Origin of the sequence: Escherichia sp. WS2035 (genome assembly GCF_046487065.1) — a bacterium.
Classification (GTDB): domain Bacteria; phylum Pseudomonadota; class Gammaproteobacteria; order Enterobacterales; family Enterobacteriaceae; genus Escherichia; species Escherichia coli.
The window spans coordinates 113747-170359 of record NZ_JBJQKD010000010.1 but is presented as its reverse complement, the minus strand read 5'-3'; the positions used below and the strand labels follow the sequence as shown (position 1 = coordinate 170359).

At 52.3% G+C, this 56613-nt stretch carries 57 protein-coding genes and 2 pseudogenes (2 of these 59 only partly in view); 28 read left to right on the top strand and 31 right to left on the bottom strand.

Translation table 11 applies throughout. From position 1 onward, the window contains the following. The 3 genes and pseudogenes from slp to arsC all read right to left on the bottom strand — a co-directional run. A protein-coding gene (gene slp, locus ACJHX4_RS17550) for an outer membrane lipoprotein Slp (RefSeq protein WP_001057453.1) crosses the window boundary here: on the bottom strand, window positions 1-505 show its 5' portion. Its footprint begins 62 nt before the window's first position; the window shows 505 of its 567 coding nt (coding positions 1-505); the start codon lies at window positions 503-505; its stop codon lies off the left edge, out of view. A gap of 189 nt (window positions 506-694) precedes the next feature. After that, window positions 695-1074, bottom strand: a pseudogene (locus ACJHX4_RS17545) (hypothetical protein); the annotation flags it as partial. Window positions 1075-1690: 616 nt separating this feature from the next. Then, window positions 1691-2116, bottom strand: a complete 426-nt coding sequence (gene arsC, locus ACJHX4_RS17540) for a glutaredoxin-dependent arsenate reductase (RefSeq protein WP_000065754.1) — start codon at window positions 2114-2116, stop codon at window positions 1691-1693. 334 nt (window positions 2117-2450) lie between these two features. On the opposite strand from arsC, the gene dinQ reads away from it, so the two are divergent. Continuing rightward, the gene (dinQ, locus tag ACJHX4_RS17535; RefSeq protein WP_023363328.1) at window positions 2451-2534 is read left to right on the top strand and encodes a damage-inducible type I toxin DinQ; all 84 of its coding nucleotides are present in this window, start codon (window positions 2451-2453) and stop codon (window positions 2532-2534) included. 53 nt (window positions 2535-2587) lie between these two features. Here dinQ and gorA read toward each other — a convergent pair whose 3' ends face one another. Beyond that, window positions 2588-3940 (bottom strand): glutathione-disulfide reductase, encoded by a 1353-nt coding sequence (gorA, locus tag ACJHX4_RS17530; protein WP_000160794.1) that lies wholly within the window; start codon window positions 3938-3940, stop codon window positions 2588-2590. Window positions 3941-4011: 71 nt separating this feature from the next. Further along, entirely contained in the window at window positions 4012-4854 is an 843-nt protein-coding gene (gene rlmJ, locus ACJHX4_RS17525) for a 23S rRNA (adenine(2030)-N(6))-methyltransferase (RefSeq protein WP_001296497.1), read from the bottom strand. A 202-nt stretch (window positions 4855-5056) separates the two neighbouring features. On the opposite strand from rlmJ, the gene prlC reads away from it, so the two are divergent. Further along, window positions 5057-7099 (top strand): oligopeptidase A, encoded by a 2043-nt coding sequence (prlC, locus tag ACJHX4_RS17520; protein WP_001296496.1) that lies wholly within the window; start codon window positions 5057-5059, stop codon window positions 7097-7099. Window positions 7100-7106: 7 nt separating this feature from the next. After that, window positions 7107-7859, top strand: coding sequence for a 16S rRNA (guanine(1516)-N(2))-methyltransferase RsmJ (gene rsmJ / locus ACJHX4_RS17515; protein WP_000686606.1), 753 nt, complete (start codon window positions 7107-7109; stop codon window positions 7857-7859). A gap of 48 nt (window positions 7860-7907) precedes the next feature. Here rsmJ and dtpB read toward each other — a convergent pair whose 3' ends face one another. Further along, a complete protein-coding gene (gene dtpB, locus ACJHX4_RS17510; protein WP_001098640.1) occupies window positions 7908-9377 on the bottom strand; it encodes a dipeptide/tripeptide permease DtpB in 1470 nt (489 codons plus the stop codon). A 175-nt stretch (window positions 9378-9552) separates the two neighbouring features. Here dtpB and ACJHX4_RS17505 point away from each other — a divergent pair. After that, a pseudogene (locus ACJHX4_RS17505) lies at window positions 9553-9617 on the top strand (hypothetical protein); the annotation flags it as partial. Between the two features lie 76 nt (window positions 9618-9693). Here the strand turns inward: ACJHX4_RS17505 and uspA are convergent. After that, the gene (uspA, locus tag ACJHX4_RS17500) at window positions 9694-10128 is read right to left on the bottom strand and encodes a universal stress protein UspA (RefSeq protein ID WP_000323571.1); all 435 of its coding nucleotides are present in this window, start codon (window positions 10126-10128) and stop codon (window positions 9694-9696) included. Window positions 10129-10518: 390 nt separating this feature from the next. Between uspA and uspB the strand changes: the two genes are divergently transcribed. Continuing rightward, window positions 10519-10854, top strand: a complete 336-nt coding sequence (gene uspB, locus ACJHX4_RS17495; protein WP_000626187.1) for a universal stress protein UspB — start codon at window positions 10519-10521, stop codon at window positions 10852-10854. 70 nt (window positions 10855-10924) lie between these two features. Here the strand turns inward: uspB and pitA are convergent, their stop codons facing one another. Then, a complete protein-coding gene (gene pitA, locus ACJHX4_RS17490) occupies window positions 10925-12424 on the bottom strand; it encodes an inorganic phosphate transporter PitA (protein ID WP_000902780.1) in 1500 nt (499 codons plus the stop codon). 231 nt (window positions 12425-12655) lie between these two features. Here pitA and ACJHX4_RS17485 point away from each other — a divergent pair, with 231 nt between their 5' ends. Beyond that, the gene (locus ACJHX4_RS17485) at window positions 12656-13849 is read left to right on the top strand and encodes an NAD(P)/FAD-dependent oxidoreductase (RefSeq protein WP_000439159.1); all 1194 of its coding nucleotides are present in this window, start codon (window positions 12656-12658) and stop codon (window positions 13847-13849) included. 86 nt (window positions 13850-13935) lie between these two features. Here ACJHX4_RS17485 and ACJHX4_RS17480 read toward each other — a convergent pair whose 3' ends face one another. Beyond that, entirely contained in the window at window positions 13936-14988 is a 1053-nt protein-coding gene (locus ACJHX4_RS17480; RefSeq protein WP_001318089.1) for a DUF2776 family protein, read from the bottom strand. A gap of 558 nt (window positions 14989-15546) precedes the next feature. On the opposite strand from ACJHX4_RS17480, the gene yhiY reads away from it, so the two are divergent. The 4 genes from yhiY (at window position 15547) to ACJHX4_RS17460 (ending at window position 20646) form a co-directional block, all read left to right on the top strand. Next, a complete protein-coding gene (gene yhiY / locus ACJHX4_RS17475) occupies window positions 15547-15660 on the top strand; it encodes a protein YhiY (protein ID WP_001304942.1) in 114 nt (37 codons plus the stop codon). A gap of 62 nt (window positions 15661-15722) precedes the next feature. Further along, on the top strand, window positions 15723-16790 hold the full coding sequence (locus tag ACJHX4_RS17470; protein WP_000361455.1) for an HlyD family secretion protein: 1068 nt from the start codon (window positions 15723-15725) through the stop codon (window positions 16788-16790). Then, entirely contained in the window at window positions 16787-19522 is a 2736-nt protein-coding gene (gene rbbA / locus ACJHX4_RS17465; protein WP_000972087.1) for a ribosome-associated ATPase/putative transporter RbbA, read from the top strand. The genes ACJHX4_RS17470 and rbbA overlap by 4 nt, the downstream gene beginning before the upstream one ends. After that, window positions 19522-20646, top strand: coding sequence for an ABC transporter permease (locus tag ACJHX4_RS17460; RefSeq protein WP_001296492.1), 1125 nt, complete (start codon window positions 19522-19524; stop codon window positions 20644-20646). Before rbbA ends, ACJHX4_RS17460 begins: the two co-directional genes overlap by 1 nt. A 108-nt stretch (window positions 20647-20754) precedes the next feature. Here ACJHX4_RS17460 and ACJHX4_RS17455 read toward each other — a convergent pair whose 3' ends face one another. The 15 genes from ACJHX4_RS17455 to ACJHX4_RS17385 form a co-directional block, all read right to left on the bottom strand. Then, complete coding sequence (locus tag ACJHX4_RS17455; protein ID WP_001131793.1) at window positions 20755-21606, bottom strand: class II aldolase; 852 nt, start codon at window positions 21604-21606, stop codon at window positions 20755-20757. Window positions 21607-21637: 31 nt separating this feature from the next. Then, entirely contained in the window at window positions 21638-21907 is a 270-nt protein-coding gene (locus ACJHX4_RS17450; protein ID WP_000956440.1) for an HPr family phosphocarrier protein, read from the bottom strand. Further along, the gene (locus tag ACJHX4_RS17445; protein WP_001312162.1) at window positions 21897-23405 is read right to left on the bottom strand and encodes an FGGY-family carbohydrate kinase; all 1509 of its coding nucleotides are present in this window, start codon (window positions 23403-23405) and stop codon (window positions 21897-21899) included. The genes ACJHX4_RS17450 and ACJHX4_RS17445 overlap by 11 nt, the downstream gene beginning before the upstream one ends. Next, window positions 23398-24756, bottom strand: a complete 1359-nt coding sequence (locus ACJHX4_RS17440) for a PTS galactitol transporter subunit IIC (protein WP_001525857.1) — start codon at window positions 24754-24756, stop codon at window positions 23398-23400. Before ACJHX4_RS17440 ends, ACJHX4_RS17445 begins: the two co-directional genes overlap by 8 nt. Window positions 24757-24832: 76 nt before the next feature. Further along, window positions 24833-25114: a PTS sugar transporter subunit IIB gene (locus ACJHX4_RS17435; RefSeq protein WP_000084021.1), complete on the bottom strand. Its 282-nt coding sequence runs from the start codon at window positions 25112-25114 to the stop codon at window positions 24833-24835. Then, a complete protein-coding gene (locus ACJHX4_RS17430) occupies window positions 25111-25584 on the bottom strand; it encodes a PTS sugar transporter subunit IIA (RefSeq protein WP_001161648.1) in 474 nt (157 codons plus the stop codon). Before ACJHX4_RS17430 ends, ACJHX4_RS17435 begins: the two co-directional genes overlap by 4 nt. Window positions 25585-25608: 24 nt before the next feature. Further along, window positions 25609-26355, bottom strand: a complete 747-nt coding sequence (locus ACJHX4_RS17425; RefSeq protein WP_001296489.1) for a GntR family transcriptional regulator — start codon at window positions 26353-26355, stop codon at window positions 25609-25611. A 198-nt stretch (window positions 26356-26553) separates the two neighbouring features. Next, on the bottom strand, window positions 26554-26955 hold the full coding sequence (gene nikR, locus ACJHX4_RS17420) for a nickel-responsive transcriptional regulator NikR (RefSeq protein ID WP_001190062.1): 402 nt from the start codon (window positions 26953-26955) through the stop codon (window positions 26554-26556). Between the two features lie 5 nt (window positions 26956-26960). Further along, window positions 26961-27767 (bottom strand): nickel import ATP-binding protein NikE, encoded by an 807-nt coding sequence (gene nikE / locus ACJHX4_RS17415; RefSeq protein WP_000173684.1) that lies wholly within the window; start codon window positions 27765-27767, stop codon window positions 26961-26963. Beyond that, the gene (nikD, locus tag ACJHX4_RS17410) at window positions 27764-28528 is read right to left on the bottom strand and encodes a nickel import ATP-binding protein NikD (RefSeq protein ID WP_001136232.1); all 765 of its coding nucleotides are present in this window, start codon (window positions 28526-28528) and stop codon (window positions 27764-27766) included. The genes nikE and nikD overlap by 4 nt, the downstream gene beginning before the upstream one ends. Next, window positions 28528-29361: a nickel ABC transporter permease subunit NikC gene (nikC, locus tag ACJHX4_RS17405; protein ID WP_001008954.1), complete on the bottom strand. Its 834-nt coding sequence runs from the start codon at window positions 29359-29361 to the stop codon at window positions 28528-28530. The genes nikD and nikC overlap by 1 nt, the downstream gene beginning before the upstream one ends. Continuing rightward, window positions 29358-30302 (bottom strand): nickel ABC transporter permease subunit NikB, encoded by a 945-nt coding sequence (nikB, locus tag ACJHX4_RS17400; protein ID WP_000947068.1) that lies wholly within the window; start codon window positions 30300-30302, stop codon window positions 29358-29360. Before nikB ends, nikC begins: the two co-directional genes overlap by 4 nt. Continuing rightward, window positions 30302-31876 carry a nickel ABC transporter substrate-binding protein gene (nikA, locus tag ACJHX4_RS17395; RefSeq protein WP_000493122.1) on the bottom strand — a complete coding sequence of 525 codons (1575 nt, stop codon included), beginning with the start codon at window positions 31874-31876 and terminating at the stop codon, window positions 30302-30304. Before nikA ends, nikB begins: the two co-directional genes overlap by 1 nt. Before the next feature lie 110 nt (window positions 31877-31986). Next, window positions 31987-32574: a 4'-phosphopantetheinyl transferase AcpT gene (gene acpT / locus ACJHX4_RS17390; protein ID WP_000285760.1), complete on the bottom strand. Its 588-nt coding sequence runs from the start codon at window positions 32572-32574 to the stop codon at window positions 31987-31989. Window positions 32575-32628: 54 nt separating this feature from the next. Further along, window positions 32629-33678 carry an AI-2E family transporter gene (locus ACJHX4_RS17385; RefSeq protein ID WP_001296488.1) on the bottom strand — a complete coding sequence of 350 codons (1050 nt, stop codon included), beginning with the start codon at window positions 33676-33678 and terminating at the stop codon, window positions 32629-32631. Window positions 33679-33776: 98 nt separating this feature from the next. Between ACJHX4_RS17385 and ACJHX4_RS17380 the strand changes: the two genes are divergently transcribed. Next, a complete protein-coding gene (locus ACJHX4_RS17380) occupies window positions 33777-35027 on the top strand; it encodes an MFS transporter (RefSeq protein WP_001314207.1) in 1251 nt (416 codons plus the stop codon). A gap of 3 nt (window positions 35028-35030) precedes the next feature. Here the strand turns inward: ACJHX4_RS17380 and dcrB are convergent, their stop codons facing one another. Together dcrB and ACJHX4_RS17370 are read right to left on the bottom strand one after the other, a co-directional pair. After that, window positions 35031-35588, bottom strand: a complete 558-nt coding sequence (dcrB, locus tag ACJHX4_RS17375; RefSeq protein ID WP_001245296.1) for a phage sensitivity protein DcrB — start codon at window positions 35586-35588, stop codon at window positions 35031-35033. 72 nt (window positions 35589-35660) lie between these two features. Beyond that, entirely contained in the window at window positions 35661-36326 is a 666-nt protein-coding gene (locus ACJHX4_RS17370; RefSeq protein WP_001100463.1) for a 7-cyano-7-deazaguanine/7-aminomethyl-7-deazaguanine transporter, read from the bottom strand. A gap of 209 nt (window positions 36327-36535) precedes the next feature. Between ACJHX4_RS17370 and tusA the strand changes: the two genes are divergently transcribed. Continuing rightward, complete coding sequence (gene tusA, locus ACJHX4_RS17365; RefSeq protein ID WP_000130621.1) at window positions 36536-36781, top strand: sulfurtransferase TusA; 246 nt, start codon at window positions 36536-36538, stop codon at window positions 36779-36781. A gap of 101 nt (window positions 36782-36882) precedes the next feature. On the opposite strand, the gene zntA is transcribed toward tusA, so the two are convergent. Beyond that, window positions 36883-39081, bottom strand: a complete 2199-nt coding sequence (gene zntA / locus ACJHX4_RS17360; RefSeq protein WP_000106599.1) for a Zn(II)/Cd(II)/Pb(II) translocating P-type ATPase ZntA — start codon at window positions 39079-39081, stop codon at window positions 36883-36885. A 73-nt stretch (window positions 39082-39154) separates the two neighbouring features. Next, window positions 39155-39781: a lysoplasmalogenase gene (locus ACJHX4_RS17355; RefSeq protein WP_000964718.1), complete on the bottom strand. Its 627-nt coding sequence runs from the start codon at window positions 39779-39781 to the stop codon at window positions 39155-39157. A 140-nt stretch (window positions 39782-39921) separates the two neighbouring features. Here ACJHX4_RS17355 and ACJHX4_RS17350 point away from each other — a divergent pair, with 140 nt between their 5' ends. Further along, the gene (locus ACJHX4_RS17350) at window positions 39922-40281 is read left to right on the top strand and encodes a DUF2500 domain-containing protein (protein ID WP_000042886.1); all 360 of its coding nucleotides are present in this window, start codon (window positions 39922-39924) and stop codon (window positions 40279-40281) included. A 2-nt stretch (window positions 40282-40283) separates the two neighbouring features. Here ACJHX4_RS17350 and ACJHX4_RS17345 read toward each other — a convergent pair whose 3' ends face one another. Further along, a complete protein-coding gene (locus ACJHX4_RS17345) occupies window positions 40284-40553 on the bottom strand; it encodes a DUF1145 family protein (RefSeq protein WP_001295207.1) in 270 nt (89 codons plus the stop codon). Continuing rightward, window positions 40543-41139: a 16S rRNA (guanine(966)-N(2))-methyltransferase gene (rsmD, locus tag ACJHX4_RS17340; protein WP_000743189.1), complete on the bottom strand. Its 597-nt coding sequence runs from the start codon at window positions 41137-41139 to the stop codon at window positions 40543-40545. The genes ACJHX4_RS17345 and rsmD overlap by 11 nt, the downstream gene beginning before the upstream one ends. 149 nt (window positions 41140-41288) lie before the next feature. Here rsmD and ftsY point away from each other — a divergent pair, with 149 nt between their 5' ends. The 7 genes from ftsY (at window position 41289) to ataT (ending at window position 47929) form a co-directional block, all read left to right on the top strand. Beyond that, the gene (gene ftsY / locus ACJHX4_RS17335) at window positions 41289-42785 is read left to right on the top strand and encodes a signal recognition particle-docking protein FtsY (protein ID WP_001040681.1); all 1497 of its coding nucleotides are present in this window, start codon (window positions 41289-41291) and stop codon (window positions 42783-42785) included. Between the two features lie 2 nt (window positions 42786-42787). After that, complete coding sequence (gene ftsE, locus ACJHX4_RS17330; protein WP_000617723.1) at window positions 42788-43456, top strand: cell division ATP-binding protein FtsE; 669 nt, start codon at window positions 42788-42790, stop codon at window positions 43454-43456. Further along, window positions 43449-44507 carry a permease-like cell division protein FtsX gene (gene ftsX, locus ACJHX4_RS17325; RefSeq protein WP_001042003.1) on the top strand — a complete coding sequence of 353 codons (1059 nt, stop codon included), beginning with the start codon at window positions 43449-43451 and terminating at the stop codon, window positions 44505-44507. Before ftsE ends, ftsX begins: the two co-directional genes overlap by 8 nt. A gap of 244 nt (window positions 44508-44751) precedes the next feature. After that, window positions 44752-45606 carry an RNA polymerase sigma factor RpoH gene (gene rpoH / locus ACJHX4_RS17320; protein WP_000130217.1) on the top strand — a complete coding sequence of 285 codons (855 nt, stop codon included), beginning with the start codon at window positions 44752-44754 and terminating at the stop codon, window positions 45604-45606. A 270-nt stretch (window positions 45607-45876) separates the two neighbouring features. Beyond that, the gene (gene livJ / locus ACJHX4_RS17315; protein WP_001021994.1) at window positions 45877-46980 is read left to right on the top strand and encodes a branched chain amino acid ABC transporter substrate-binding protein LivJ; all 1104 of its coding nucleotides are present in this window, start codon (window positions 45877-45879) and stop codon (window positions 46978-46980) included. A gap of 148 nt (window positions 46981-47128) precedes the next feature. Further along, window positions 47129-47395 carry a type II toxin-antitoxin system antitoxin AtaR gene (ataR, locus tag ACJHX4_RS17310; RefSeq protein ID WP_001277107.1) on the top strand — a complete coding sequence of 89 codons (267 nt, stop codon included), beginning with the start codon at window positions 47129-47131 and terminating at the stop codon, window positions 47393-47395. A 6-nt stretch (window positions 47396-47401) separates the two neighbouring features. Beyond that, on the top strand, window positions 47402-47929 hold the full coding sequence (gene ataT, locus ACJHX4_RS17305) for a type II toxin-antitoxin system toxin acetyltransferase AtaT (RefSeq protein WP_000342452.1): 528 nt from the start codon (window positions 47402-47404) through the stop codon (window positions 47927-47929). On the opposite strand, the gene panM is transcribed toward ataT, so the two are convergent. Continuing rightward, window positions 47926-48309, bottom strand: a complete 384-nt coding sequence (gene panM, locus ACJHX4_RS17300; RefSeq protein ID WP_000778796.1) for an aspartate 1-decarboxylase autocleavage activator PanM — start codon at window positions 48307-48309, stop codon at window positions 47926-47928. The genes ataT and panM overlap by 4 nt on opposite strands. A 422-nt stretch (window positions 48310-48731) precedes the next feature. Between panM and livK the strand changes: the two genes are divergently transcribed. From livK to ugpE, 8 genes are all read left to right on the top strand, one after another. Beyond that, on the top strand, window positions 48732-49841 hold the full coding sequence (gene livK / locus ACJHX4_RS17295; protein WP_001296485.1) for a high-affinity branched-chain amino acid ABC transporter substrate-binding protein LivK: 1110 nt from the start codon (window positions 48732-48734) through the stop codon (window positions 49839-49841). A 47-nt stretch (window positions 49842-49888) separates the two neighbouring features. Next, the gene (gene livH, locus ACJHX4_RS17290; RefSeq protein ID WP_001295097.1) at window positions 49889-50815 is read left to right on the top strand and encodes a high-affinity branched-chain amino acid ABC transporter permease LivH; all 927 of its coding nucleotides are present in this window, start codon (window positions 49889-49891) and stop codon (window positions 50813-50815) included. Next, window positions 50812-52089, top strand: coding sequence for a branched chain amino acid ABC transporter permease LivM (gene livM, locus ACJHX4_RS17285; protein ID WP_000803819.1), 1278 nt, complete (start codon window positions 50812-50814; stop codon window positions 52087-52089). The genes livH and livM overlap by 4 nt, the downstream gene beginning before the upstream one ends. Then, window positions 52086-52853 carry a high-affinity branched-chain amino acid ABC transporter ATP-binding protein LivG gene (livG, locus tag ACJHX4_RS17280; RefSeq protein ID WP_000082101.1) on the top strand — a complete coding sequence of 256 codons (768 nt, stop codon included), beginning with the start codon at window positions 52086-52088 and terminating at the stop codon, window positions 52851-52853. The genes livM and livG overlap by 4 nt, the downstream gene beginning before the upstream one ends. Before the next feature lies 1 nt (window position 52854). Then, complete coding sequence (gene livF, locus ACJHX4_RS17275) at window positions 52855-53568, top strand: high-affinity branched-chain amino acid ABC transporter ATP-binding protein LivF (protein ID WP_000416895.1); 714 nt, start codon at window positions 52855-52857, stop codon at window positions 53566-53568. 396 nt (window positions 53569-53964) lie between these two features. Next, on the top strand, window positions 53965-55281 hold the full coding sequence (gene ugpB, locus ACJHX4_RS17270; protein ID WP_000803587.1) for a sn-glycerol-3-phosphate ABC transporter substrate-binding protein UgpB: 1317 nt from the start codon (window positions 53965-53967) through the stop codon (window positions 55279-55281). A 97-nt stretch (window positions 55282-55378) separates the two neighbouring features. Further along, window positions 55379-56266, top strand: a complete 888-nt coding sequence (gene ugpA / locus ACJHX4_RS17265) for a sn-glycerol-3-phosphate ABC transporter permease UgpA (protein WP_001141184.1) — start codon at window positions 55379-55381, stop codon at window positions 56264-56266. Beyond that, window positions 56263-56613 carry the beginning of a sn-glycerol-3-phosphate ABC transporter permease UgpE gene (ugpE, locus tag ACJHX4_RS17260; protein WP_000572183.1) on the top strand. 495 nt of this gene lie beyond the right edge of the window, so 351 of the gene's 846 nt are visible here — the first part of the coding sequence; the start codon lies at window positions 56263-56265; the stop codon falls past the right edge of the window. The genes ugpA and ugpE overlap by 4 nt, the downstream gene beginning before the upstream one ends.

The window sequence follows — 56613 nt, the reverse complement described above, 5'->3', positions numbered from 1 at the left end:
CCGGTTCCGGCCAGAATGCACCATAGCCGTAATCCCACAGGTTATAGGTGGTATTAACCACTTCTCTCAAATGCCACACCTGGATGCCCTGCATATTCACTTCGAGGAAGTTATACGGGACTTTATTGATAAAGCCAGGTTGTTCACCCTGAATGGTACCGAGGATGGTAACAAAGTGATTACGATAGTTCACTGGATCAAGGAAGCCGCTTTGTCTGGCGAGCAGTCGGCCCTGATAGTTGGCTTCAATATCAGGCTTCGCATAGCTATCCAACGGTAATACAGCGATTTCTAACAACGTATCCGTTTTGCCATTGATAACGTTGATAACCTTCCCACCAAAGCGCGCTTGTTGACCAACATATAACCCCGGCTGGTTATGAACAGCAACAAAACTTTTTTGAATATCAGGTTGGTTATTGCCTTTGATATTTTGCGGAATTGAACTACATGCGGCAAGCAAAAATGAAAGGCTGAGGATGAGTGCACCTTTTGTCATGTTCATGTTACTATCCTTATCAACAAATATTAAAACCATAATAGATATTTCTTTATAGTTTTCATCTGATTCTGAGGCGATATGCCTGATAGTAACGTAAACCTGTCTGATGTTTATATCTCTTCTGTTTAGTTGAGCTCAGTTAATTTTTGGGCGTGGCATGAGTATCCATTGTTCCATAATTTATATTAGGAGGTTTTTAATCTTTTCGTGTCTAATGTTATTTATCTGATTAAGTATTGATTGTGTCTTTTGCGGAAGTGGTGTCGAGCTTATCGTTTCAATGTTATTAATAAGACTTACAAGTTGAGCCTCAACTTTGAGTAGTCTGCATTTGTATATGTGGTGTTCGTATGGCACGCATTAATTTGTTGGCGTTGTTGTTGCGCTAAATCAAATTGTTTAGAGGTGTATCCTTCTCCAGAGAATGGGGAATTAATGGGTTGTTGTTCTTCCCGGTTATCACAAGGCCACTTCGGTGTGTCTGGCGTTTTAACATTATCGGTATTTGTTGTGCAGTTATAAATATCACCGTTATATGTATTTATTACACCTGGGGTAAAGTCAATTGACATAACATTCCTTATTCATCATTTGTTTTATGCTAAGATTTTAAAATTGGATAATTAGAACAGGAATGGATTTTCTTCTACATACAGTAAATATAATGCGTCATATCTTCCTGATATAATTACCTTTGACTTCTCTTTTATTTCCATCTGGTAATATTTGAGTGCAAAAAAAGGCAATAATAATATCGCAAAAGAAAACGTTAACAACTATCGAAAATGCTCGTTTTAAAAAGGTATGATGTTCTCTGATAGTGTGTGAAGTGATATTTTTGTGATGTTTTAGATATGTAATAATAAAATGGGTTAACGTATGTTGAAATTATTTATTGTGCAAACCACTGATAGATCATAATCCAGTACATCTTTACAGTGCTGCACTGTATCGCTGATAACTAAGCAGCTCACTGATACACCATGCTGGACGCGATAATTGGAATCTCACGCAGGGAGTACTGTGTAAATAGCAAAATCGCCTGATGCGCTACGACTGTCAGGCCTACAAATAACATACAATTCATCGAATTATCATAACGTTGTAGGTCGGATAAGACGCGTCAGCGTCGCATCCGACATAAATAAAGCGCATTTTTCTAACAACCTGTGGGGGAATATAGCCGCTTTATTTCAGGCGATTACCCGCCTCATCAACCACTTTCTCGCCATCTTCCTTGGTGAACGCGCCTTTTTGCGCATCTGGCAGAATTTCCAGCACGACTTCTGAAGGGCGGCACAGGCGAGTTCCCTGTGGCGTCACCACAATCGGGCGATTAATCAGAATCGGGTGCTGAAGCATAAAGTCGATTAACTGATCGTGAGTAAATTTATCTTCTGCAAGGCCCAGTTCCTCATACGGCTCGACGTTTTTACGCAGCAACGCGCGTACGGTAATCCCCATATCGGCAATGAGTTTTACCAGCTCATCGCGCGTCGGTGGTGTTTCCAGATAATAGATAATGGTCGGTTCTGTACCGCTGTTGCGGATCATCTCCAGCGCATTACGCGACGTACCGCAGGCCGGGTTGTGATAAATGGTAATGTTGCTCATATCAGTATCTCATTACAATGTGAAAGAGAGGTGTAGCGCCAGCGCCACCAGCGTTACAAACCAAAGCGGACAAGTCAAAAACACATATGGTTTAACGAATATGTAAGTGTAGAGAAAGGTGTAGGTGTGAATTAAGCGTTGGGCATTCATTTGAAAGGAGGTCTGAATCAGGACGTAAAAAAACCGACTTCGCGTCGGTTTTTTTACTGTTCAGCCCTGAGTTGGTGGCTCTGGCTGGAGTGAGATAGCCCACATCTAACAATGAGACATGCTCCGTGACAGGCAATGGATGAGTAAGCGGATGCATTCTCACTCCATCGCATGGAGAAAACGGGTGATTGATAAAGCAATCATCGTTCTTGGGGCGTTAATTGCGCAGCTGGAACTGATCCGCTTTCTGCTTCAGCTTCTGAACTGATAGCGGAAACGTAGCTAAGGGCTAAGAGCACACTACTCTTAGCCCTTTAACATTTAACGCATTGTCACGAACTCTTCTGCTGCTGTCGGGTGAATGGCAACCGTGTTGTCGAAGTCTTTTTTGGTTGCACCCATCTTCAGCGCCACCGCGAAGCCCTGCAACATTTCGTCCATACCAAAACCAATGCCGTGAATACCGACAATCTTCTCTTCCGGTCCAATGCATACCAGTTTCATGCGACACGGCTGGCGGTGAGTGGTGACGGCGGTATACATCGCGGTGAAAGAGGATTTATACACTTTCACCTGATCGTCGCCGTACTGCTCGCGCGCCTGCGGCTCCGTTAAACCAACAGTACCAATCGGCGGATGGCTGAAGACCACGGTCGGAATGTTGCTGTAATCCAGATGCTCATCCGGCTTGTTATTAAACAGGCGTTCAGAGAGACGGCGACCTGCTGCAACTGCCACCGGAGTCAGTTCCACTGCACCCGTGTTATCGCCCACCGCGTAAATACCTTCAACGTTGGTGTTTTGATATTTATCGACGACGATATAGCCTTTTTCGTTGGTTTTAACGCCAGCGGCTTCCAGGTTGATGTTGTCATTGGCAGGCTCGCGACCAATCGCCCAAATCAGGCAATCCACCGTTTCACTGCGACCATCTTCCAGCTCCAGCGTCAGGCTGCCGTCGGCATTTTTCACCACCGCTTTCGGGATGGCGTTGGTATGCAACTGTGGGCCTTCGGCGTTCATCACTTCGACCAGCGTTTCAGAGATCATCGGGTCGAAGCTGCGCAGCGGCGCATGTTTACGCACAAACAGATGCGTCTTCGCACCGAGGCCGTTAATCACGCCCGCCAGTTCAACGGCGATGTAACCCGCGCCAACAACCGCTACGCGCTCTGGCAAAGCCGGAAGGGCGAAGAAGCCATCAGAATCAATACCGTATTCCACGCCCGGAATATCCGGGTGGCTCGGACGACCACCGGTGGCGATCAGAATATGATCGGCCGTGATGGTTTCGCCGTTGACTTCAATGGTTTTGGCATCAACGAAGCGGGCAAAGCCTTTGATTACATCAACGTTATTTTTACCGAGCACGTTCTCATAGGAAGTATGAATACGGTCGATATAGGCGGTACGGCTGGCGATCAATGTTTCCCAGTTGAATTTATTGATAGTGGTATCAAAGCCGTAATCCGGGCCGTACATATGGATCGCTTCACGGATTTGTGCCGCGTGCCACATCACTTTTTTCGGCACACAGCCAACATTTACGCAGGTGCCGCCCAGCTCTTTGGCTTCAATCAGTGCGCATTTCTGGCCGTACATAGCCGCGCGGTTGATGGAGGCGATACCGCCGCTGCCGCCGCCGATGGCGATGTAATCATAGTGTTTAGTCATGACATATTGTCCTTATCGTTGATTACCGCGATTGTAGCGCGAGACGTAATAGGTGCCAGCAATGGCTGCAATTACTCTGGCACGATCCAGCTTACGGTGGCGTGCCCGGTGCCTGCTGGAACCAGTTTGCTGTGCAGCCACGGCAGCACGTTATTCATCTGCTGTTCCAGCTTCCACGGCGGGTTAATCACAATCATGCCGGAAGCGGTCATGCCACGGCGATCGCTGTCTGGCAGCACCGCCAGTTCAATTTGCAGAATTTTGCGAATGCCGGTCGCTTCCAGGTCGTGGATCATGCGCTTAATCTGCTGGCGCAGCACCACTGGATACCACAATGCGTAAGTGCCAGTGGCGAAACGTTTGTAACCTTCTGCTATCCCGCTGACCACCGCCTGATAGTCGGTTTTCATTTCATACGGCGGATCGATAAGGATTAAACCACGGCGGGAAACCGGCGGTAGTTTGGCCTTAAGCTGCTGGAAACCGTCGGCTTTTTCAACGCGCGCACGATTGTCTTTCTGGAATTCCGAACGTAACAACGGATAATCGCTCGGGTGCAGTTCAGTCAGTTGCAGGCTGTCCTGTTCACGCAGTAGCTGGCGCGCAATCAACGGCGAACCGGGGTAATAACGCAACTGCCCGCTACGGTTGAAGTGTTTTACCACATTGATGTACGCCTCCAGCTCCGCAGGCAAATCGTCCTGCTGCCAGATACGGGCGATACCTTCGAGATATTCGCCGGTACGCTCGGCATGTTCGCTGCCTAACTGATAACGCCCGGCCCCTGCGTGGGTGTCGAGATAGAGAAACGGTTTATCTTTCTCTTTCAGCGACTCGATGATCAGGCTCTGAACGGTATGTTTAAGGACGTCGGCGTGGTTGCCAGCGTGAAAGCTGTGGCGATAACTGAGCATGGGTAAAGGTGTTCCGGTAAGTAAAAATCGGCCCGTATTCGGGGCGCACAAAAGTCTATCAGGACAGTATACCGAAAAGAGGCCGCCGCCGCGAAAGCGTAACGTTTCTCATTGAAATTCACTACACTTAACCCCATGCTACAAACATTATGTAAAGCGCCTGTTGAGCGCTTCCTTAACCTCTTTAACCAGGACTGCGCTAATGACGAATCCGTTACTGACTCCCTTTGAATTGCCTCCGTTTTCTAAAATTCTCCCGGAACATGTCGTTCCAGCCGTGACTAAGGCGCTGAACGACTGCCGCGAAAATGTGGAGCGCGTAGTAGCGCAAGGGGCACCGTACACCTGGGAAAATCTCTGCCAGCCGTTGGCGGAAGTGGACGATGTGCTGGGGCGTATCTTCTCCCCGGTCAGCCATCTGAACTCGGTGAAAAATAGCCCGGAACTGCGTGAAGCGTACGAACAAACCCTGCCGCTGCTGTCAGAATACAGCACCTGGGTAGGACAACATGAAGGGCTGTATAAAGCATATCGCGACCTGCGCGATGGCGATCATTACGCCACGCTGAACACGGCGCAGAAAAAAGCGGTTGATAACGCACTGCGCGACTTCGAACTCTCTGGCATCGGTCTGCCGAAAGAGAAACAGCAGCGTTACGGCGAAATTGCCACTCGTCTTTCTGAACTGGGCAATCAGTACAGCAACAACGTCCTCGATGCGACGATGGGCTGGACCAAACTCGTTACCGACGAAGCGGAGCTGGCGGGGATGCCAGAAAGCGCGCTGGCTGCGGCAAAAGCCCAGGCCGAAGCGAAAGAGCTGGAAGGTTATTTGCTGACGCTGGATATCCCAAGCTACCTGCCGGTAATGACCTACTGCGACAACCAGGCCCTGCGTGAAGAGATGTATCGTGCTTATAGCACTCGTGCTTCCGATCAAGGTCCGAACGCCGGTAAGTGGGATAACAGCAAGGTGATGGAAGAGATCCTCGCGCTGCGTCACGAACTGGCGCAACTGCTGGGCTTTGAAAACTACGCCTTCAAATCACTTGCCACTAAAATGGCAGAAAACCCGCAGCAGGTGCTGGATTTCTTAACCGATCTGGCAAAACGCGCGCGCCCGCAAGGCGAAAAAGAGCTGGCACAACTGCGCGCCTTCGCCAAAGCCGAATTTGGCGTCGATGAGTTGCAACCGTGGGATATCGCTTACTACAGCGAAAAACAGAAACAGCACCTCTACAGCATCAGCGATGAACAACTGCGTCCGTACTTCCCGGAAAACAAAGCGGTTAACGGCTTGTTTGAAGTGGTGAAACGTATTTACGGCATCACCGCTAAAGAGCGTAAAGATGTTGATGTCTGGCATCCGGATGTACGTTTCTTCGAACTATATGACGAGAACAACGAACTGCGCGGTAGCTTCTACCTCGACCTGTATGCCCGTGAAAACAAGCGCGGCGGGGCGTGGATGGATGACTGCGTAGGCCAGATGCGTAAAGCCGACGGTTCGCTGCAAAAACCGGTCGCGTATCTGACCTGCAACTTCAACCGCCCGGTAAATGGTAAACCGGCGCTGTTTACCCATGACGAAGTGATCACCCTGTTCCACGAGTTCGGTCACGGCCTGCACCATATGCTGACCCGCATTGAAACCGCTGGTGTTTCCGGGATCAGTGGGGTGCCGTGGGATGCGGTCGAACTGCCGAGCCAGTTTATGGAAAACTGGTGCTGGGAGCCGGAGGCGCTGGCGTTTATCTCCGGTCACTATGAAACCGGCGAGCCGCTGCCGAAAGAGTTGCTGGATAAAATGTTGGCAGCGAAAAATTACCAGGCGGCGCTGTTTATTCTGCGCCAGCTGGAGTTCGGCCTGTTCGATTTCCGCCTCCATGCCGAGTTCCGTCCGGATCAGGGGGCGAAAATCCTCGAAACTCTGGCAGAAATCAAGAAACTGGTTGCCGTGGTACCGTCTCCGTCATGGGGCCGTTTCCCGCATGCTTTCAGCCACATTTTTGCCGGTGGTTATGCGGCAGGTTACTACAGCTACCTGTGGGCCGATGTACTGGCGGCAGATGCCTTCTCGCGTTTTGAGGAAGAGGGCATTTTCAACCGTGAAACTGGGCAGTCGTTCCTCGACAACATTCTGAGCCGTGGCGGTTCAGAAGAGCCGATGGAGCTGTTCAAACGCTTCCGTGGTCGTGAACCACAGCTGGATGCGATGCTGGAGCATTACGGCATTAAGGGCTGATCATTCAGTGAAAATCTGCTTAATTGATGAAACAGGCGCCGGAGACGGCGCCTTATCTGTTCTGGCGGCCCGCTGGGGGCTGGAACACGATGAAGACAACCTGATGGCGCTGGTGTTAACGCCGGAGCATCTGGAACTGCGCAAGCGTGATGAGCCGAAACTTGGCGGCATCTTTGTTGATTTTGTTGGCGGAGCGATGGCGCACCGACGCAAATTCGGCGGTGGTCGCGGAGAGGCGGTGGCGAAAGCGGTGGGCATTAAAGGCGATTATTTGCCGGATGTGGTGGACGCCACCGCAGGGCTGGGGCGCGATGCCTTTGTGCTGGCTTCGGTCGGCTGCCGCGTGCGGATGCTGGAGCGTAATCCAGTGGTTGCCGCGTTGCTCGACGATGGTCTGGCGCGTGGTTATGCGGATGCGGAAATCGGCGGCTGGTTACAGGAACGTTTGCAGTTGATTCACGCCTCCAGTCTGACGGCGCTGAGCGATATCACCCCGCGTCCGCAGGTAGTTTATCTTGACCCAATGTTCCCGCATAAGCAGAAAAGCGCGCTGGTGAAAAAAGAGATGCGCGTGTTTCAGTCGCTGGTGGGGCCGGATCTTGATGCCGATGGATTGCTGGAGCCTGCGCAGTTGCTGGCAACCAAACGCGTGGTGGTAAAGCGTCCGGACTATGCGCCGCCGCTGGCGAATGTCGCCACGCCAAACGCGGTAGTCACTAAAGGGCATCGCTTTGATATTTATGCCGGAACGCCGGTGTAAAAGTAAAGCGGGGTAGCGATAACGCTACCCCGCTTTCTGCAAGAATAATTAATGGCTTTCCGGCGTCGCAATCATGCGTTTCAGCCACGGCACCATCAATAGCATCACTACTGCAACGCCCAGCGTAACCAGGCCAATCTTACCAAACACGTTGGTATAGACGGGCAACGTCTCAAGTGGATCGGTAATGTTGTCTGGTACTGCGGTAAATGTTGCCACATAGCCGCCCAGCAAGAACGCGGCAGCCTGCGTCAGGAACCACATCCCGAGAATAAAGCCCATCAAATGCTGCGGCACCAGGGCAGCAATCATCGCCAGGCCAAGGGCGCTAATAAACAGTTCACCTAAGCTCTGGAATAAGTACACCAGCACGATAAACCATGGCGATGTCAGCCCTTGGGCATCCGCAAACCACATTCCAGCCGCTGCAGCCGTCAAAAAGCCCAGTGAGCACATAAACATGCCGAGAGTAAACTTCATCGGCATCGAGAGATCTTTGCCTTTGTTACCCAGTTGCGTGTAAATGCCTGCCAGTATTGGGCTGGCGAGTACCACCCAGAACGGGTTAAGCGCCTGGAAGCTGACCGGGTTGATGGAAAAGCCGAGAATTTCATGATGCACGTTGTTGATGGCAAAGAAGTTCAGCGACGTTGGCATCTGGGCGTAGAGAATGTAAAACACCACCGCTTCGAGCATCAGGACAAAGGCGACAAACATTTTATTGCGCCCGGTTTTATCCAGCTTGAATGCCTGACGAAAGAAGATGATGGTGACGACGATGGAGAGAACAATCAGCACCAGATTGGCGACTTCTACGTTGTGCATCAGCCAGGCGCAGACGAAGATCATCACCACGCTGCCAAGTAATACGTACAACAGTTTACTGAAGCTCATCGGCCGGAAGTCGGGTTCAGAACCAATATCTTTCACCATTCCACGACAGGCGATGTAAACCAGTAATGCGATAATTAACCCTGCACCGCACAGGTTGTAGGTGACTGAATAGCCGAATTTATCAGCGATCACAGGGGCCAGCGATAACGCTATCAACGAGCCGATATTGATCGACATATAGAACAGGGTGAATGCGCCATCAAGCCGTGGATCTTTCGGCGGATAGCATTTCGAAAGCAAGCTGGCTGGGTTAGCTTTAAACAGGCCGTTACCGACAGCGATAGTCCCCAGGGCGATGAAAATCAGGTCAGGCTTAAGTAGCGACATGCCGGTCATGAAGTAGCCAATCGCCAGCACAAGTGCTCCGAGAACAATGGTGCGTTTGGTTCCCAGCAGGTGGTCGCCAACATAGCCACCAATGGAAATGAGGCCATAGACCAGCGCAGCAAAAGCACCAAAAGTGACAAAAGCCTGCTCTTGCGAGAACCCAAGCTGTTTAACGAAGAAAACCGCCAGTACGCCCTGCACGCCGTAGTAGCCGAATCGCTCCCATAACTCGACAAAAAAGATCATGAAAAATGGGCGAGGTTGCTGCAGCATCCCCATGGGTGTTGTTGTATTCATATTTATTAACCTTCCAATACCATCCTGAAAAGTATGAACGCGTAAGGGATAACGCGCGAAAAAGTTTACATCTGTCAGAGATTCTTAATATTGATGCGGCGAATAGATTAATACACTATTACAACAGAAAATAACCAGCTGATCACACTAATGATAGAAAATATGATGGTGTTAAATGTTGTATTGGCAGGGGTTTTAATTGCGTACGCAGACCGCAGGCCAGATAAGGCGTTTACGCTGCATCAGGTAACAAGGCGCGCCAAAAAGCAAAACGCCCGCATATGCGGGCGTTCAGGAACACGTCGTGGAGGGAAGATTATTCTTCTTCGTCGCGCAGCGGAACAATCAGCATATCAACGTGAACGGTGTTGATCAGCTGACGTGCGGAAGACATCAGTTTGCTCCAGAAGTCCTGGTGGTGACCACAAACCACCAGATCCATATCGTATTTCTTGATTGCATCGACCAGTACCTGGCCCAGATCGCCGCTGCCGCTCAGGGTTTCAGTGATTGGGTAGCCTGCATTGGTTGAAAGCTCGGTCAGCGCATGATGTGTCTCTTCAGAGATGCGTTTCTGCATATCACCCAGATTCACATCGATAAGCCCGGTGTATAGGTCAGAGTAGTTTACATCTACGTGGATCAGAGAAACTTTCGCATTGTAGGGGCGAGCCATAGAGACTGCTTTCTCTACCAGAACTTTGCTTTCCGGGGAGAGGTCGACCGCGATGAGAATGTGTTTATAAGCCATAGTGTTACTCCTTCCATAAAGTTGTCGATGACTGGCCAGCTAGCGTTTCTTGTGCCGTTACGTCACCCGCGTCCTGCGAACTACGTGCGCGGGGCTAACCCAGCCGTAAAGATTCAGTGTTAAGACCATCCTTACCTTATAGCGACCCGGATGATCCGTCAATCCGCCTTGCTTACTCGTTAGATAAACAAATTTTCGACATGAATATATTGATAGTGGTTAACCTTCTGGAAAAAAAACAACCTGATCTCCTACACTATCTATAGAGCCGCTCGGATGTTGGTCACCACAAAAGCGGTTTCTCCAGGACCTGGTGTTAACTGATTGGCAGCGTATCGGGAGCGGTAGCCCCGGGGTGGAACTCCGCGGGCAGGTCGCCGGGGAGGAGGTATGATAAGCACCGTCGCATTATTTTGGGCTTTATGTGTCGTTTGCATTGTTAACATGGCGCGCTATTTCTCATCACTACGCGCGTTGTTAGTGGTACTGCGTAACTGCGATCCATTGCTCTATCAATATGTTGATGGAGGGGGCTTTTTTACCTCACATGGCCAACCAAACAAACAGGTGCGTCTCGTTTGGTATATCTATGCCCAACGTTATCGCGATCATCACGATGATGAGTTTATTCGCCGCTGTGAGCGGGTGCGTCGGCAGTTTATTCTGACCAGCGCATTGTGTGGTCTGGTGGTGGTCAGCCTGATTGCATTGATGATTTGGCATTAAGCACTTCAGCAATAATGACGCATAAAAAAAGCGGGCCAGTAAACTGACCCGCTCGTTTTGGTGCGTACAATTACAGGAACTGCAAGGAGAGCCAGTACAGCCCGCCGGAAAGCAGTACCGCAGCCGGAAGGGTAAACACCCAGGCCATCAGAATACTGGTTACGGTTTTACGCTGTAAGCCGCCGCCATCTACCACCATCGTCCCCGCGACAGAAGAGGAGAGTACGTGAGTAGTGGAAACCGGCATCCCGGTATAACTTGCCAGGCCGATAGACACAGCCGCCGTCATCTGGGCAGACATCCCCTGAGCGTAGGTCATGCCTTTCTTACCGATTTTCTCACCGATAGTCGTTGCCACACGACGCCAGCCAATCATCGTACCGATACCTAACGCCAGCGCGACCGCCATGATGATCCACACCGGCGCATACTCGATGGTGCTAAGCATGTCGGACTTCAGTTTCTTCAACAGGCGCTGATCGTCAGCACTCACGCCAGGCATTTTCACCACTTTATCGATAGTGTCAGAAACGCACAGCATAATGCGGCGCATCTGGCTACGTTGATCAAGCGACAGCTTGTCGTAGCTTTCCACATCGGTAGTCAACATGCCTTTCAGGCGGTTGAGCGCGTTAATGGTATTCGACGGATGGCAATGGAACTCCGCGGGTTGCGTTGCGCCAGCTTCCGGAGCCGGTACTAACTGATCAGCACCGGTCGCTTGTTTCAGCAGTGCAGGATGCTGCTCAAAGTAAGCTTCGACGTTGTTGATGGCATCACGGGTACGGGTGATTTCGTAGCCAGTGGCATTCATGTTCACCACGAAGCCTGCTGGTGCGACGCCAATCAATACCAACATAACCAGACCAATGCCTTTCTGACCATCGTTCGCGCCGTGCGAAAACGCCACGCCGATAGCGGAAAGGATCAGCGCAATACGCGTCCAGAACGGCGGCTTTTTCTTGCCGTCTTTCTTTTCACGCTCCGCTGGGGTCAGGTGGATACGGGCGCGTTTCTTGGTGCCGCTCCAGTAGCGACGCAGCAAGAAAATCAGACCGCCAGCAAACACCAGGCCGACAATAGGGGAAACGATCAGAGAACCGAAAATACTTAATACTTTCGGGATATTGAGTGCATCCACCACTGACGTCCCGGTCATCAACGCATTGGTTAAACCAATCCCGATGATCGCGCCAATCAGCGTATGAGAGCTGGATGCAGGTAAACCAAAGTACCAGGTACCCAGGTTCCAGATAATCGCCGCCAGCAACATAGAGAACACCATGGCAAGGCCATGAGACGATCCCATATTAAGCAGCAGATCCGTCGGCAGCATATGCACAATGGCATAGGCAACACTCAGACCACCCAGCAAAACACCCAAAAAGTTGAATACCGCCGCCATAACCACGGCGAGCTGAGAACGCATCGCGCGGGTATAGATAACGGTTGCCACGGCGTTGGCTGTGTCATGGAAACCATTGATGGCTTCGTAGAACAGCACAAAAGCCAGTGCAAGCAATAATAACAGCCCGGTATGCAAATCCAGGCCAGCAAACAAATGTAGCATAGGACGTTACGCCATTTTGAGGACATGAACGCGGCGCATTATCAGTGACTTTCGCGGCGCGGGCAAAGTGAAATATAGACTTTTTTTGATTTGCCTCCTGTATGGATTCCACTCAAAAAATAATTATCTTATATAATTCAGGCAAATACTTCCTTTTAGTAATATTGATGCTGGTGCGACCACTGAGGAATCTTTACAATTCACGCCCGTTTTTTCTTAGAGGAGCGCAACGTGGAAAGGTTTGATGCCATTATTATAGGCGCTGGTGCGGCAGGTATGTTCTGTTCTGCGCTGGCAGGTCAGGCAGGACGCCGGGTTCTGCTGATCGATAATGGTAAAAAACCAGGGCGCAAAATCCTCATGTCTGGCGGTGGGCGCTGCAACTTTACCAACCTTTATGTCGAACCAGGCGCTTATCTGAGCCAGAATCCGCATTTTTGTAAGTCTGCACTCGCGCGTTTTACCCAGTGGGATTTCATTGATCTGGTCAATAAACACGGCATCGCCTGGCACGAGAAAACGTTAGGGCAGCTCTTCTGCGATGACTCCGCGCAGCAGATTGTCGACATGCTGGTGGATGAGTGCGAGAAGGGCAATGTGGCCTTCAGATTGCGTAGCGAAGTGCTGAGCGTGGCGAAGGATGATACAGGCTTCACGCTTGAACTGAACGGCATGACTGTCGGTTGCGAAAAGCTGGTCATTGCGACCGGTGGACTGTCAATGCCGGGGCTGGGCGCATCGCCGTTTGGTTATAAGATTGCCGAACAATTCGGCCTCAACGTGCTGCCGACCCGTGCGGGTCTGGTGCCATTCACTCTGCATAAACCGTTGCTTGAAGAGTTACAGGTGCTGGCGGGCGTGGCTGTGCCTTCCGTGATTACCGCTGAAAACGGTACCGTTTTCCGTGAGAACTTACTCTTCACCCACCGCGGCTTATCTGGACCGGCGGTGTTGCAGATTTCCAGCTACTGGCAACCGGGTGAATTTGTCAGCATCAATCTGCTACCGGATGTGGACCTCGAAACCTTCCTGAATGAGCAGCGTAATGCACATCCGAATCAAAGCCTGAAAAACACGCTGGCGGTTCATCTGCCGAAGCGGTTGGTTGAACGGTTACAACAACTCGGGCAAATCCCGGATGTCTCGCTAAAACAGCTCAACGTGCGTGACCAACAGACACTGATTAGCACATTGACTGACTGGCGCGTACAACCCAACGGCACTGAAGGCTATCGCACTGCCGAAGTGACGCTCGGCGGCGTGGACACCAACGAACTCTCTTCACGGACGATGGAAGCGCGCAAAGTGCCTGGGCTGTACTTCATCGGCGAAGTGATGGACGTCACCGGCTGGCTGGGGGGCTATAACTTCCAGTGGGCGTGGTCGAGTGCATGGGCTTGTGCGCAGGATTTGGTGGCAGAATAAGAAGCAAAATGCGCTCTCGATACCAGAGGGATTAACCTGAATAAAACCAGATAAGGCGCTCAACGCCTTATCTGAAGCCTTTTTTATTATTTTTTCGCTGAACCCGCTTCTAATATAGAAACGATGGAAAACAGTGTAAAACAAACTGCACCTAAGCCAACCAGAACTCGCGAAGGAATAAAGTAAGCCATATCGGTTTGCGCAATTTCAGCCAGGAACGCAGCAAGGAACAGACAAAACAGACAGGTAAATACCGGAATCATGGGTATTCTGTTGGCTAACGAACAGGTGCGTCGCCATACCAGCGCTAACAACCACACTTTGGAGAAAATACTGTAGCAGATCATCCCCAGGCAAATGAGAATAATGCCGGGGGCCAGGCGGGCGCTTGCATCTGAACTGATTAATACGTAGATACCAAAAATAATGGTAAGTGAGCCAAGCAAAATAACCCAATAGCACCACAGCCAATGTTCTTTCACTGAGAACGTATTCCGCGTTTGATGGACAATAGTGGCGACAAGGCCAATAAGACAAGCGCAAATTGCCGTTAACCCCATTAGTACGTGACCTGCAACATAATGTGGTGTGATATCTGCACTACGTAACAGTATGACTGACCAAATGAAACCAAAGAGAGTAAGCAGAACGGGAACGGCAATTAAACAATTACCGATTGTTGAAGAATAGGCCTGCAATGGCGTACCGTCACTCTTACTGCCCGAGGCGTTTTTGGGGATCAACAGAAAATGTCCGGAAGATGCCGCTACGGTTGATACACAAGCGGCAATCATGCCAACGCCGAAAATAACATGACCGGCGACAAATTCATCTGCCATCACATTATTGCTTGCCAACAGTGACCATCCCCAAATCATAGTTGTAGCAGAACCGGCATAACCAATAACAGGAAATAACCTGTTGTAGAATTTATTCATGCCGTGAGTTAACTGAGATATAATAATAAATGCGGTAGTGAACAATGCCAGACATATCGCAGAAAGAGAAATCAGAACATGCCCTGCAACGAAATATTCACTTTGCCCAGAACCGGTTAATACAAACTCACCTAATGCGATGCATATTATACCCATCAGTAAAGGAATTAATTTAAACAACCATCCGATATATATATTCATTTTAAACCCCATATATATTTTCTGCTACACTTCGAAAAACATATGATTCGTCTTTTCAGTTAGTTAAATATGTCTATAAGATGCCATCAATTAAAAAAAGTAACTTCACTATAATCGGATTTAGCGTTATGGGGATCAACTTTTAGCGGTGAGTTAATGCTATTAAATAAATATTTATCCTAAGATAAACTCTGAATTAATATCTTTATCTTATTTTGTTGTTTTAAATGAATCTTTTAGGGACTATTTTATTAAACCCACGAGCCTTTATCATCTATCATTCTTTTCAGAATAAATTATTTTATATTCGGTATTTATTCGCACATCAGACGATAATAACGCTATGTGATAGTCATCAGGTTTCCCTGTTACGGAAACCTGTGCAACAGAATCTGTGAACCTGTACAGAATATTTTTGGAAAAAACACCAGCGAACGGAAGAACATCGCGATGTATCACAAGTTGATGGCAATCAAATAGACAACATGAATATAACTGTTAGTATTTAATTGATTTCACTTATGAGTATGCGTGTTTCATTTACGGCCAGGAATGCTGATGATGACAACATTACTACCCGTTTTCACTAAGCCTTCCCCATTGGCGCTCAATGCTCTGTGCGCTGGTCGTATTTGCCATTTCCTTCTTATCCCGGATGGAAGAATCCGCTGAACGTCGTTCGGTGGCAGTTGTAACACGTGTCGATTGCTTACAGGGATTATGGCGGGTCGATTATGGATAAGAGTAAGCGCCATCTGGCGTGGTGGGGTGTCGGGGCACTGGCGGTGGCTGCCGTCGTGGCGTGGTGGCTGTTGCGCCCGGCGGGTGTGCCGGAAGGCTTTGCTGTCAGCAATGGGCGCATTGAAGCGACGGAAGTGGATATCGCCAGCAAAATTGCCGGGCGTATCGACACCATTCTGGTGAAAGAAGGCCAGTTTGTTCGAGAAGGTGAAGTGCTGGCGAAGATGGATACTCGCGTGTTGCAGGAACAGCGACTGGAAGCCATCGCGCAAATCAAAGAAGCACAAAGTGCCGTTGCCGCCGCGCAGGCTTTGCTGGAGCAACGCCAAAGCGAAACTCGTGCCGCACAGTCGCTGGTTAATCAACGCCAGGCAGAACTGGACTCCGTAGCAAAACGTCATACGCGTTCCCGCTCACTGGCACAACGGGGGGCAATTTCTGCGCAACAGTTGGATGACGACCGCGCCGCCGCTGAGAGCGCCCGAGCTGCGCTGGAATCGGCAAAAGCTCAGGTTTCTGCTTCTAAAGCCGCTATAGAGGCGGCGCGCACCAATATCATTCAGGCGCAAACTCGCGTCGAAGCGGCACAAGCCACTGAACGGCGCATTGCCGCAGATATCGATGACAGCGAACTGAAAGCCCCGCGTGACGGACGCGTGCAGTATCGGGTTGCCGAGCCAGGCGAAGTGCTGGCAGCAGGCGGTCGGGTGCTGAATATGGTCGATCTCAGCGACGTCTATATGACCTTCTTTCTGCCAACCGAACAGGCGGGCACGCTGAAACTGGGCGGTGAAGCACGTTTGATTCTTGATGCTGCACCAGATCTGCGTATTCCCGCGACCATCAGTTTTGTCGCCAGCGTCGCCCAGTTCACGCCAAAAACTGTCGAAACCAGCGATGAGCGGCTGAAATTGATGTTCCGTGTCAAAGCGCGTATCCCACCGGAATTACTCCAGCAGCATCTGGAATATGTCAAAACCGGATTGCCGGGCGTAGCGTGGGTGCGGGTGAATGAAGAACTTCCGTGGCCTGACGACCTGGTGGTGAGGTTGCCGCAATGATGCATCTGGAACTGGTTCCCGTCCCGCCTGTCGCGCAACTGGCGGGCGTGAGCCAGCATTATGGAAAAACCGTTGCGCTGAACAATATCACACTCGATATTCCGGCCCGTTGCATGGTCGGGCTGATTGGACCGGATGGTGTCGGTAAATCGAGCTTGTTGTCGTTGATTTCCGGTGCTCGCGTCATTGAGCAGGGCGGCGTGATGGTGCTGGGCGGCGATATGCGCGACCCGAAGCATCGCCGCGACGTCTGCCCGCGCATCGCCTGGATGCCGCAGGGGCTGGGCAAAAATCTCTACCACACCTTGTCGGTGTATGAAAACGTCGATTTTTTCGCCCGCCTGTTCGGTCACGACAAAGCGGAGCGGGAAGTGCGAATTAATGAGCTGCTGACCAGCACCGGATTAGCACCGTTTCGCGATCGTCCGGCAGGGAAACTCTCCGGCGGGATGAAGCAAAAACTTGGGCTGTGCTGTGCGTTAATCCACGACCCGGAATTGTTGATTCTTGATGAGCCAACAACGGGGGTTGACCCGCTCTCTCGCGCCCAGTTCTGGGATCTGATCGACAGTATTCGCCAGCGGCAGAGCAATATGAGCGTGCTGGTTGCCACCGCCTACATGGAAGAGGCCGAACGCTTCGACTGGCTGGTAGCGATGAATGCCGGAGAAGTGCTGGCAACCGGTAGCGCCGAAGAGTTGCGGCAGCAAACGCAAAGCGCCACGCTGGAAGAAGCATTTATAAATCTGTTACCGCAAGCACAACGCCAGGCGCATCAGGCGGTAGTGATCCCACCGTATCAACCTGAAAACGCAGAGATTGCCATCGAAGCGCGCGATCTGACCATGCGTTTTGGTTCCTTCGTTGCCGTTGATCACGTCAATTTCCGCATTCCACGCGGGGAGATTTTTGGTTTTCTTGGTTCGAATGGCTGCGGTAAATCCACCACCATGAAAATGCTTACCGGATTGCTGCCCGCCAGCGAAGGTGAGGCGTGGCTGTTCGGGCAGCCGGTTGATCCAAAAGATATCGATACCCGCCGTCGTGTGGGCTATATGTCGCAGGCGTTTTCGCTCTATAACGAACTCACCGTGCGGCAAAACCTGGAGTTACATGCTCGTCTGTTTCATATCCCGGAAGCGGAAATTCCCGCGCGAGTGGCTGAAATGAGCGAGCGTTTTAAGCTCAACGACGTCGAAGATGTATTGCCGGAGTCATTGCCGCTCGGCATTCGCCAGCGGCTATCGCTGGCGGTGGCGGTGATTCATCGCCCGGAGATGCTAATCCTCGATGAGCCGACTTCTGGCGTCGATCCGGTGGCGAGGGATATGTTCTGGCAGTTGATGGTGGATCTCTCGCGCCAGGACAAAGTGACTATCTTCATCTCCACCCACTTTATGAACGAAGCGGAACGTTGTGACCGTATCTCACTGATGCACGCCGGAAAAGTGCTCGCCAGCGGTACACCGCAGGAGTTGGTTGAGAAACGCGGAGCCGCCAGTCTCGAAGAGGCATTTATCGCTTATTTGCAGGAAGCGGCAGGGCAGAGCAACGAAGCCGAAGCGCCGCCTGTGGTACATGACACTACCCACGCGCCACGTCAGGGATTCAGCCTGCGCCGTCTGTTTAGCTACAGCCGCCGCGAAGCGCTGGAACTGCGACGCGATCCGGTACGTTCGACGCTGGCGCTGATGGGAACGGTGATCCTGATGCTGATAATGGGTTACGGCATCAGTATGGATGTGGAAAACCTGCGCTTTGCGGTGCTTGACCGCGATCAAACCGTCAGTAGCCAGGCGTGGACGCTCAATCTCTCCGGTTCCCGTTACTTTATCGAACAGCCACCGCTCACCAGTTATGACGAGCTTGATCGTCGGATGCGTGCGGGCGATATCACGGTGGCAATTGAGATCCCTCCCAATTTCGGGCGCGATATCGCGCGTGGTACGCCCGTGGAACTCGGTGTCTGGATCGACGGTGCGATGCCGAGCCGCGCCGAAACGGTAAAAGGCTACGTGCAGGCCATGCACCAGAGCTGGCTACAGGATGTGGCGAGCCGACAGTCCACACCCGCCAGCCAAAGCGGGCTGATGAATATTGAGACGCGCTATCGCTATAACCCGGACGTAAAAAGCCTGCCGGCGATTGTTCCGGCGGTGATCCCGCTTCTGCTGATGATGATCCCGTCAATGCTAAGCGCCCTTAGCGTGGTGCGGGAAAAAGAGCTAGGGTCGATTATCAACCTTTACGTGACCCCCACCACCCGTAGCGAATTTTTACTTGGCAAACAGCTGCCATACATCGCGCTGGGGATGCTGAACTTTTTCCTGCTCTGCGCCCTGTCGGTGTTTGTGTTTGGCGTACCGCATAAAGGCAGTTTCCTGACGCTCACCCTGGCGGCGCTGCTGTATATCATCATCGCCACCGGAATGGGGCTGCTGATCTCCACCTTTATGAAAAGCCAGATTGCCGCCATTTTCGGTACGGCAATTATCACGTTGATCCCGGCGACACAGTTTTCCGGGATGATCGATCCGGTAGCTTCGCTGGAAGGTCCAGGACGTTGGATCGGCGAGGTTTACCCGACCAGTCATTTTCTGACTATCGCCCGCGGAACGTTCTCGAAAGCGCTGGATCTGACTGATTTGTGGCAACTTTTTATCCCGTTGCTGATAGCCATACCGCTGGTGATGGGCTTAAGCATCCTGCTGCTGAAAAAACAGGAGGGATGATGCGCCATTTACGTAATATTTTTAATCTGGGTATCAAAGAGTTGCGCAGTCTGCTCGGTGATAAAGCGATGCTGACGCTGATTGTCTTCTCGTTTACGGTGTCGGTGTATTCGTCAGCGACCGTTACGCCAGGATCGTTGAACCTCGCGCCGATCGCCATTGCCGATATGGATCAATCGCAGTTATCGAACCGGATCGTTAACAGCTTCTATCGCCCGTGGTTTTTGCCACCGGAGATGATCACCGCCGATGAGATGGATGCCGGGCTGGACGCCGGACGTTATACCTTCGCGATAAATATTCCGCCTAATTTTCAGCGTGATGTCCTCGCCGGACGCCAGCCGGATATTCAGGTGAACGTTGATGCCACGCGCATGAGCCAGGCATTTACCGGCAATGGGTATATCCAGAATATTATCAACGGTGAAGTGAACAGCTTTGTCGCGCGCTACCGTGATAACAGCGAACCGTTGGTATCGCTGGAAACACGGATGCGCTTTAACCCGAACCTTGATCCCGCGTGGTTTGGCGGGGTGATGGCGATCATCAACAACATTACCATGCTGGCGATTGTATTGACCGGATCGGCGCTGATCCGCGAGCGTGAACACGGCACGGTGGAACACTTACTGGTGATGCCGATAACGCCGTTTGAGATCATGATGGCAAAGGTCTGGTCGATGGGGCTGGTGGTGCTGGTGGTGTCGGGATTATCGCTGGTGCTGATGGTGAAAGGCGTGCTGGGCGTACCGATAGAAGGCTCGATCCCGCTGTTTATGCTGGGCGTGGCGCTCAGTCTGTTTGCCACCACGTCAATCGGCATTTTTATGGGGACGATAGCGCGTTCAATGCCGCAACTGGGGCTGCTGGTGATTCTGGTGCTGCTGCCGCTGCAAATGCTTTCCGGTGGTTCCACGCCGCGCGAAAGTATGCCGCAGATGGTGCAGGACATTATGCTGACCATGCCGACGACACACTTTGTCAGCCTCGCGCAGGCCATCCTCTATCGTGGTGCCGGATTCGAAATCGTCTGGCCGCAGTTCCTGACGCTGATAGCGATTGGCGGCGCGTTTTTTACCATTGCGCTGCTGCGATTCAGGAAGACGATTGGGACAATGGCGTAAATACAGTGCCCGATACGCAAGCTTATCGGGCCTACGCGATGGTGCAATTTATTGAATTCTAGTGGTTTTGTAGGCCGGATAAGGCGTCACGCCGCATCCGGCGAGGATTTATTTTACCGACCGATGCCCCTCATTCATCATCAGGATTTTGCTATACACATCTTCCTCGACGGCGTTTTTTGCTGATGCCATCACTCGTGCCAGATTCGCCTCGTTGTGATTATTCACATACGCTTTGCCGACTGCGGTGATAAACGCTTTGCGCAGATCGCTGGCGATATTCACTTTAGCGACGCGATAATTAACGAAACTGCGTAATATCTCCGGGGCGATACCGGAGCCGCCGTGGATAACCAGCGGCACCGGGCTGACTTCGGCAATGCGCTTCAGCAGGGGGATATCGATCCGCGGTATATCGTCCAGGCCATGAACGTTACCAATAGAAACTGCCAGCATGTCGCAACCGGTGCGTTCGACAAAGGTCTTCACCTTTTCCGGTTCCGTTTTGCAATCGGCCTCGCTGACGTGATCATCTTCTTTGCCGAGAATCGCCCCCAGCTCCGCTTCAACCGGCACGCCATAAGATTTACAGAAATCGACAGCTTCCTGGGTGAAAGCGATATTCTCTTCAAAAGAGAATGCGGCACCGTCAATCATGACCGAGGTAAAGCCCGCGCGCACCGCCTGTTTAACATCCTCCTGGGTTTTCCCGTGATCCAGATGAAGACTGACCGGAACATCCATTTTATCGGCGTGACGTTTCACGATTTCATATATGTAATCGTATCCCGACAGTTGTGCATTGGTGGGCGCAATCTGAATGAAGTTGGGTAATCCCGAACGCTCAATAGCGTTTAAAATTGAAATTGTCGTCTCCAGATTGGTGGTATTAAACGCGCCCGCTAATACCCGTTTTTCCTGAATGCGGTCGAGCAGTATCCGTCCATTCACTAATGGCATATTGAAAACCTCATTTTTTAATATCAGTTAATTATTCAGCTTCACCGAAGCGGTCGCGAAATAAGGCGGTGAGAGTCTGTATGGCCTCGTTTTCATCATCACCGTCGCAGCGTATTTCCACCGTTTTTCCGCCTTTTATTCCGGCGCGCATAATATTCATCATACTGGTGGCATTAATATCATTACCCTCATAGTGCAGCGTCACTTTACAGCTACATTTTTTGGCGGCTTTCGCCAGACAGGCCGCCGGACGTGCATGCAGGCCAGTACTGTTTCTGACCTCCACGGTTTTAGTCAACATAGTGCTCCTCCCGATGATGTAATGGCATCACGCCTTCTTGCTGTAATTTCAACTGATACCAGCTTTTCCATTTGTGCTGATAACGCTGTAATTGATGATATCTTGCCCGATTCGGTAACAAACGTTGGGCTATGGTAACTTGCGGCGGCGGAATATCCGGTGCCGCGGTTAATAAGGCTCCGACAGAAACCGCCTCGCTAAATGCAATTGCTTCAACCGGACGCTGTAAAATATCTGCCTTTAATTGCAGCCAAAGGGGGTTATGGGTCGCCGGACCGATCACTTTTAACACGCTGGTGCCAGGCACATTAAAACAGGCAAAGCAGTTGGCAAATTCCATGGTTAATCCCAGTGAGACGCTGGAAATTAACATGTCGATATTTAACGTATCGCCAAGCCCATAAAATAATCCGCGGGTGTGGCGATTTTTATAGGGTGAACCCGAACCGCGAAGATGCGGAATAAAGACGGGAATGTCATCAAGCGACCAGTTCCCCGCCAGGTAATCCGCATACCCACGATTGAGCGACGCGGCGATCTCCTCATCAGTTAGCCGGAACGTGTTGCGCAGCCACTCCAGCGCGAAACCGCCCACGGGCAGAGAAGCAAACAGGGTGAACTGGTTGGCAAGCGAGTAACAGCCGTTTGCCAGCTTGTCACGTTTGGCCTGTTCATCCAGCGTCGGTTGTGTATCCAGTTGCAGAATGCCTTCCGTGGTGCCCGTCGAGTTAAGGATATCGCCCGGCATCATCTGCAACGCCCGCGCACCCACCATATGGTCATGTCCGGCCAGCGTCACGCTGACCGGTTGCGAGAACCCAAGCGTTTTGCAGAGCGACTCGCTGACCCATCCGGCGTGTTCGCCTGGCTGCACCAATGGCGCAAATGCTGAACAGGGAACGTGTAACAACGCCGCCGCTTTCGCTGACCATTCGCCTTTGCGCACGTCCAGACACAGTGTACGGCTGGCTAAGGTGATATCCGTTCGCTGTTCGCCAGTCAGCCGCCAGAGCAGCACTTCCGGTGCATGTAGCCAGCGCAGGCCGCGACGATTGCGCAGCGGATAATGCTCCAGCAACCAACGCATTTTGAAGGCAGAGTAATTGCTGTGCAGTGGTAATCCGCAAATGTCATAAAGTGCCGCACTGTCTGCCTCGCTAAGCGTTGCCAGATACTCTTCACCGCGACGGTCATACCATGCCAGCATTGGCGTCAGGATCTCGCCATGTTCGTCAAGAAACACCCCTGACTCGCCAAAACTGGCAATGCTGATCCGCCTGACAGGCAGCGGTGAAGCGGCGTTCAGTTGCGCTATCGCCTGGCGGACCTCCTGCCAGAGGGCGTCGATATCGAAATCGACATCGCCCTGTGGGGAGATCTGTTTTGCCGTCACGAATTTATGCGCGCCCAACGTCGTTGCGTCCAGGCAGGAAAAGCAGGTGACTTTGCAATTGGTGGTGCCAATATCGATAACGATAGCGGCGCTGTTATCAGGCATAAACCGTGCTCCGCGTCATTCGGAAAATGCCATACAGCACCAGGGCAATAACCGGCACCAGAGCAATGGCGATGAGATTGCCGTTGAAGATTTCCAGCAGCCAGAAGCGGAACGGGTTACCGCCATCAAGGAAACTGGAAACCTGGCCGCTGGAGCCTTCGGCAAATTTGAAGTTAACGTCTTTCGCCATTCCGGTAATAAACGGCGCGATTTTGGTAGCAATCCACAGGTCGGCAATAATCACCGGGATCGCCGCCAGAACGGTGCGGAAAATGTTGCCACGGCTGGCTAAAGCAATCATCGACGCCATTACCGCCAGGTTGGCAAGGTCGCCAAGCGGCAGGACTTCATTACCTGGGAGGACAAACGCGATAAAGACCGAGATTGGCGTTAGCAGCAGGGCGGTGGAGATAATCGCCGGATTACCTACGGCAACGGCGATATCCAGGCCGATATAGAGATCGTCACGGTCAGGGTATTTGGCATTGAGATACTTTTTAATGGCTTCAGACAGCGGTAATAAACCTTCCATCAGAATGCGAACCATGCGTGGCAGGATGAACATCACACCGCCAATGCTGATGCCAAGCAGCAATACTTTTTTGAAATCGTATCCGGCAATTACGCCGAGAAAAATGCCCAGAATAGTGCCAACCATCATCGGTTCGCCGAAAATGCCAAACTTTTTCTGTACGGTTTCCGGATCGATATGAATACGATTGAGGCCGGGGATATGGTCGATGATTTTGTCGACCAACAGACCGACCGGAAAGAACACCACCGAAGAGAGCGTCGGCAAAGAGATCCCTTCCAGGCCAAAGTATTTTTGTACCAGTGGCGCAGACCAGTCGGCGAGTTTAAGTACTACCACCGCAGCAATCGCCGCCGCCAGCAAACCAAAGAACAGGCTGCCGGAGCTGTAATAAACCAGCGTACCGGCAAGGGCAAAATGCCAGTAGTTCCACATATCTACGTCAACGGTGCGGGTTTTATTTAACGCCAGCATCGCCACGTTAATCAGAATAGTCAGGGGAATAACAAACGGGGCAATTGGCGAACCCCATGTAATAGCGGAAAGCGGCGGCCAGCCTAAATCCACCACCGGTAAATTAATTCCGGTGCGTTCAACCATCGCCTGGGCCGCTGGCCCGACATTGCTGGTAAGAATATCGAAAATGGCATAAATACCGACAAAACCAATGCCGACCGTTAATGACGAACGTAAGGCTTTAGCGGGTTTTACTTTGAAAAAGAGAGCAAGAATAAATAACACCAACGGCAACATTACCGTGGGACCAAATCCCAATATATATTGCACAATATTATAGAGGGTATGCGCGATATCGTTCATAATAAACCTCTTTTTCAGGCGAGAGCGCACCTCGCGTTAGCGCCTGATGTAGTGTGTTGAAATTAATTATTATTAATTACTTTTTTAGGATAGAAACAATTTGCGCCAATACTTTCTCTTCGCCAATACCAGTAATAATTGGCAAGCCGTTAACCACCGGCACGTCGAGTTCATAAGGCACTTTAGTCGTTGAAACAACCAGTGCTACGCCGTCGGTATTTCCAGGTAAAGAGGCAACGTTGGTTTGAGAATAATTAACGTTAAGACCGTGCTCTTTACAATATTCCATGACTTTTTCTGTTACTGCCGTGGATGTGGCAATACCCGTGGCGCAGACAAATAAAATGGTTTGACTCATATTTCACCTCGTTCTTTCATTTTGTTTAAGATTGCTGTGTGTATTTCTGTTGTTTCCATCGTAAGCAGGGCGCACATAAAGGGCGTATCCTGAATCATCTCCATAATCCACCCCAGGGCATTTAATTGTTTGTTACTTTCGCCTAAGGCGAGCAAAAAAATCACCCTGACAGGTACGGGATCAGGGTCGCCGCCCATATCGGCAAACACTACCGGTTCCGGCAGGATGCCGACGGCAATTGCATTGTGCCTGACATGTTTATGGTCCGTGTGCGGAATGGCGACACACGGTGGTTCGGTAGGCAGTCCCGTTGGGTACGTCGCCTCACGTTCCAGTACATGATCGGCAAAATCAGGGACCACCAGTTCGGCGGTAACCAACGGTTGCGCTAACTGACGGATGATCTGTTCAACGCTTAACCCTGCCGGAAGTCGTTGAATAAAATTTTCCTGAAACTGTATGCCTTGCATTTTATTCCTCTTAAAAAAGTGTACTTAACTCACTTCCCGCCGTTGCAGCACGGTGCCAAGATAGTATTTATTTCCTTTTAACCAGACGTTGCCAAACTCAACGGGTAATCCGCGGGAGAAAAAGACTAACTGCTCCAGATGCAAAACGGGTGCATCTTCACTGATATCTAAAAAATGACCGCGTTCATTACCAATTAATCGCGCGGCATAGCGACTTTCCGAGTAACGAATTTTTCTTTGCGACAAACTTTCTATTGTTGGAAATAAATTGTGTTGATTAAAATCGATTTCCACGATGCCGGGGCATAGCTCAATATTGATACGGTTCTCTATCAGCATCGCTTTTTCATCACCAATTGAACGTAAACGCTCAAGGTAAAGAATATCCTGACCGGGCGTTATTCTTAATTTCTCTGCCACATAACGATTAGCCGGTTCAATCCGTGACGTAATAACTTCAGTGGTAAAATGTATTTTCTGGCTTTCCAGCGATTCCGCGAATGACAATAATCCTTCACCTAACGGATATGCCACGTTCTCTTTTTTGACAAATGTTCCCTTCCCCTGAACCTGAATCAACACGCCTTCTTTTACCAGTTGGGCGACCGCTTTTTTAACGGTTCCCCGACTCACTTCCAGCATATCCATAATCTGGTATTCCGAAGGAATGCGATCGTCTTCCACCAGATCCCCGGTATAAATACTTTCTCTTATCCACTCCACCACTTGTTGATAGAGCGGTATTTGTGACGACTTACTCAATGATTTCATGGCGCGCACCTGAACATTTACAGTTGTCTATGGACAATCATGGACAACTTCAAGCGTATAGTAGGTGAACAGGCGAAAAAGAGGATCGAAGCGTCTCACATTTTAGGGGACCAAATCGTGATCAAAAAAATGTGACGTGAGTCGATATTTGGCAGGAGTCTACTGCGCCGTCAGGAAATAACGGCGCGTTGGGAGGTGTTAATCTTCCTTCGGCAGGCACTGCAAATGCCCGTGCCGCACGCCGCGCTGGGCGATGACGTCGTCGGCAAAATGTTGTACGTCACCCATGTCACCTTTCAACACGGCGATTTCCAGACAGTCGTCGTGATTAATGTGCACATGCAGAGTAGCAACCGAGAGATCGTGGTGATGATGCTGGGTGGAGACAATACGGCTGGCTAAGTCACGTTTTTCGTGTTCATACACATACGACAGCACCGCGAAACCTTGTGTGCCGTGTTGTTGAGTGGCTTCCTGCGCCAGAGCGCTACGCAGAATATCGCGGATCGCCTCGGAACGGTTGTTATAACCACGACGCTGGCTCAGGCTGTCCAGCGTCTCCAGTAAATCGTCATCAAGCGTGATGGTGACTCGTTGCATTTGCGTTAAACCTTTTCTGTGGTGCGACGGCGCACGGGGAATGCGGGTAATACCGCGTTTTGTAGCACACGTCCGGCGTCAGAGGAAAAGGTTAATTTATCTCCCACCACCTGGGTTTCGACGATTTGTCCGTTGTCCATCACCATCACCCGCTGACAGAAGCGTTCCACCAGGCGTAAGTCGTGGGTGATGAACAGGCAGGCGGTGCCAAACTGTTGTTGCAGCTTTTTCAGCAGGCGAATGACGCCCGCCTGTAACACGAGATCAAGGTTCGAAACGGCTTCATCCAGAATCAGCAGTTTCGGTTCGACCGCCAGCGCGCGTGCCAGACAGACACGCTGGAGCTGGCCGCCGCTTAACTGCGGTGGGCGTTTGTCGAGCACGCTGTCGTCGAGATCGACCGCCTTCAGCATTTCGCTGGTGCGCGCCAGTTGTTCGGCTTTTTTCAGCGATAGCAGGTGGCGCATCGGTTCACGCAGGATCTCGCGCACGGTTTTGCGCGGATTCACGGCGCTGATGGAGTCCTGAAACACCATTTGAATATCACGGCGGAACGCTTTACGTTGCGCGCGATTGAGCTTCGCCAACGGTTCGCCGCGCCAGCTAATATTTCCCTGTGAGGGCGACTCTAACCCTACCAGCAGCCGCGCGAGGGTACTTTTTCCGCAGCCGCTGCGTCCCAGCAGGGCGACGGTTTCACCGCTTTTCAGGGCCAGGGAAACGTTATTCAGCACCGCCTGGTGCTGATGTTTTCCGCTAAATCCACCGTGCGCATAGTGATGGGAAAGGTCGGAGACGTTAAGTAAAGTCATGATGCCAGCTCCATACCGTAGAGGGCGAGATGCGCGGAAACCAGGCTGCGCGTTACCGCATGTTTGGGGGCGTTAAACAGCGTTTCTACATCGCCCTGTTCGACAATTTTACCGTGAGACATTACCGCCACATCGTCTGCCAGACGCGCTACTACGCCCATATCATGGGTAACCAGCAGCATTCCCGGTGCTTGTTTTTGCATAATGCTTTCCAGTAGATCGAGGATGCGTGCTTGTGCTACCACGTCGAGATCGGTGGTTGGTTCATCGGCGATGATAAACGGTGATTCGCACAGCACCGCCATCGCAATCATCATGCGCTGCAACATGCCGCCGCTCATCTCGAACGGGTAGAGCTTCAGCACGCGCGCGGCGTTTTCCAGCCCCACCGCTTCTATGGCAGCGGTAAGCGTAGCGTCATCGGCGGGTTTCCCCAGCGCCAGGCAGGTTTCACGCGCGTGGGTGTGCATGGTGTGCAGCGGATTAAAGGCACTGCGCGGGTTCTGCATGATGGTGGCAATTTTGATGCCGCGCAGGGCGCAGGGAGAAACCGGTTTTCCATCGGCCAAAATTTCCCCCGCCGTCTGGCGAACGCCTGCGGGCAGAATGCCCAGCGTCGCGGCGCAGGTCAGCGACTTCCCGCTGCCACTACCGCCGACTAACGCCAGCACACGCCCACGTTGCAGGGTTAACGATACGCCGTGCACCAGCGGCTGCGCGGCCTGTAGCGCGATATTACGGAGTTCAATCTGTTGTGGCATTAGTGTGCGTGCTCCGTCACCAGATGAGGGTCCAGATGATCGCGCAGTGCGTCACCCACCAGGTTAAAGGCCATCACGCTGATAAACAGCGCCAGCCCCGGCCAGAACATTTGCAGCGGCTGGGTCCAGATATACTGACGCGCGTCGTTAATCATCACGCCCCATTCGGCGGTCGGCGCGGTCACGCCGAGACCGAGGAAGGACATCCCCGCGACGTGTAGCATCATATGACCGATATCCAGCGTCGCCAGCACCAGCAGCGAGGGGATCACCGCACCTGCCAGATGATCAATAAACACCCGCACATGGCCCGCGCCAGAAAGCCGTGATGCCAGCACAAACTCGCGCTGGCGCAGTGAAATCACCAGACTGCGCACCATGCGCGCGTACCATGCCCAGTGCGAAAGGGCGATAGCGATAATTACGTTGGTCAACCCGGTGCCAAGCACGCCGACCATAAAGAACGACAGAATCGAGGTTGGGAAGGTCATAAACATATCCGCGACGCGCATGGTGGCCTGATCAACGCGCCCGCCAATCAGCCCGGCGCTGCCGCCAATAATCAGCCCTAATGTCAGCACCAACAGCAGGCAGGCCATTACCGAGCCGAGCGACACGCGGGTCGCTGCCATCAGCCGCGAGAAAATATCGCGCCCTAAATGATCGGTGCCCAGCCAGTGCTGCGCATCCGGCGAGAGCAGGCGCGACGGCAAATCAATAGCCTGAGGGTCATACGGCAGCCACCACTGGCTGGTGAGCGCAATCAGCGCCAGCAGGGCGATAATGATCAGCGCCAGGCGAACCGACCAGCGGGAGGAGAGGAAAAAGTTCACGCGTGCGCTCCTTCATGACGACGAATACGCGGGTCCAGCGCGGCGTTGAGCAAATCGACAATCAAATTACAGACCACAAAAACCACCACCATCATCAGCGTAAAGCACTGGATCACCGGATAGTCACGGTTAAAAATCGCCGACACCGCATAGCGCCCGACGCCCGGCCAGGCAAAGATGTTTTCGATAATCATCGTCCCGCCAATCAGTTCGCCAATGTGCATCCCCACGGCAGTGATCATCGGCAGCGAGGCATTGCGCAGAATATGGCGGCGTTCGGTCTGTTTGTCATTCAGGCCGCGCAGCCGCGCCCAGGTCACATGACGCTGACCGGCGACGTCCAGCATACTGGCGCGCAGCAAACGCGCGTTAATCGCCAGCGACATAAAGGCGATGGATACCGCAGGCAAAATGATGTGCTGCCAGCCGCCGTAACCCATCGCGGGTAGCCATTGCAGATACACCGAAAACGCCATCACCAGTAAAAACGCCAGCCAGAAGTTAGGCATCGACACGCCGAGAAACGCGATGAAACGGACGGCGAAATCGGGCAAGCGATCGCGGTGGCGCGCCGCCCAGATACCGAGCGGCACGGAGGTGAGCAGAATTAATACCAGCGCCGCACCCGCCAGTTCCAGCGTGGCGGGCAGGAAGTTCAGCATATCGTCCAGCACCGGGCGTTGGCTGGCGAATGAGATACCAAAGTCAAGATGCAGCGCCTTCCATAGCCAGGTGCCATACTGGACGTACAGCGGCTGATCCAGCCCCAGCATAGTGCGGGTAGAGGCCAGCATCTCCGGCGTCGGCGGCAGGTTAGATAAACGCAAATAATCAAGCGCCGGGTCGCCGGTGCCGAGGCGCAGCATCAAAAAAATGATCACCGAGGCGGCGAGCACCATCGGGATCAGCAGCAGAAAGCGGCGTAATACATAACGCAACATTAAGGTTTCACCGGTTTAATCTGTTCGAACGGGATTTCGGTGGCGATCGGCGCGTAGGGGATGTTACCCAGTTCCGGTTTTGAAACCACCATCATTGAGATGTAACTGATAGGCAGATAAACCGCCTCGTCATGCAGACGGGTCAGAATGTCGCGATACAGCGCCTGACGTTGCGTTTCGTCATGGGTCGCCAGCACTTCGCCGATCTCTTTATCAATCAGCGGCTTGTCGGCTAAACCTTGCTGTGCCTGGAAGTCAGCGTGCGACGGTACGCGCATTGAACTCAGGAAGGCGTGTGGATCGTATGGCGCGCCCCAGGTGCGGTGGAAAATCATGCCAAAACGACCGTCGCGCTGACGAGCATAGATACTGCTCTCTTCTTCGCCAATCAGCGAGACATCTGCGCCAATCTGGCGCATATCAGCCTGAATGATTTCCGCCATCGATTTGCTTAACGCATCGGTGCCGATGAACGACAGTTCAATGCGCAGCGGCTGACCATTTTTCTCGCGGATGTCTTTGCCAGCAGGCAGCGTCCAACCGGCTTTTTCCAGCAACGCTTTCGCTTTCTGCGGATCGTACTGGCGCGGTTTCAGGCCGAGGTTGGCGTAGGGCACAGAAGGGGCAAACAGGGTGTCGGCGACCTGCTGGGTACCATACAACGCGTTATCAATCAGCGATTTTTTGTTCACCGCGTAATTAAGAGCTTCACGTACTGCCAGCTCGTTGGTGGGGGCTTTGGCGGTATTGAGCGCCAGCATCACGGTTTCGATCGGCTGTGACAGTTGAGTGTGGTAAGCCGGGTTCTGGCTAAAGCGGGCGAAGGTATCGAGCGGTAATAACCCTTCGTTTCCGTACAGCAGGTCGATATCGCCAGTTTCAAACGCCACCGCGCGGGTAGTCGGGTCCGGGATCACGTTAAAGGTGATCTTTTTAATCGCCGGTTTTTCGCCCCAGTAGTTTTCGTTACGGACGAAGACATCGTACTGATTCAGTTTCGATTCCTGCAAAACCCACGGTCCGGTGCCAATCGGCGCTTTTATCCCGTTCATGGTTTCGTGATTTTTAAATTGTGACGGGGCAATAAAGCGGAAAGGACGCGGCAGGGCCAGTTCTTGCAGGAAAGGATAGTAGGCGCTTTTCAGGGTGATTTGCAGCTCGTTTTTGCTGAGTGCTTTGACATCAACAATCTGGTTTGCCAGCTCCAGCCAGGCGTGACGTTGACGGTTATCGAGCACTGCACGGAAGTTTTCTGCCGCCGCCTCTGCATCAAACGGTTCGCCGTTGGAGAATTTCACGTCATCACGCAAGGTGAAGGTCCAGGTTTTGCCATCTTCCGAATGGGTCCAGCTTTTTGCCAGCCACGGGATCACCGAACCGTCTGCCTGATATTTCACCAGCGGTTCATAAACCATGCTCTGGGCGAACATTTGGTTAGGCGTGTAAAGGTGCGGGTTTAGTGGCCCGACATTCACCGGCCAGGCGGTGGTGATTTCATCTGGTGCAGCGGCATGGACGATAAAAGACGCACAAGCCAGCAGCGCAAATAGAGTGCGGCGGAGTGTAGAGAACATGGTAACCCCAATGGATTAAAATAGATGGCGGAAATAAGTATGACGATTTTAAGTATTCGTCATACTGATTACCTGTTCTGGATCAATAGATGGGCAGTCGGGTGGGCGGATCAGTTAACTGAATCGATCCATTGCACACTGTCGGCGGTGAGCGTAAAGGGGGTAGGGGTGCAGATCGCTAGGCTTAAATTTTCTAGCTGACAATGGCTGACTGACAGCGAGGAGTTATAGGTGCTGTCTACGCTGACGATTTGCCAGGCGCTGCCGCCACGCTGTTTAACGATGGCTTCTTTGCGCGTCCAGATGCGCCAGAACATTTCCAGTTGCTGATCAGGATGCACGGCGTCCATCTCGGCATGTTCCCCGAGGCTGAATACGGCGTTCGCCAGCCAGCGCCAGTTGGCGCGCGGGCGAATCACTTCGATATCGCAGCCGACTTCGCCTTCATCGCTCAACAGCAGGGCGATATCGTCACCGCTATGGCTTAAGTTGAACCATAGCGGCGTTTCCGGCGCGAATGCAGGTTTGCCTTGTTCGCCATAGATGATCTCCGGTAGCGGGGAAAGCGTGTGCGAAAGCAATGCACGCCCCGCCAGCCAGCGTTCGCGTCGTGGACCTTGCGGTGCTTGCTCGCGTAAACCCAGTGGCAGAGGAGCTGCGCTTAAGGTCGAAACTTTCCCCAGAACTATCCGATACATATCAGGGCCAACGTTTAATGGAAAATGAAAGTGCGTATCGTAACACTTGTCGCCTCATCCCGGTAACCGACTTTTCGGTCTGCCTGGCCCCAGTAAAATCGCCAGTTTGCTGCCGCCTTTGGTGGTTTCCATCCAGATTTTACACACGCTGGTTAATGGCACCGAAAGTAGCATCCCTACCGGGCCGAGCAGCCATCCCCAAATTAACAATGAAAGAAATACCACCATGGTGGACATCCCCAGGCGATGGCCCATCATCCGTGGTTCTAAAATATTGCCGATGACCATATGGACCACTAAAAACAATGCGCCGACCAGAATACATTCGTAAATACCATTAAACAGCAGCACCTGAATCATTGGCGGTACGGCGGAAATTACCGCACCGATATTGGGCACGTAGTTGAGCAAAAACGCCAGTACTGCCCACATCAGCGCAAACTGCACCCCCATCAGCTCCAACCCCAGCCAGACGATTACGCCTGTCCATAAACTGAGTAGCGTCTTTAACGCCAGATAATGCGAAACGCCTTTAAGTGCGCGGTGTAGTCCGGCGATGTGAATCTGTGGATTATTCAACGCGAAACGCATTTTGTAAGGGACGTGGCGCACTTCAAACAGCATAAAAACTACGGTCATCACCAGCAAAAGCACGCTCGCCATTGCCCCGGAAAGCCCGGTCATTAGCGCCGTGGTGAAGGTAACCACTTTTTCCGAGTCCATCCGCTGTAGTATTCGCTCCGGCGACATATGCAAATTAAGAAAAGGCAACATCTCCTGCAATTTAAAAAGTTTGCGCGTCAGCTCCTTATTAAACTTCGGCAGCATAGAGATAAATTCGTTAAACGATGCCGCCAGTACGCCGACCAGCGCGGTGAGTGCGATCAGCATCACCACAACCACAATCGTAATGGCAACGGGGCGTTGTACTCCCCGACGAATAAACCAGGTGACGAGCGGGTTGAGAACGATGGCAAAAAACAGCGCCAGTAATAGCTGCACAATGATATCTGCCGCTGCGTGAATGCCCGCGAGGATCACTACCAGCGAGGCCAACTTGAGCAGAATGCGCATGCCCGTTTTATCGGGTTGAGGGGTTTCCATTGGGGCTTCCTTGTGACTTTTTGTATTAAGTGTAGCGGGAGTCACGCCAGCAATATTCTGATTCTTACTGCTGATTTTCACGTCAGCACATGGTAAAAATGAAACACTGTTGTAAAAATGTGGTGATCCTCATGCCCGAACCCGTAGCCGAACCCGCGCTAAACGGATTGCGCCTGAATTTGCGCATTGTCTCCATTGTCATGTTTAACTTCGCCAGCTACCTCACCATCGGGTTGCCGCTCGCTGTATTACCAGGCTATGTCCATGATGTGATGGGCTTTAGTGCCTTCTGGGCAGGGTTGGTTATCAGCCTGCAATATTTCGCCACCTTGCTGAGCCGTCCTCATGCCGGACGTTACGCCGATTTGCTGGGACCCAAAAAGATTGTCGTCTTCGGTTTATGCGGCTGCTTTATGAGCGGTCTGGGATATCTGACGGCAGGATTAACCGCCAGTCTGCCCGTCATCAGCCTGTTATTACTGTGCCTGGGGCGCGTAATCCTTGGGATTGGACAAAGTTTTGCCGGAACGGGATCGACCCTGTGGGGTGTTGGCGTGGTTGGTTCGCTACATATCGGGCGGGTGATTTCGTGGAACGGTATTGTCACTTACGGGGCGATGGCGATGGGTGCGCCGTTAGGTGTCGTGTTTTATCACTGGGGCGGATTGCAGGCGTTAGCGTTAATCATTATGGGCGTGGCACTGGTGGCCATTTTGTTGGCGATCCCGCGTCCGACGGTAAAAGCCAGTAAAGGCAAACCGCTGCCGTTTCGTGCGGTGCTTGGGCGCGTCTGGCTGTACGGTATGGCGCTGGCACTGGCTTCCGCCGGATTTGGCGTTATCGCCACCTTTATCACGTTGTTTTATGACGCTAAAGGTTGGGACGGTGCGGCTTTCGCGCTGACGCTGTTTAGCTGTGCGTTTGTCGGTACGCGTTTGTTATTCCCTAACGGCATTAACCGTATCGGCGGCTTAAACGTGGCGATGATTTGCTTTAGCGTTGAGATAATCGGCCTGCTACTGGTTGGCGTGGCGACTATGCCGTGGATGGCGAAAATCGGCGTCTTACTGGCGGGGGCGGGGTTTTCGCTGGTGTTCCCTGCATTGGGCGTAGTGGCGGTAAAAGCGGTTCCGCAGCAAAATCAGGGGGCGGCGCTGGCAACTTACACCGTATTTATGGATTTATCGCTTGGCGTGACCGGACCACTGGCTGGGCTGGTGATGAGTTGGGCGGGCGTTCCGGTAATTTATCTGGCGGCGGCGGGACTGGTCGCAATCGCGTTATTACTGACGTGGCGATTAAAAAAACGGCCCCCGGTGGAAATACCTGAGGCCGCCTCATCATCTTAAAACTTACTGAATAACCAGCGTATTAATGATGTTTTCTGCGGTGGTCTGTGCTTTTTGCTGATTGTCAGCGGGCAGCGTAATTTGCATGGTTAGCAGTTGATTACCCACGTTACCCAGAATAACGGAAGAGTACGCCGTCTGGCCTTTCGCGGAGATAATGCTGTCTAACTGCTGCATTTTGTGACCTTTCAGCTCAATGGCTTTATTGGTTACCACTTGCAGCTGCGGATCGCGGCTACGTTGCTGATCTTCCAGACGCTTCGCCAGCACCGCCAGATCTTCTTTCGGATCATCGCCCATGATGACGATGACTGCTTTCTGCCCGGTGGCGTCGGACCAGACATGCATGTTATTGGCCTGCGTTCCCAGCTTACCGCTCTGGTCGGTCATATCCGCTGGCAGCGAGAAACTTAACTTGCCATCAAGCAGGTTGACGGGATTCCCGGTCGCGTTACTTTCTGCGACCGAACCCTGCGCCGTAGCGTTAGTGTCTTTATCATCACAGGCCGCAAGCCCCATAACCAGCAGGCCAATTCCGACATATTTAACCAGATTGCGCATTGACTTCTTCCTTTCGATAAACGGCCATAACGGCTCATTCATCCATCTTATCACAACTCTGATAACGAACCTTTAACTCGCCTGCAAAGCGTTGATTTCGGATTTATCTGCCAGTCTTTTCAACAGCATATTGAGTAATACGCCATACATTGGCAGGAAGAAAACGATACTGATTAACACTTTGAAACAGTAATCGACCAGCGCGATTTCCATCCAGTGTTCAGCCATAAAGGCATCCGGGCTACGCCAGAAGGCAATGAAGAAGAAGGCCAGCGTGTCGCTGACGTTACCGAACAGTGTGGACGCTGTCGGTGCCAGCCACCAGTGACGACTCTGACGCAGGCGGTTAAAAACGTGCACGTCGAGGATCTGCCCCAGCGCGTAGGCCATGAAACTGGCGGTGGCGATACGGGCGACAAACAGGTTGAAGTGGGCGAGCGCGCCGAATCCTTGCCATGACCCCATATAAAACAGCGATGAGATGACGTAGGAGATCAGCAATGCGGGGATCATTACCGCAAAGATGATGCGACGAGCCAGCGGCGCGCCAAAAATACGCACGGTCAGGTCAGTAGCGAGAAAGATAAACGGAAAGCTAAACGCGCCCCAGGTGGTATGAAAACCAAAAATGGAGACCGGAAGCTGAACCAGATAGTTACTGGAGGTGATCACCAGAAGATGAAATAACGATAACCAGAACAACGCCTTATAGCGTTGCGTTTGCGAGAAAACGTTCATATTGTACCTTTTTGATTAACCATTGGGGTGAGGGAACCCAATACGTGCGACACGCTATTTTATACGTGCTGACCCTTTTTTCGAGCCGCCGCATGATACTGCTTTACGTTGACAATGCAATGGTTAATTTTCACGCAATCGTTAACCTGGTTTGCTTACGGACTCACAGGGCGTAAACTAGCGCCGTTTTTTTATGTGATGAGAAGAAAATGACCGATCTCTTTTCCAGCCCTGACCACACACTCGACGCACTTGGCCTGCGCTGCCCGGAACCAGTAATGATGGTGCGCAAAACAGTGCGCAATATGCAGCCAGGTGAAACGTTGCTGATTATTGCTGACGATCCGGCGACGACCCGCGATATTCCTGGGTTTTGTACCTTTATGGAACACGAACTGGTTGCTAAAGAGACGGATGGACTGCCTTATCGTTATTTGATTCGTAAAGGCGGTTGATGGGGGAAGATTGGCTTCGATGCCGCCTTTTCCCCTCACCCTAACCCTCTCCCCAGAGGAGCGAGGGGACCGATCGCGCTCAATGTTGCGATCGGTTTGCCTTATTTCCTGCGCAACAGCCTTAACGCATTCGCCGTTACCAGCACCGTCGCACCGGTATCTGCCAGCACTGCCAGCCACAGTCCGGTCATCCCTAACAGCGTCGTGACGAGGAAAACGCCTTTCAGCCCCAGCGCAATAGTGATGTTCTGGCGGATATTGGCGTGAGTGGCGCGTGCCAGTTCAATCATTTGCACCAGACCGCGCAGGTGGTTATGGGTTAATGCTGCATCGGCGGTTTCCAGCGCCACGTCTGTGCCGCTACCCATTGCAATCCCGATGGCGGCAGCTTTCATCGCTGGCGCGTCGTTAATACCATCACCGACCATCGCCAGCGGCGCATGTTGATTCAGCTCGGTCACCGCTTTGACTTTATCTTCCGGCAAGAGGCCCGCTTTAAATTCCAGCCCCAGTTCCCCGGCGATTGCCGCTGCTGCGCGTGGATTATCGCCTGTAAGGATCACCCCTTTGACGCCCAGCGCGTTCAGTTCACTGATAGCAGTTGCAGCATCGGCGCGCAGGGTATCCTGCAACGCAATGACACCCAGCACGTCATCGTTACGTACTACCAGCACTACCGTTTGCCCGGCGCTTTCCAGTTCATTAATCAAACCAGCAAATGCATCAGCAGGATGTTTTCCGGCAGCGCATATCAACACGCGCTCACCGTTAACCTGCGCTTCAATGCCAGACCCGACCAGCGCCCGCTGTGATTGGGCGGTAGGAATGGCGAGTTCAGCAACCTGTGCTTCGCGCACAATGGCCTGTGCCAGTGGATGCGTCGCGCCTTGCTCGACCGCCGCCGCCAGTGTCAGCAGTTCAGATTCACTAATACCCGTTGCCGGATGAATCGCGGTAACGCGCGGTTTACCGACGGTCAGCGTACCGGTTTTATCAAACGCCACCTGGGTAACACGACCCAGCTGCTCCAGCGCCGCGCCGCCTTTAATCAACGCCCCACGACGCGCTGCTGCCGCCAGCCCGGAGGTAATCGCCGCGGGCGTGGAGATAACTAAAGCACACGGGCAACCAATCAGCAGCAGCGTCAGCCCTTTATAAATCCACTCCTGCCAGCTGGCGGCAAACAGCAGCGGCGGCACCAGCGTTACCAGCAGGGCGACCGCCATAATCGCTGGCGTGTAAATACGGCTGAAACGGTCGATAAACCGCTCAATAGGTGCGCGGCGCTCTTCGGCTTCTTCAATCAGTTTCAGAATCCGGTCAATGGCGCTGGCACCCGGTTCTGACAGCACTTCCAGCGTTACCAGACGGTCTACGCTGGTGGCGCCTGCAGGAACTTTATCGCCCGTCGCGCGCTCCACCGGAATGGATTCGCCGGTCAGGGCACTTTCATCAAAACTGGCAAACGGTGAGAGCAGTTTACCGTCGGCAGGCAAACGCCCACCTGCCGCAACTTCAATCACATCGCCAGGCCGCAGGCTGTTTATTGCCACCTCTTCACGCTCACCGTTACTCAGACGCGTGGCGGTTTCTGGCTTCAGCGCCATTAACGCGCTGACCCCTTGACGCGCGCGACTGGCGGCCCAGCCTTCCAGTCGTTCACCAATCAAAAACAGCAGCAACACCATCGCAGCTTCAGCCGTTGCGCCAATAAACAGCGCCCCAGTAGCGGCTACGCTCATTAAGGTTTCAATGGCGAAGTAGCTGCCAGATTTGATCAGCCGTAATGCCTGACGAGCAATTGGGTACAGCCCAACCAGCGTGGTCGCGATAAACGCCAGTTGACCAAACGGATGATTGAACTGCTCCAGCCCCCAACTGATTGCCATCATCACGATAAGCGTAATCAGCGGCAGATTCTCTTTCAGGCGTGATTCTTGTGGTTCGTCGGAGGCCTGTTCATCGCGCAGGGAATAGCCCGCTTTTTGCACCGCAGATTCAACTTGTGCCCGGATGTCATTGTCGGCATCCACCACCAGTTTTTCGGTGGCGAACAACACCTGTACCTGATTCACGCCTGCAAGCTGGCGCACGGCATTTTCCACTTTGCGCGCACAGGCGGCGCAGTCCATACCGCTGACTTTCCAGCTATAGCGGGTGCCGGAGACGTTTTCAGAGAGAGTTGGCGTGCTGGAACATGCGCCGTCGCAGCAACAGTCGTTGGTGTTCTGTACCGTAGTTAGCGGTTTGAACGCAGCAAATTGAGGGGCTTTCTTGCCGTGATTGTCAGGAGTCGACATGGCATCCTCCGGTTAAGTTTTTTCTCATTAACCGAAGGATACACTCTGGAGTCGACTCCAGAGTCAAGTTTTATCAGAGATACAGCGAGCGGACGATGAGGAAGTGACCAGCAAAGTAGCAGGCCGCAGCAATCGCGTTATCCGCACGGAAGCGTCGGCGATAGTGACTACCCAGCCAGACAAAGTTACTGATAAACAGCAACGAAGCGCCAACAAACGCAGAGAGCGCCGGAGCGGTCGGACGGAAGAACCACAGTTCACCTGCCAGCCACACCATCACCAGCGTCATGCCGATAAACGTGCAGATAGGCCAACGGTACTCTTCCAGGCGCGTCCAGATAATCGCCAGTAACAGCGCGCCCAGAACCAGCAGCACCAGTGGCAGAGGCCAGAAGAAAGAGAGCGTCATCTGACTGGCGAAATAGATGGTGTACAGCAGGTGCGAGAGGAAAAACGCGCCGATGGCGTACATCAGACGTTGACGTGGCAACAGGGTTAGCGCATCGCCCAGCAGTGAGGCACACAGCCCCGCCAGCACCAGATAGCTAATGGCGTCGAACATCGGCGCTTGCCAGGCCAGCAACAGCAGGAGAAGAAGGGTTAACGGTTTAAACACCCAGCGTTGCCAGGTTGGCCCACGATACGATGCATCCACAGATAGCCATGCGGAAAGACAGACAGCGATAAACGACCAAAGCATCTTAGTTCCTTGAATTCGTTATTTTTTCGTAAGCGGAATGCCTACGGTCTTGCTTCCAGTTTAGTGGCGAGGGTGGACGGATGACAACACCATAACTGGCAGGGTATGCTTATTTCCGCATTTTCCGATGAGGGATAAAGATGAGTAAACCACCTCTTTTCTTTATTGTTATCATTGGCTTAATCATCGTCGCCGCATCGTTTCGTTTTATGCAACAACGACGGGAAAAAGCTGATAATGATATGGCACCGCTCCAGCAAAAGCTGGTGGTGGTGAGCAACAAGCGGGAAAAACCGATTAACGATCGCCGTTCGCGCCAGCAGGAAGTGACGCCGGCAGGCACCAGTATGCGCTATGAGGCAAGCTTCAAACCGCAAAGCGGAGGAATGGAGCAGACGTTTCGCCTCGACGCCCAGCAGTACCACGCCCTGACAGTGGGCGATAAAGGTACGCTGAGCTATAAAGGAACGCGCTTTGTCAGCTTTGTAGGCGAACAATAAGGTTATTTTTTAACTTTAAATTTCTTCTGCCAGACCAGCAGTTCAAACACGCCGAAAAGGAAAATCCGCACCTTTTCGGCGGTGGTCATCTGCGGGCCATCTTTCGGTAAAGTGGATTTCAATAGCGCCAGCTGCATACCATGCATCAGCACGGTAAAAATCAGCGCCACGTTAACGAAAATATTCAGCGGGCGTGGGAAGGGATGCACCAGGTTGAGGATTAAAAATCCCCAAACACAGAGCATTAACAAACGACCAATATTAATCAGCATCACTTTCTCCTTGTGCTTCGCGTTGATACAGCCGATAAGCCACCTGACCCGCCACTTTTTCCCGATGTAATGACCAGTTTGCCGGAACAGTGGGCAGACCCTTTTCGACTTCGCTTTCGACATAAATCAGGGCTTCGTCAGCCAGCCAGCCGTTATCTTCCAGTAAATTTATCGTCTCTTCTAACAAGCCACGGCGGAACGGTGGATCGACAAACACGATATTATGCGGTGTGCCTTTTTGCGCCAGGAATGACATCGCGTTGCTGTTCACCACGCGTGCATTGCCTGCTTTTAGTGTCGCCAGATTCTTAATTAACTGCTGAGAAACCGCACGATCCATCTCAATCAACGTGGCCCCCGCAGCGTAGCGCGATAACGCTTCCAGCCCCAGCGCGCCGCTCCCGGCGAAGCAATCCAGACATTGGGCGTCAACAATGACCGGAGCCAGCCAGTTAAACAACGTTTCGCGTACGCGGTCGGTGGTGGGGCGCAGACCTGGACTATCAGGAACCGGGAGTTTACGGCCTCGCCACTGCCCGCCAATAATGCGGATTTGGCCGCTGCCGGAATGATTCGGTTTTTTCATGATAAATTGCTCAATCCGCCAGATAACACATACTTGCAGGCGGTGATGTGAATTAAGTTAAGTGATAGACTATTTCATCATTTTTTTAGCTGCTATGTACATAGCGTTAACGCTGTGCCATGAAGCAACAGCGAGGAGTGTAGTCGCAAATGGCGAAAGAAAAAAAACGTGGCTTTTTTTCCTGGCTGGGCTTTGGTCAAAAAGAGCAGACCCCGGAAAAAGAGACAGAAGTTCAGAATGAACAACCAGTTGTAGAAGAAATCGTTCAGGAGCAAGAGCCTGTGAAGGCTTCTGAACAAGCCGTTGAAGAGCAGCCGCAGGCGCATACTGAAGCCGAGGCGGAAACTTTTGCTGCCGACGTTGTGGAAGTTACTGAACAGGTTGCTGAAAGTGAAAAAGCGCAGCCTGAAGCGGAAGTCGTTGCACAGCCGGAACCGGTCGTAGAAGAAACGCCGGAGCCAGTGGCTATCGAACGTGAAGAACTGCCGTTGCCGGAAGACGTCAACGCCGAAGCGGTTTCGCCAGAAGAGTGGCAGGCCGAAGCGGAAACCGTAGAGATTGTCGAAGCGGCGGAAGAAGAAGCGGCTAAAGAAGAAATCACCGACGAAGAGCCGGAGGCACAGGCGCTGGCTGCCGAAGTGGCAGAAGAGGCGGTAATGGTGGTTTCTCCGGCAGAAGAAGATCAGCCGGTGGAAGAAATCGCTCAGGAGCAGGAAAAACCGACCAAAGAAGGTTTCTTCGCGCGCCTGAAACGCAGCCTGTTAAAAACCAAAGAAAATCTCGGTTCCGGATTTATCAGCCTGTTCCGCGGTAAAAAAATCGACGATGATCTGTTTGAAGAGCTGGAAGAACAGCTGTTGATCGCCGATGTGGGCGTGGAAACCACTCGTAAAATTATCACCAATCTGACAGAAGGCGCATCCCGCAAGCAGCTTCGTGATGCCGAGGCGCTCTATGGCCTGCTGAAAGAAGAGATGGGCGAGATTCTGGCGAAAGTCGATGAGCCGCTGAATGTTGAAGGTAAAACGCCGTTCGTGATCCTGATGGTGGGCGTCAACGGTGTGGGTAAAACCACGACGATTGGTAAGCTGGCGCGTCAGTTTGAGCAGCAGGGTAAATCGGTGATGCTGGCGGCAGGCGATACTTTCCGTGCGGCAGCGGTTGAACAGCTTCAGGTCTGGGGTCTGCGCAACAATATTCCGGTGATTGCCCAGCATACCGGTGCGGATTCCGCTTCTGTTATCTTCGATGCCATTCAGGCCGCTAAAGCGCGTAACATCGACGTCCTGATTGCCGATACCGCCGGACGCCTGCAAAACAAATCGCACCTGATGGAAGAGTTGAAGAAAATCGTCCGCGTGATGAAGAAACTCGACGTTGAAGCTCCGCATGAAGTTATGCTGACCATCGATGCCAGCACCGGGCAGAATGCGGTAAGCCAGGCCAAACTGTTCCACGAAGCCGTTGGCTTAACCGGCATCACGCTAACGAAACTGGACGGCACGGCGAAAGGCGGGGTAATTTTCTCGGTGGCTGACCAGTTTGGTATCCCTATCCGCTACATTGGTGTCGGCGAACGTATTGAGGATTTGCGTCCGTTTAAGGCGGACGACTTTATAGAGGCACTTTTTGCCCGAGAGGATTAACAATGATTCGCTTTGAACATGTCAGCAAGGCTTATCTCGGTGGGAGACAGGCGCTGCAGGGCGTTACGTTCCATATGCAGCCGGGTGAGATGGCGTTTCTGACCGGTCATTCCGGCGCAGGGAAAAGTACCCTCCTGAAGCTGATCTGTGGGATTGAGCGGCCCAGCGCCGGGAAAATCTGGTTTAGCGGCCATGACATCACGCGTCTGAAAAACCGTGAAGTTCCGTTTCTGCGCCGCCAGATTGGCATGATTTTCCAGGATCACCATCTACTGATGGACCGTACTGTCTATGATAACGTGGCGATCCCGCTGATTATCGCCGGTGCCAGCGGTGATGACATTCGTCGCCGGGTGTCGGCGGCGCTGGATAAAGTCGGGCTACTGGACAAAGCGAAGAACTTCCCTATTCAGCTTTCCGGCGGTGAACAACAGCGTGTTGGCATTGCCCGCGCGGTGGTGAACAAGCCCGCGGTACTGCTGGCGGACGAACCGACTGGTAACCTGGACGACGCGCTGTCGGAAGGCATTTTACGTCTGTTTGAAGAGTTTAACCGCGTTGGAGTAACCGTATTGATGGCAACGCACGACATCAACCTGATTTCGCGACGTTCCTATCGCATGCTCACCCTGAGCGATGGTCACTTGCATGGAGGCGTGGGCCATGAATAAGCGCGATGCAATCAATCACATTCGGCAGTTTGGCGGGCGTCTGGATCGCTTCCGTAAATCGGTCGGCGGCTCTGGCGACGGCGGTCGTAACGCGCCGAAACGCGCGAAATCCTCGCCAAAACCGGTAAATCGCAAAACCAACGTTTTCAACGAACAGGTACGCTATGCCTTCCACGGCGCATTGCAGGATCTGAAAAGCAAACCGTTCGCCACGTTTTTAACGGTGATGGTTATCGCCATCTCCCTGACGCTGCCCAGCGTCTGTTATATGGTGTACAAAAACGTTAACCAGGCGGCGACGCAATATTATCCGTCACCGCAAATCACTGTTTATCTGCAAAAAACGCTGGATGATGACGCCGCTGCGGGCGTGGTGGCACAGTTGCAGGCCGAGCAAGGCGTGGAGAAAGTGAATTATCTTTCTCGTGAAGACGCACTGGGCGAGTTCCGTAACTGGTCTGGTTTTGGTGGTGCGCTGGATATGCTGGAAGAAAACCCGCTTCCGGCAGTGGCGGTGGTGATCCCGAAACTCGATTTTCAGGGGACGGAGTCACTGAATACGCTGCGTGATCGTATCACGCAGATTAACGGCATTGACGAAGTGCGGATGGATGACAGCTGGTTTGCCCGCCTGGCGGCGTTGACCGGGCTGGTCGGGCGCGTTTCGGCAATGATCGGCGTATTGATGGTGGCGGCAGTATTCCTCGTCATCGGTAACAGTGTGCGCCTGAGTATCTTTGCTCGCCGTGATTCTATTAACGTGCAGAAACTGATTGGTGCGACGGATGGTTTCATCCTGCGTCCGTTCCTGTACGGTGGCGCATTGCTGGGATTTTCTGGCGCATTGTTGTCACTAATTTTGTCAGAAATTCTGGTGCTGCGTTTGTCATCGGCGGTTGCGGAAGTGGCACAGGTTTTCGGAACGAAGTTTGATATCAATGGCTTATCGTTCGATGAATGCCTGCTATTGCTGCTGGTATGCTCGATGATTGGCTGGGTGGCAGCGTGGCTTGCCACGGTACAACATTTACGCCACTTTACGCCTGAATAATAAAAGCGTGTTATACTCTTTCCCTGCAATGGATTCCGTAGCAGGGAAAGAGACCCCGTTGTCTCTTCCCGGTATTTTATCTCTATGTCACATTTTGTGCGTAATTTATTCACAAACTTGCATTGAACTTGTGGATAAAATCACGGTCTGATAAAACAGTGAATGATAACCTCGTTGCTCTTAAGCTCTGGCACAGTTGTTGCTACCACTGAAGCGCCAGAAGATATCGATTGAGAGGATTTGAATGACTGACAAAATGCAAAGTTTAGCTTTAGCCCCAGTTGGCAACCTGGATTCCTACATCCGGGCAGCTAACGCGTGGCCGATGTTGTCGGCTGACGAGGAGCGGGCGCTGGCTGAAAAGCTGCATTACCATGGCGATCTGGAAGCAGCTAAAACGCTGATCCTGTCTCACCTGCGGTTTGTTGTTCATATTGCTCGTAATTATGCGGGCTATGGCCTGCCACAGGCGGATTTGATTCAGGAAGGTAACATCGGCCTGATGAAAGCAGTGCGCCGTTTTAACCCGGAAGTGGGTGTGCGCCTGGTCTCCTTCGCCGTTCACTGGATCAAAGCAGAGATCCACGAATACGTTCTGCGTAACTGGCGTATCGTCAAAGTTGCGACCACCAAAGCGCAACGCAAACTGTTCTTCAACCTGCGTAAAACCAAGCAGCGTCTGGGCTGGTTTAACCAGGATGAAGTCGAGATGGTGGCCCGTGAACTGGGCGTAACCAGCAAAGACGTACGTGAGATGGAATCACGTATGGCGGCACAGGACATGACCTTTGACCTGTCTTCCGACGACGATTCCGACAGCCAGCCGATGGCTCCGGTGCTCTATCTGCAGGATAAATCATCTAACTTTGCCGACGGCATCGAAGATGATAACTGGGAAGAGCAGGCGGCAAACCGTCTGACCGACGCGATGCAAGGTCTGGACGAGCGTAGCCAGGATATCATCCGCGCGCGCTGGCTGGACGAAGACAACAAGTCCACGTTGCAGGAACTGGCTGACCGTTACGGTGTTTCCGCTGAGCGTGTGCGTCAGCTGGAAAAGAACGCGATGAAAAAATTGCGCGCTGCTATTGAAGCGTAATTTCCGCTATTAAGCAGAGAACCCTGGATGAGAGTCCGGGGTTTTTGTTTTTTGGGCCTCTACAATAATCAATTCCCCCTCCGGCAAAACGCCAATCCCCACGCAGATTGTTAATAAACTGTCAAAATAGCTATTCCAATATCATAAAAATGGGGTATGTTTTAGCAGAGTATGCTGCTAAAGCACGGGTAGCTACGTATAAAACGAAATAAAGTGCTGCACAACAACATCACAACACACGTAATAACCAGAAGAGTGGGGATTCTCAGGATGAACATAAAGGGTAAAGCGTTACTGGCAGGATGTATCGCGCTGGCATTCAGCAATATGGCTCTGGCAGAAGATATTAAAGTCGCCGTCGTAGGCGCAATGTCCGGTCCGGTGGCGCAGTACGGTGACCAGGAGTTTACTGGCGCAGAGCAGGCGGTTGCGGATATCAATGCTAAAGGGGGTATCAAAGGCAACAAACTGCAAATCGTAAAATATGACGATGCCTGTGACCCGAAACAGGCGGTTGCGGTGGCGAACAAAGTCGTTAACGACGGCATTAAATACGTGATTGGTCACCTCTGCTCTTCATCAACGCAGCCAGCGTCTGACATCTACGAAGACGAAGGCATTTTAATGATCACCCCAGCGGCAACCGCACCAGAGCTGACCGCCCGTGGCTATCAGCTGATCCTGCGCACCACCGGCCTGGACTCCGACCAGGGGCCGACGGCGGCGAAATATATTCTTGAGAAAGTGAAACCGCAACGCATTGCTATCGTTCACGACAAACAGCAGTACGGCGAAGGTCTGGCGCGTGCAGTGCAGGACGGCCTGAAGAAAGGCAATGCTAACGTGGTGTTCTTTGATGGCATCACCGCCGGGGAAAAAGATTTCTCTACCCTGGTGGCGCGTTTGAAGAAAGAGAATATCGATTTCGTTTACTACGGCGGTTATCACCCGGAAATGGGGCAAATCCTGCGTCAGGCACGCGCGGCAGGGCTGAAAACTCAGTTTATGGGGCCAGAAGGCGTGGCTAACGTCTCGCTGTCTAACATTGCGGGCGAATCAGCGGAAGGGCTGCTGGTGACCAAGCCGAAGAACTACGATCAGGTTCCGGCGAACAAACCGATTGTTGACGCGATCAAAGCGAAAAAACAGGACCCAAGCGGCGCGTTCGTCTGGACCACCTACGCCGCGCTGCAATCTTTGCAAGCGGGGCTGAATCAGTCTGACGATCCGGCGGAGATCGCTAAATACCTGAAAGCGAACTCGGTTGATACGGTGATGGGGCCGCTTAGCTGGGATGAGAAAGGCGATCTGAAAGGCTTTGAGTTCGGTGTGTTTGACTGGCACGCCAACGGCACGGCGACTGATGCGAAGTAACAGATAGATAAATGAAAATACCCGATGCGCTGAACTGCCATCGGGTTTTTTTATATTTATCGAAATGGTTGTAGAAAGATTGAACAATTCAGGATATGCTTATGTACGGTGATATGCCGTACATATTATACGGAGCAGGAGAGTTCACATGTCTGCTGTTAAAAAGCAGCGTATTGATCTGCGTTTAACTGACGATGACAAAAGTATGATTGAGGAAGCGGCAGCGATATCTAATCAGTCCGTCAGCCAATTTATGTTGAACAGCGCTTCGCAGCGAGCTGCGGAAGTGATTGAACAGCATCGGCGGATGATTCTCACTGAGGAATCCTGGACGCGGGTGATGGATGCGCTGAGTAATCCACCGTCACCAGGTGAAAAGCTAAAACGTGCGGCAAAACGTCTTCAGGGAATGTAATACTTTATGGATGATCTGACGATAGAGATTCTGACCGATGATGCAGATTATGATCTACAGCGATTCGACTGCGGCGAGGAAGCATTAAATCTCTTTCTGACGACACATCTGGTTCGTCAACATCGCAATAAAATTCTGCGAGCGTATATCCTGTGTCGCAACACTCCAGAACGTCAGGTGCTGGGATATTACACATTATCCGGCAGTTGTTTTGAACGAGCCGCACTGCCCTCGAAATCGAAACAGAAAAAAATTCCCTACAAAAATATTCCCAGCGTAACTCTTGGGCGTCTGGCAATTGATCGTTCATTACAGGGGCAGGGATGGGGAGCAACACTGGTTGCTCATGCCATGAAAGTTGTCTGGTCAGCCTCTTTAGCGGTAGGTATTCACGGTCTTTTTGTCGAGGCGCTGAATGAAAAAGCCCATACGTTTTATCAGTCGCTGGGCTTTATCCCATTGGTCGGAGAAAACGAAAATGCGTTATTTTTCCCGACCAAATCTATAGAGCTACTTTTTACACCAGACGATTAACGCTTCTCCCAGCCACCCTGTTGTGCCGTAAATCCCAGTGCTCGCATAAACGCCGTCATCACGCCGCGATCTTCCACGCCAGCATCCGCCATCCACCAACATGAAACGCCAGGATTGTTACGCAAAACCTCTTCCAGCAGATATTGCCCCACACCGCGACGTCGGGTTACTTCCCGCACGCGTAGAGAATCCAGTGCCCCCTCGGTGCCGCTTAAGGTTACCCGCACGGCAGCGAGCAGGCGCTCGTTAAAACGCGCGGCGTAGATGCGGTGGTTATCGTCAACCTGTAAAGAGGAAGGGGAATACTCCGGCCAGATCTTTTGCAGGTCAATCCGGTCCTGGTCGCTAAAGTTTTCTAATCGAATGATGGTCAGCTTCATGGGGAACCCGTGTAAATCACAAAAGTGGAACCAGTGTAGCGAAATAATTTAATCGGAGGCTTTCTCTTTTTTATTTCTTTTGGCAGGTGATTAATTTTTTTTCAGCAATAATTACAAAGTTAAAACATTAGAGAATGAAAAATATCCAGCATAATCCCCTAAATGGTAGTGAATTATTCTGCCCTTTGTACCGTTATTTTATGCTGACAACGGCGCTTTTTTCTGTTTATCTATCAATAAATTCAGAATATTATCTGTTCTTAATCGACTGAAAAATAGGGATTTTAATCGCTATCATCACAAAATACTGCGCTAAACCCTTAATCAGACAGGTAAAAACAGTGCAGTATAAAAAAGAACAGTCTGATTTGTTAACACATAAGAACAAAGCAACACAACATCACGAATGGGGATTTTTGACTATGAAACGGAATGCGAAAACTATCATCGCAGGGATGATTGCACTGGCAATTTCACACACCGCTATGGCTGACGATATTAAAGTCGCCGTTGTCGGCGCGATGTCCGGCCCGATTGCCCAGTGGGGCGATATGGAATTTAACGGCGCGCGTCAGGCAATTAAAGACATTAATGCCAAAGGGGGAATTAAGGGCGATAAACTGGTTGGCGTGGAATATGACGACGCCTGCGACCCGAAACAAGCCGTTGCGGTCGCCAACAAAATCGTTAACGACGGCATTAAATACGTTATTGGGCACTTGTGTTCCTCCTCTACCCAACCTGCATCAGATATCTATGAAGACGAAGGTATTCTGATGATCTCGCCGGGAGCGACCAATCCGGAGCTGACCCAACGCGGTTATCAATACATCATGCGTACTGCCGGGCTGGACTCTTCCCAGGGGCCAACGGCGGCAAAATACATTCTTGAGACGGTGAAGCCCCAGCGCATCGCCATCATTCACGACAAACAACAGTATGGCGAAGGGCTGGCACGTTCGGTGCAGGACGGGCTGAAAGCGGCTAACGCCAACGTCGTCTTCTTCGACGGCATTACCGCTGGAGAGAAAGATTTCTCCGCGCTGATCGCCCGCCTGAAAAAAGAAAACATCGACTTCGTTTACTACGGCGGTTACTACCCGGAAATGGGGCAGATGCTGCGCCAGGCCCGTTCCGTTGGCCTGAAAACCCAGTTTATGGGGCCGGAAGGTGTCGGTAATGCGTCACTGTCGAACATTGCCGGTGATGCCGCTGAAGGCATGTTGGTCACCATGCCAAAACGCTATGACCAGGATCCGACAAACCAGGGCATCGTTGATGCGCTGAAAGCCGACAAGAAAGATCCGTCCGGGCCCTATGTCTGGATCACCTACGCGGCGGTGCAATCTCTGGCAACTGCCCTTGAACGTACCGGCAGCGATGAGCCGCTGGCGCTGGTGAAAGATTTAAAAGCTAACGGTGCAAACACCGTAATTGGGCCGCTGAACTGGGATGAAAAAGGCGATCTTAAGGGATTCGATTTTGGTGTCTTCCAGTGGCACGCCGACGGTTCATCCACGGCAGCCAAGTGATCATCCCACCGTCCGTGAAAAACGGGCGGGTTTAGAAAGGTTACCTTATGTCTGAGCAGTTTTTGTATTTCTTGCAGCAGATGTTTAACGGCGTCACGCTGGGCAGTACCTACGCGCTGATAGCCATCGGCTACACCATGGTTTACGGCATTATCGGCATGATCAACTTCGCCCACGGCGAGGTTTACATGATTGGCAGCTACGTCTCCTTTATGATCATCGCCGCACTGATGATGCTGGGCATTGATACCGGCTGGCTGCTGGTGGCGGCGGGATTCGTCGGCGCAATCGTCATTGCCAGCGCCTACGGCTGGAGTATCGAACGGGTAGCCTATCGCCCGGTGCGCAACTCTAAGCGCCTGATTGCACTCATCTCGGCAATCGGCATGTCTATCTTCCTGCAAAACTACGTCAGCCTGACCGAAGGTTCGCGCGATGTGGCGCTGCCCAGCCTGTTTAACGGTCAGTGGGTGGTGGGCCATAGCGAAAACTTCTCTGCGTCTATTACCACCATGCAGGCGGTGATATGGATTGTTACTTTCCTCGCCATGCTGGCGCTGACGATTTTCATTCGCTATTCCCGTATGGGGCGCGCCTGCCGTGCCTGCGCGGAAGATCTGAAAATGGCGAGCCTGCTTGGCATCAACACCGACCGGGTGATTGCGCTGACCTTTGTGATTGGCGCGGCGATGGCGGCAGTGGCGGGCGTGCTGCTCGGTCAGTTCTACGGCGTAATTAACCCCTACATCGGCTTTATGGCCGGGATGAAAGCCTTTACCGCTGCGGTGCTCGGTGGGATTGGCAGCATTCCGGGGGCGATGATTGGCGGGCTGATCCTGGGGATTGCGGAGGCGCTCTCTTCTGCCTATCTGAGTACGGAATATAAAGATGTGGTCTCATTCGCCCTGCTGATCCTGGTGCTGCTGGTGATGCCGACCGGTATTCTGGGTCGCCCGGAGGTAGAGAAAGTATGAAACCGATGCATATTGCAATGGCGCTGCTCTCTGCCGCTATGTTCTTTGTGCTGGCGGGCGTCTTTATGGGCGTGCAACTGGAGCTGGATGGCACCAAACTGGTGGTCGACACGGCTTCAGAGATCCGTTGGCAGTGGGTGTTTATCGGCACGGCGGTGGTCTTTTTCTTCCAGCTTGTGCGGCCTGCTTTCCAGAAAGGGCTAAAAAGCGTTTCCGGGCCGAAGTTTATTCTGCCCGCGATTGATGGCTCCACGGTGAAGCAGAAACTGTTCCTCGTGGCGCTGCTGGTGCTTGCAGTGGCGTGGCCGTTTATGGTGTCGCGTGGGACGGTGGATATCGCCACTCTGACCATGATCTACATTATTCTCGGTCTCGGGCTGAACGTGGTTGTTGGTCTTTCTGGTCTGCTGGTGCTGGGATACGGCGGCTTTTACGCCATCGGCGCTTACACTTTTGCGCTGCTCAATCACTATTACGGCCTGGGCTTCTGGACCTGTCTGCCGATTGCCGGGTTAATGGCGGCGGCGGCGGGCTTCCTGCTCGGTTTTCCGGTGCTGCGTCTGCGCGGTGACTATCTGGCGATCGTTACCCTCGGGTTCGGCGAAATTGTGCGCATATTGCTGCTCAATAACACCGAAATTACCGGCGGACCGAACGGTATCAGTCAGATTCCGAAACCGACGCTCTTCGGACTCGAGTTCAGCCGTACCGCCCGCGAAGGCGGCTGGGACACGTTCAGCAATTTCTTTGGCCTGAAATACGATCCCTCCGATCGCGTCATCTTCCTCTACCTGGTGGCGTTGCTGCTAGTGGTGTTAAGCCTGTTTGTCATTAACCGCCTGCTGCGGATGCCGCTGGGGCGTGCGTGGGAAGCGTTGCGTGAAGATGAAATCGCTTGTCGTTCGCTGGGCTTAAGCCCGCGTCGTATCAAGCTGACTGCCTTTACCATCAGCGCTGCGTTTGCCGGTTTTGCCGGAACGTTGTTTGCTGCGCGCCAGGGCTTTGTCAGCCCTGAATCCTTCACTTTTGCCGAATCGGCGTTTGTGCTGGCGATAGTGGTGCTCGGCGGTATGGGCTCGCAATTTGCAGTGATTCTTGCGGCTGTTTTGCTGGTGGTATCGCGCGAGTTGATGCGTGATTTCAACGAATACAGCATGTTAATGCTCGGTGGTTTGATGGTGCTGATGATGATCTGGCGTCCGCAGGGCTTGCTGCCCATGACGCGCCCGCAACTCAAGCTGAAAAACGGCGCAGCAAAAGGAGAGCAGGCATGAGTCAGCCATTATTATCTGTTAACGGCCTGATGATGCGCTTCGGCGGCCTGCTGGCGGTGAACAACGTCAATCTTGAACTGTACCCGCAGGAGATCGTCTCGTTAATCGGCCCTAACGGTGCCGGAAAAACCACGGTCTTCAACTGCCTGACCGGATTCTATAAACCCACCGGCGGCACCATTTTACTGCGCGATCAGCACCTGGAAGGTTTACCGGGGCAGCAAATTGCCCGCATGGGCGTGGTGCGCACCTTCCAGCATGTACGTCTGTTCCGTGAAATGACGGTGATTGAAAACCTGCTGGTGGCACAGCATCAGCAACTGAAAACTGGGCTGTTCTCCGGCCTGTTGAAAACCCCCTCTTTCCGTCGCGCCCAGAGCGAAGCGCTCGACCGCGCCGCCACCTGGCTTGAGCGCATTGGTTTGCTGGAACATGCCAACCGTCAGGCGAGTAACCTGGCCTATGGTGACCAGCGCCGTCTGGAGATTGCCCGCTGTATGGTGACGCAGCCGGAGATTTTAATGCTCGACGAACCGGCAGCAGGTCTTAACCCGAAAGAGACGAAAGAGCTGGATGAGCTGATTGCCGAACTGCGTAACCATCACAACACCACTATCTTGTTGATTGAACACGATATGAAGCTGGTGATGGGGATTTCAGACAGAATTTACGTGGTCAATCAGGGGACGCCGCTGGCAAACGGTACACCGGAGCAGATCCGTAATAACCCAGATGTGATCCGTGCCTATTTAGGTGAGGCATAAGATGGAAAAAGTCATGTTGTCCTTTGACAAAGTCAGCGCCCACTACGGCAAAATCCAGGCGCTGCATGAGGTGAGCCTGCATATCAATCAGGGCGAGATTGTCACCCTCATTGGCGCGAACGGGGCGGGGAAAACCACCTTGCTCGGCACGTTATGCGGCGATCCGCGCGCCACCAGCGGGCGAATTGTGTTTGATGATAAAGACATTACCGACTGGCAGACGGCGAAAATCATGCGCGAAGCGGTAGCGATTGTCCCGGAAGGGCGTCGCGTCTTCTCGCGGATGACGGTGGAAGAGAACCTGGCGATGGGCGGCTTTTTTGCCGAACGCGACCAGTTCCAGGAGCGCATAAAGTGGGTCTATGAACTGTTTCCGCGTCTGCATGAGCGCCGTGTTCAGCGAGCGGGCACTATGTCTGGCGGTGAACAGCAGATGCTGGCGATTGGTCGCGCTTTGATGAGTAACCCGCGTTTGCTACTGCTTGATGAGCCATCGCTCGGGCTGGCACCGATTATCATCCAGCAAATTTTCGACACCATCGAACAACTGCGCGAGCAGGGGATGACCATCTTCCTCGTCGAGCAGAACGCCAACCAGGCGCTAAAGCTGGCTGATCGCGGCTACGTGCTGGAAAACGGTCATGTAGTGCTCTCCGATACCGGCGACGCGCTGCTGGCGAATGAAGCAGTGAGAAGTGCATATTTAGGCGGGTAATAACACGTTGATTGATAAGGAGTCAAAAGACTCCTTTGAGACAGGTGACAAATGTAAAATTGCCTGATGCGCTGCGCTTATCAGGCCTACTGGGTGAGTTGCAATATATTGAATTTGCACGATCTTGTAGGCCGGATAAGGCGTTTACGCCGCATCCGGCATGAAACGATGAGTAATCTGTAGAGTTTGATTCAGACCTTCTATTTTTCCGCTTATCCGTGCCCCATCTCCCATTTTCCCTCGCCCGCGCCGTCACCGCCTTGTCATCTTTCTGACACCTTACTATCTTAAAAATGTAACAAAATAGTTATTTTTCTGTAATTCGAGCATGTCATGTTACTCCGCGAGCATAAAACGCGTGAATTCGCGCATTCGGTACAACAAGAGAGATAATCAATGAAACCGTTACGTTATACAGCTTCAGCACTGGCGCTCGGACTGGCTTTAATGGCAAATGCGCAGGCAGTGACGACCATTCCGTTCTGGCATTCTATGGAAGGGGAACTGGGTAAAGAGGTGGATTCTCTGGCCCAACGTTTTAACGCCGAAAACCCGGATTACAAAATTGTACCGACCTATAAAGGCAATTACGAACAGAATTTAAGCGCGGGGATTGCCGCATTTCGTACCGGCAACGCTCCGGCTATTTTGCAGGTTTATGAAGTTGGCACCGCCACCATGATGGCGTCGAAAGCCATTAAACCGGTGTATGACGTATTTAAAGAGGCAAGGATTCAATTCGATGAGTCGCAGTTTGTGCCGACGGTTTCCGGTTACTACTCCGACAGCAAAACTGGGCACTTACTTTCCCAGCCGTTCAACAGTTCGACCCCCGTTCTCTATTACAACAAAGACGCCTTCAAGAAAGCAGGATTAGACCCGGAACAGCCGCCAAAAACCTGGCAGGATCTGGCGGACTATGCCGCAAAACTAAAAGCCTCCGGCATGAAGTGCGGCTACGCCAGCGGCTGGCAGGGCTGGATCCAACTGGAAAACTTTAGCGCCTGGAACGGTCTGCCGTTTGCCAGCAAAAACAACGGCTTTGACGGCACAGACGCGGTGCTTGAGTTCAACAAGCCGGAGCAGGTGAAACACATCGCCATGCTCGAAGAGATGAACAAGAAGGGCGATTTCAGCTACGTTGGGCGTAAGGATGAATCCACCGAGAAGTTCTATAACGGTGATTGCGCGATGACGACCGCCTCTTCCGGTTCTCTTGCCAACATTCGCGAGTACGCCAAATTTAACTATGGCGTAGGCATGATGCCTTACGACGCCGATGCGAAAGACGCGCCGCAAAACGCCATTATCGGCGGGGCCAGCCTGTGGGTGATGCAGGGTAAAGATAAAGAAACTTACACCGGCGTGGCGAAGTTCCTCGACTTCCTCGCAAAACCAGAAAACGCTGCCGAGTGGCATCAGAAAACCGGTTATCTACCAATCACTAAAGCGGCGTATGACCTGACCCGTGAGCAGGGCTTTTACGAGAAAAACCCAGGAGCGGATATTGCCACGCGTCAGATGCTGAACAAGCCACCGTTGCCGTTCACCAAAGGTTTGCGTCTGGGCAACATGCCGCAGATCCGCGTGATTGTGGATGAAGAGCTGGAGAGCGTGTGGACCGGTAAGAAGACACCACAGCAGGCGCTGGATACTGCCGTTGAGCGTGGGAACCAGTTACTGCGCCGCTTTGAGAAATCGACGAAGTCTTAATCAGTGTAATGTCGGATGCGTTTCGCTTATCTGACCTGGCATCGCGTGTAGGCCGGATAAGCGAAGCGCATCCGGCACAGTTCAGGAATTAACAGTAATGCCATCATCCCGTCCGGTGTTCCGCTCGCGCTGGCTACCTTATTTGCTGGTCGCGCCGCAGCTCATCATCACCGTTATCTTTTTTATCTGGCCTGCGGGCGAAGCGTTGTGGTACTCGCTACAAAGCGTCGATCCGTTTGGTTTCTCCAGCCAGTTTGTCGGCCTGGATAATTTCGTCACGCTGTTTCACGACAGCTACTATCTCGACGCCTTCTGGACGACGATAAAATTCAGCACCTTTGTCACCGTCAGCGGTTTGCTGGTATCGCTGTTCTTCGCAGCGCTGGTGGAGTACATCGTGCGCGGCAGTCGTTTCTATCAAACCTTGATGTTGCTACCGTATGCCGTGGCTCCCGCCGTTGCCGCCGTATTGTGGATCTTTCTGTTTAACCCCGGTCGCGGGCTGATCACCCATTTTCTCGCTGAGTTCGGCTACGACTGGAACCACGCGCAAAACAGCGGTCAGGCGATGTTCCTGGTGGTGTTTGCCTCAGTGTGGAAGCAAATCAGCTACAACTTTCTGTTCTTCTATGCCGCGCTGCAATCCATCCCCCGTTCGTTGATCGAAGCCGCAGCCATTGATGGGGCTGGCCCGATTCGCCGCTTCTTTAAGATTGCGCTGCCGCTTATCGCTCCGGTGAGTTTCTTCCTGCTGGTGGTGAACCTGGTGTATGCCTTCTTCGACACCTTCCCGGTGATCGACGCCGCCACGTCCGGCGGGCCAGTACAGGCCACCACGACGCTGATTTATAAGATCTACCGTGAAGGCTTTACCGGACTGGATTTGGCTTCGTCTGCCGCGCAGTCGGTGGTGTTGATGTTCCTCGTCATCGTGCTGACGGTGGTGCAGTTCCGCTATGTTGAAAGCAAGGTACGTTACCAATGATTGAGAACCGTCCGTGGCTGACAATATTCAGCCATACCATGCTGATCCTCGGGATCGCGGTGATCCTCTTCCCGCTGTACGTGGCGTTTGTCGCGGCGACGCTGGATAAACAAGAAGTCTACGCCGCGCCGATGACGCTTATTCCCGGCACACATCTGCTGGAAAACATCCACAACATCTGGGTAAACGGGGTAGGCACGAATAGCGCGCCGTTCTGGCGGATGTTGCTTAACAGCTTTGTGATGGCGTTCAGCATTACGCTCGGCAAAATTACCGTCTCGATGCTCTCGGCATTTGCCATTGTCTGGTTTCGTTTTCCGCTACGTAACCTCTTCTTCTGGATGATT

Coding starts and splice junctions, on each gene's coding strand:
- arsC (WP_000065754.1), bottom strand. CDS start 2,116: ATGAGCAACATTACCATTTATCACAACCCGGCCTGCGGTACGTCGCGT.
- gorA (WP_000160794.1), bottom strand. CDS start 3,940: ATGACTAAACACTATGATTACATCGCCATCGGCGGCGGCAGCGGCGGT.
- rlmJ (WP_001296497.1), bottom strand. CDS start 4,854: ATGCTCAGTTATCGCCACAGCTTTCACGCTGGCAACCACGCCGACGTC.
- prlC (WP_001296496.1), top strand. CDS start 5,057: ATGACGAATCCGTTACTGACTCCCTTTGAATTGCCTCCGTTTTCTAAA.
- dtpB (WP_001098640.1), bottom strand. CDS start 9,377: ATGAATACAACAACACCCATGGGGATGCTGCAGCAACCTCGCCCATTT.
- uspA (WP_000323571.1), bottom strand. CDS start 10,128: ATGGCTTATAAACACATTCTCATCGCGGTCGACCTCTCCCCGGAAAGC.
- uspB (WP_000626187.1), top strand. CDS start 10,519: ATGATAAGCACCGTCGCATTATTTTGGGCTTTATGTGTCGTTTGCATT.
- pitA (WP_000902780.1), bottom strand. CDS start 12,424: ATGCTACATTTGTTTGCTGGCCTGGATTTGCATACCGGGCTGTTATTA.
- ACJHX4_RS17480 (WP_001318089.1), bottom strand. CDS start 14,988: ATGAATATATATATCGGATGGTTGTTTAAATTAATTCCTTTACTGATG.
- yhiY (WP_001304942.1), top strand. CDS start 15,547: ATGATGACAACATTACTACCCGTTTTCACTAAGCCTTCCCCATTGGCG.
- ACJHX4_RS17470 (WP_000361455.1), top strand. CDS start 15,723: ATGGATAAGAGTAAGCGCCATCTGGCGTGGTGGGGTGTCGGGGCACTG.
- rbbA (WP_000972087.1), top strand. CDS start 16,787: ATGATGCATCTGGAACTGGTTCCCGTCCCGCCTGTCGCGCAACTGGCG.
- ACJHX4_RS17460 (WP_001296492.1), top strand. CDS start 19,522: ATGCGCCATTTACGTAATATTTTTAATCTGGGTATCAAAGAGTTGCGC.
- ACJHX4_RS17455 (WP_001131793.1), bottom strand. CDS start 21,606: ATGCCATTAGTGAATGGACGGATACTGCTCGACCGCATTCAGGAAAAA.
- ACJHX4_RS17450 (WP_000956440.1), bottom strand. CDS start 21,907: ATGTTGACTAAAACCGTGGAGGTCAGAAACAGTACTGGCCTGCATGCA.
- ACJHX4_RS17445 (WP_001312162.1), bottom strand. CDS start 23,405: ATGCCTGATAACAGCGCCGCTATCGTTATCGATATTGGCACCACCAAT.
- ACJHX4_RS17440 (WP_001525857.1), bottom strand. CDS start 24,756: ATGAACGATATCGCGCATACCCTCTATAATATTGTGCAATATATATTG.
- ACJHX4_RS17435 (WP_000084021.1), bottom strand. CDS start 25,114: ATGAGTCAAACCATTTTATTTGTCTGCGCCACGGGTATTGCCACATCC.
- ACJHX4_RS17430 (WP_001161648.1), bottom strand. CDS start 25,584: ATGCAAGGCATACAGTTTCAGGAAAATTTTATTCAACGACTTCCGGCA.
- ACJHX4_RS17425 (WP_001296489.1), bottom strand. CDS start 26,355: ATGAAATCATTGAGTAAGTCGTCACAAATACCGCTCTATCAACAAGTG.
- nikR (WP_001190062.1), bottom strand. CDS start 26,955: ATGCAACGAGTCACCATCACGCTTGATGACGATTTACTGGAGACGCTG.
- nikE (WP_000173684.1), bottom strand. CDS start 27,767: ATGACTTTACTTAACGTCTCCGACCTTTCCCATCACTATGCGCACGGT.
- nikD (WP_001136232.1), bottom strand. CDS start 28,528: ATGCCACAACAGATTGAACTCCGTAATATCGCGCTACAGGCCGCGCAG.
- nikB (WP_000947068.1), bottom strand. CDS start 30,302: ATGTTGCGTTATGTATTACGCCGCTTTCTGCTGCTGATCCCGATGGTG.
- nikA (WP_000493122.1), bottom strand. CDS start 31,876: ATGTTCTCTACACTCCGCCGCACTCTATTTGCGCTGCTGGCTTGTGCG.
- acpT (WP_000285760.1), bottom strand. CDS start 32,574: ATGTATCGGATAGTTCTGGGGAAAGTTTCGACCTTAAGCGCAGCTCCT.
- ACJHX4_RS17385 (WP_001296488.1), bottom strand. CDS start 33,678: ATGGAAACCCCTCAACCCGATAAAACGGGCATGCGCATTCTGCTCAAG.
- ACJHX4_RS17380 (WP_001314207.1), top strand. CDS start 33,777: ATGAAACACTGTTGTAAAAATGTGGTGATCCTCATGCCCGAACCCGTA.
- dcrB (WP_001245296.1), bottom strand. CDS start 35,588: ATGCGCAATCTGGTTAAATATGTCGGAATTGGCCTGCTGGTTATGGGG.
- ACJHX4_RS17370 (WP_001100463.1), bottom strand. CDS start 36,326: ATGAACGTTTTCTCGCAAACGCAACGCTATAAGGCGTTGTTCTGGTTA.
- tusA (WP_000130621.1), top strand. CDS start 36,536: ATGACCGATCTCTTTTCCAGCCCTGACCACACACTCGACGCACTTGGC.
- zntA (WP_000106599.1), bottom strand. CDS start 39,081: ATGTCGACTCCTGACAATCACGGCAAGAAAGCCCCTCAATTTGCTGCG.
- ACJHX4_RS17355 (WP_000964718.1), bottom strand. CDS start 39,781: ATGCTTTGGTCGTTTATCGCTGTCTGTCTTTCCGCATGGCTATCTGTG.
- ACJHX4_RS17350 (WP_000042886.1), top strand. CDS start 39,922: ATGAGTAAACCACCTCTTTTCTTTATTGTTATCATTGGCTTAATCATC.
- ACJHX4_RS17345 (WP_001295207.1), bottom strand. CDS start 40,553: ATGCTGATTAATATTGGTCGTTTGTTAATGCTCTGTGTTTGGGGATTT.
- rsmD (WP_000743189.1), bottom strand. CDS start 41,139: ATGAAAAAACCGAATCATTCCGGCAGCGGCCAAATCCGCATTATTGGC.
- ftsY (WP_001040681.1), top strand. CDS start 41,289: ATGGCGAAAGAAAAAAAACGTGGCTTTTTTTCCTGGCTGGGCTTTGGT.
- ftsE (WP_000617723.1), top strand. CDS start 42,788: ATGATTCGCTTTGAACATGTCAGCAAGGCTTATCTCGGTGGGAGACAG.
- ftsX (WP_001042003.1), top strand. CDS start 43,449: ATGAATAAGCGCGATGCAATCAATCACATTCGGCAGTTTGGCGGGCGT.
- rpoH (WP_000130217.1), top strand. CDS start 44,752: ATGACTGACAAAATGCAAAGTTTAGCTTTAGCCCCAGTTGGCAACCTG.
- livJ (WP_001021994.1), top strand. CDS start 45,877: ATGAACATAAAGGGTAAAGCGTTACTGGCAGGATGTATCGCGCTGGCA.
- ataR (WP_001277107.1), top strand. CDS start 47,129: ATGTCTGCTGTTAAAAAGCAGCGTATTGATCTGCGTTTAACTGACGAT.
- ataT (WP_000342452.1), top strand. CDS start 47,402: ATGGATGATCTGACGATAGAGATTCTGACCGATGATGCAGATTATGAT.
- panM (WP_000778796.1), bottom strand. CDS start 48,309: ATGAAGCTGACCATCATTCGATTAGAAAACTTTAGCGACCAGGACCGG.
- livK (WP_001296485.1), top strand. CDS start 48,732: ATGAAACGGAATGCGAAAACTATCATCGCAGGGATGATTGCACTGGCA.
- livH (WP_001295097.1), top strand. CDS start 49,889: ATGTCTGAGCAGTTTTTGTATTTCTTGCAGCAGATGTTTAACGGCGTC.
- livM (WP_000803819.1), top strand. CDS start 50,812: ATGAAACCGATGCATATTGCAATGGCGCTGCTCTCTGCCGCTATGTTC.
- livG (WP_000082101.1), top strand. CDS start 52,086: ATGAGTCAGCCATTATTATCTGTTAACGGCCTGATGATGCGCTTCGGC.
- livF (WP_000416895.1), top strand. CDS start 52,855: ATGGAAAAAGTCATGTTGTCCTTTGACAAAGTCAGCGCCCACTACGGC.
- ugpB (WP_000803587.1), top strand. CDS start 53,965: ATGAAACCGTTACGTTATACAGCTTCAGCACTGGCGCTCGGACTGGCT.
- ugpA (WP_001141184.1), top strand. CDS start 55,379: ATGCCATCATCCCGTCCGGTGTTCCGCTCGCGCTGGCTACCTTATTTG.